Below are 55,765 nucleotides of genomic sequence, written 5' to 3'. Positions count from 1 at the left end.
AGTACCTCACCTCGAACGGGATCATCAGCGAGACCGAGCTGGCCAAGGGCGGCTACACGATCAAGCTGAGCATCGACCCGGCCCGCCAGCAGGCGCTCCAGGACGCCGTCCAGGCGCAGCTGCACGACACCCTGAACCCGGACAAGCGGAAGAAGGACGCGGCGGCCCAGGCCGGCGCCGCCTCGGTGGACCCGAAGACCGGCGCGGTGGTCGCCCTGTACGGCGGCGTCGACTACGTCAAGCACTACGTCGACAACGCGACCCGGCGGGACTACCAGGCCGGTTCGACCTTCAAGGCGATCGCGCTGGCCGCCGCGTTCGAGAACAACGCCAAGACCCAGGACGGCCGGACCGTCACCCCGCGCACGGTCTACGACGGCACCAGCGGCCGCAAGGTCCGCGGCGGCAAGGGCACCCCGTACGCGCCGCCGAACGAGGGCGACAAGAGCTACGGCCAGATCTCCCTCCAGCAGGCCACCGACTGGTCGGTGAACTCGGCGTTCGCCCAGCTCGCCCAGGACACCGGGCTGCAGAAGGTCAAGGACACCGCGGTCGCGCTGGGCCTGCCCGGCAGCACCCCGGGCCTCGACCCGGTGCCGTCCATCCCGCTGGGCGCGGCCACCCCGAGCGTGCTCGACATGGCCGGCGTGTACGCCACGCTGGACAACGGCGGCAAGCAGGTCACCCCGTGGCTTGTGCAGTCGGTGGACCACGAGGGCGACGCCGTCCAGCTGCCCGCGCACAAGACCACCCAGGCGATCAGCGCGGACACCGCGAACCAGGTCACCTCGATGCTCCAGGGCGTGGTGAGCGACCCGGGCGGCACCGGCTGGCGCGCGAAGGCGCTGGGCCGCCCGGTGGCCGGCAAGACCGGTACCACGGACGACCAGAAGTCGGTCTGGTTCGTCGGCTACACCCCCGAGCTGGTCACCTCGGTGGCGCTGTTCGGCCAGGACCCGGGCAACGGCACGCAGGTCAGCCTGAGCGGCGTCGGCGGGATCGACGGCGCGGCGGGCGGCCAGTACCCAGCGCAGATCTGGACCAGCTACATGAAGGCGGCGCTCAAGGGCCAGCCGGTGAGCGACTTCCCGACGCCGTCGGACGGCGGCGACTCCGGTGCCACGGACGTGCCGACCGCCCCGTCCACGCCGTCCACGCCGTCCACGACCCCGTCGACGAGCACCGCCACCGGCGGCGCGAACTCCGGCGGGGCGACGACCCCGCCGAGCGGCGGGTCCAGCAGCGGTTCGACGAACGGCGGCTCGACCTCGGACGGCTCGAACCCGGGCGGCTCGAACCCGGGCGGTGCGACCACCGCGCCGACCGCGCCCCCGACGACGCAGCCGACCACCCAGCCCACGACGACGCCGACCGGCCGGCCCACCTCCCGGCCCACGCCGACCGCGCCGCCGACCACGGCCCCGACGACCCAGCCGACCACTCAGCCCACGGGCGGGGCGGGGCCGGCGACCGGGCAGTGACCCAGGCCCCGAGGGGCCGGGTGGGTGAACACGCCGCTGCGTACAGTTCCGTGCAGGACCAAATGGCGAAATGGCGCCTTACCGAACTGCCGGTATGACTGTCACAATGCGTCGGTGCACAAATCGACGGCCACGCCCACGCGCCCCTCGGGCCGAACCCTTGGCCTCAGCCTCGCGCTGGTCTCCGCGTTCGCCTTCGGCGGCTCCGGCACCGCCGCCAAGCCGCTGATCGAAGCCGGCCTCTCCCCGCTGCACGTGGTCTGGCTGCGGGTCACCGGCGCCGCCGTCGCCCTGCTGCCGATCGCCTACCGCCACCGCTCCGCCGTGCTCCGGCGGCCCGGCCTGCTGCTCGGCTTCGGCCTGCTCGCCGTGGCCGGCGTCCAGGCCTGCTACTTCGCGGCGATCTCCCGCATCCCCGTCGGCGTCGCCCTGCTGATCGAGTACCTCGGACCGCCGCTGCTCATCGGCTACGTCAAGTTCGTCCAGCGCAAGCCGATCAGCCGGGGCGCGGCAATCGGCGCCGCCGTCGCGGTGGCCGGGCTGGCCTGCGTGGTCGAGGTCTGGAACGGCCTGAGCTTCGACGCGCTCGGCGTGCTGTTCGGCCTCGGCGCGGCCTGCTGCCAGGTCGGCTACTTCGTGCTCGCCGACGCCGGCCGCCGGGGCGAGCGGCCCGTCGACCCGATGGCGGTCAGCGCGTACGGCCTGCTGATCGGCGCGGTCGTGCTCACCGCGCTGACCCGGCCCTGGGAGGCCGACTGGAGCCCGCTGGGCGGGAACGTGGTGATGAACGGGCACTCCCTGCCCGCGTTCGTCCCGGCCGTCTGGATGGTGCTGGTCGCGACCGTCCTCGCCTACCTGACCGGCGTGGTCGCGGTCGGGCACCTCTCGCCCCCGGTCGCCGGGGTGGTGGCCAACCTGGAGGCCGTCGTCGCCACCGTGCTGGCCTGGATCCTGCTCGGCGAGCACCTGGGCCTGCCGCAGCTCGCGGGCGGCCTGCTGGTGCTGGCCGGGGCGTTCGCGGCCCAGGCGAGCAAGCCGGCCGACGCCGCGCCGGAGCCCGTCGTCGTCCCGGCGGTCGAGACCCGGGAACGGGTGGCCGCCGAGCGCGCGGTCAGCGGCCGACCCAGCCGAACCAGTCGAGGTGATTGAGCGGCCACACGACGGCCGACACCGGCCCGACCACGTTGCCCACCGGCACCGCGCCGCCGCCCGGCCCGCCCTGGTGGTAGCGGGAGTCGGCCGAGTCGCTGCGGTGGTCGCCCTCGACCCAGATGTAGCCCGCGGGCACCGTCACCGGCCCGAAGTCCATGTTCGCGCAGGAGTCGTCCCCGGCGTGCAGGTACGGCTCGTCGACCTTCTTCCCGTCCACGGTCAGCGTGGTGCCGGTGCACTTCACGGTCTGCCCGCCGGTCGCGATCACCCGCTTGACCAGGTAGTTGTCGTCCTTCGGCGGCACCAGCCCGACGAAGCTCAGCGCCGAGGTGGCCGCGTTGGTGAACGGGTTGCTGTCGGTGGGCTGCGGCGGCAGCCAGCCGCCCGGGTCCTTGAACACCACCGGCTGGCCCGGCTCCGGCTTCCAGCCGGTCAGCGGCGCCAGCTTGTTCACGCCGACCCGGTCGCCGATCCGCAGCGTGTTCTCCATCGAGCCGGACGGGATGGTGAAGACCTGGAACAGACAGGTCTTGATCAGCAGCGCGACCACCAGGCCGACCGCCGCCATCGCCGGAATCTCGATCCACCACGGCCGGGGCCTGCGCCCGGTCCGGCGGGCCTTGCGGACGCGCCCGCCCCGGGCACGGCGGCGGGCCTCGGCGCGGCCACCGGGGGCGGCGGGGCTCTCGGCACGGCCGACGGCCTCGCCGGTCGTTTCGGGCAGGTTCACCGCCATCGTCGCTGCTCCACCTCTCCGGCCGCGGGAACCTGCACGCTACGCCAACCGTGGAGCCTCACGAAATCGGGCTTTTAGCCGCCCCCGACATCCCCGGGTGCCCGCCCGGGGTGCGCAGCCCTTCAGGCGCGGGCGATCGCCTCGTGGTGGCGGATGACCTCGGCGATGATGAAGTTCAGGAACTTCTCAGCGAAGACCGGGTCCAGCTTGGCCCCGGCGGCCAGCTCGCGCAGCCGCTTGATCTGGTCCCGCTCCCGCGCCGGATCGGCCGGCGGCAGCTTGTGCTCGGCCTTCAGCCGGCCGACCCGCTGGGTCGCCTTGAAGCGCTCGGCCAGCATGTGGACGACCGCGGCGTCGATGTTGTCGATGCTCTCGCGCAGGCTGGTCAGCTCGGCCCGTACGGCGTCGTCGATCCCCTCGGACAGGCCGGCGTCGGGGGTCGTGGGGTGGTCCGTCATCGCGGCGGCTCCCGGAGGCTGGTGGTGGACACCCGGCCGTACGGCGGCCGGGCTCGGGCCCCGGCCAATCTAACAGGGCACCTGGCCCGGACCCGCACCGTTCGGCCCAACCGTCCCACCATACGGACGGCGTACGCACCGCCCGCCGCCCGCGCTGCGCCGGAGCCGACCCGGGCTGCCCGTAGGCTGGTGCGTGCATGACCGGAAGTGACGCATCAACAGTTCCTCAGTACTGGAGGTACCGATCGTGGCAACCACCCGCACCGCCCGCACCGCCTGGGAAGGCAACCTGCTCAAGGGAAACGGGCAGGTGACCCTCGCCTCGTCCGGGATCGGCACGTACCCGGTCTCCTGGCCGGCCCGCGCCGAGGAGCCCAACGGCAAGACCAGCCCGGAGGAGCTGATCGCCGCCGCGCACTCCGCGTGCTTCTCGATGGCCCTGTCGCACGGCCTGGCCGGCGCCGGCACGCCGCCCACCAAGCTGGACACCCAGGCCGACGTCACCTTCCAGCCCGGTGAGGGCATCACCGGCATCCACCTGACCGTCGTCGGTGATGTCCCGGGCCTGGACGACGCCGGGTTCGTGAAGGCCGCAGAGGACGCCAAGGCGAACTGCCCGGTCAGCAAGGCCCTGACCGGCACCACCATCACCCTGACGGCCAAGCTGGCCTGACGCTCCGCCGGGTTTCCGCCCGCCGTTCCGTCAGCCGTCCGTCCGCGACCCCGTTTACGCCCCCGGCGCGCAACCGGCGCCCGGAGGCGCGGGTTCGGCGCTCACGCCCCTGGCGCGCATCATGCGATGCGTACCGGGGGCGTCTGCATGTTCCACCACGCTTGACCCCAAAGGGGGCGAATCACCCTGGCGGCGGTCACCGCGCGTTGCCACCGCGTCTTATGATCTGCCGCAGCGCCCTGTTCTTCACGCGGGTCTCCCGCGGGTCTCCACGCGACAGCGCCCCCGACGGGCGTCCCGCACCGGACCGACTCCGAGGACCGCGACAGAGTGCGGAGCCGGCCGCCGCAGTCCCGGGTGACCGGCCGGACCCAGCATCAAGCGTCAGCAGCGGACGGGAGCATGCCGTGCCGGGCCAGAACGAGGGGGCCGACGCATACCACCCAGGCGTGGTCCTGGACGAACCGCGCGAGCCCGGGCCGGATCCCGAGCCCGTGCCAGAGGCGGTCCCCGGGGCGGCACTGGATGCGGCCCCCGAAGTGGTGCTCTGCCCCACCTGCTCGGCGCCGTTGACCAACGGCGCCCACCCGCTGGGCGACGAGGGGACCGACCGGCTGCTGGCCGCGCTGCGCGCCAGCGAGTCCCGCTTCCGGGCCGCCTTCTGCGACGCGGTCATCGGCATGGCGCTGATCGACCCCGAGGACCGGATCATCGAGGTCAACCCGGCCTTCGCGGCGCTCATCGGACGGAGCGTCGGCGAACTGGTCCGCACCCACCTGCACGAGATCATCGACCCGGAGGGCATGCCGCACCGGCTCTTCCCCGAACTCGTCGACAGCGGGCGCGAGCGGTTCCGGGTGGAGAAGCAGCTCAAGCACCGCGAGGGCCGCACGGTCTGGAGCAAGGTGACCGTCTCGCTGATCCGGGACAGCGCCGGACGTCCCCTCTACACCCTCGCCCTGGTGGAGGACATCACCGAGCAGCGCCGCCTCGGCGACCGCCTGGAATACCAGGCCCTGCACGACCCGCTGACCCGGCTGCCCAACCGCACCTCCTTCTTCGAACGGCTCGACGCCGCCTGCCTCACCGGGGATCCCGCGCCGGTGAACGGCCGCCGGGTCGGCGTCTGCTACCTCGACCTCGACGGCTTCGCCGCGATCAACGAGACCCTCGGGCACCACATCGGCGACCAGCTGCTGATCGCCGTCGCCACCCGGCTGCGCCGCGGCTTCTCCGGGCACGAGCCCCACCTGGTGGCCCGGATGGGCGGCGACGAGTTCGCCGTCCTGGTCACCGACAGCGCCGGAAGCGAGCAGCTGACCGACCTGGCCGCCCGCATCCTCGCGCTGCTGGAACGGCCCTTCGACGTCGCCGGGCACCGGCTGGTGATCACCGCCAGCGTCGGCGTCGTCGAGCGGTCCGTGCACGAGACCACCCCGACCGACCTGGTCAAGGACGCCGACGCCACGCTCTACTGGTCCAAGGCCGACGGCCGGGCCCGCTGGACCCTCTACGACCCGGACCGCGGCGCCCACCAGCTCACCCGCCAGCTGCTCGCCACCGCGCTGCGGCCCGCCCTGGAGCGCGGCGAGTTCACCATCGAGTACCAGCCGCTGGTCGGCCTCGCCGACGGCGCGGTGCACGGCGCGGAGGCCCTGGTCCGCTGGCGCCACCCCCGCTACGGGACGCTCTCGCCGGACCGCTTCATCCCGCTCGCCGAGGAGTCCGGCGCGATCGTGCCGCTCGGGAAGTGGGTGCTGGAGGAGTCCTGCCGCCAGGCGCGGCAGTGGCTCACCGAGTTCCCCGAGACCGAGATGTTCGTCAGCGTCAACCTGGCCGCCCGGCAGATCTGGGACTCCGACATCGTCGCCGACGTGGCCCGGGCGCTCGAACGCACCGGTCTGCCGGCCCGGCTGCTCCAGCTGGAGATCACCGAGAGCGCCCTGCTCGGCCCCGGCGGGCGCCCGCTCCAGGCCCTCCAGGCCCTCGCCGACATGGGCGTGCGGATCGCGATCGACGACTTCGGCACCGGCTACTCGAACCTGGCCTACCTCTCCCGGCTGCCGGTCCACGTGCTCAAGCTCGACGGCACCTTCATCGAGGGCTTCCGCGACCCGGCCGGCCGGCCGGACCACCAGGAGTCCGACGGGCGCCGCACCGACGCCGACGAGCAGATCGTCGGCGCGATGGTGCAGCTGGCCCACACCCTCGGCCTGACCGTCACCGCCGAGGGCATCGAGAACGCCGCCCAGGCCGAACGACTCCGCCTCACCGGCTGCGACACCGCCCAGGGCTGGTACTTCGCCCGGCCCGGCGAAGCCGAACTGGTCGCCGCCATACTCCGCGACGCCCGTCCAGGCCGCAACGAGCGCTAGCCGGGCGGCGGTTGCGGCCCCTCGCTCCGCGACAGCCGCCTGGGGCCGGGGTCGGCCGTCAGGCGTCCGCCGTGAGGCCGTAGGCCTTGGCGATCAGGCCGTAGGACCGGAGGCGGGCTTCGTGGCCGTGGATGTGGGAGGTGACCATCAGCTCGTCCACCCCGGTCCGCTTGCGCAGGGACTCCAGGCCGTCCGCCACCTCGCCCGGGGCGCCCAGGACCACGTTTGCCAGCCAGTTGTCGATGAAGTCCGCCTCGGCCGGGCTGTACGGGTAGGACTCGGCCTCTTCGGGGGTGGGGATCGGGCCGGGGTTGCCGCGGCGCAGGCGGAGCATGCCGAGGGCGGCCGAGCGGGCCAGGCGGCGGGCGGCGTCCACGTCGTCGGCGGCGACCGCGCTCACGCCGATCAGCGCGTAGGGCTCGTCGAGGACGGCGGAGGGGCGGAAGGAGTCCCGGTAGAGGTCGAGCGCCGGGAGGGTGTTGACGCTGCTGAAGTGGTGGGCGAACGCGAACGGCAGGCCGAGGCGGCCGGCCAGCTGGGCGCTGAAGCCCGAGGAGCCGAGCAGCCAGACCGGCGGGCGCCCGTCGCCCTTGGGGACGGCGGTGAGCCGGGCGTAGGGGTGGCCCGCGGGGAAGTCGCCGTCGAGGAAGTGGGTCAGCTCGGCGAGTTGCTGCGGGAAGTCGTCGGCGCCCTCGGTGAGGCCGCGGCGCAGGGCCCGGGCGGTGGCCGGGTCGGTGCCGGGGGCGCGGCCGAGGCCGAGGTCGATCCGGCCGGGGTGCAGGGCCTCCAGCAGGCCGAACTGCTCGGCGATGGCCAGCGGAGCGTGGTTGGGGAGCATGACCCCGCCCGAGCCGAGCCGCAGGATCGTGGTGTTCGCGCCGAGGTGGGCGAGCAGGACGGCGGGAGTGGAGCTGGCGACGCCGGGCATGCCGTGGTGCTCGGCCACCCAGAAGCGGTGGTAGCCCCACTGCTCGGCGTTGCGGGCGAGCGCGGTGGTGGCGGCGAGTGCCTCGGCGGGGGTGTAGCCGACGCCGACGGTGGCCAGGTCGAGGATCGAGAGCGGGGCGGGCGCGGTGCCGCGGGCGGTGCCCCGGATCGCGGCGGGGTGGGCGGGCGGCTCGGTGCCGTGCGCCTGCTGGTCCTCGGTGGTCATGCCGTCCGCCCTTCTGGCCGTGCCTGTCTGCTGCCGACCGGGATCAACCACGCTCCCGGGCTCACTGTTCCCGGCCGGCGGAGTGTGCCGCAGCACACCGTCGGCCCGCGGGCGGCCCGCGATCGGCCCGGAACCGACCGACCGTTCGGCTGACGGAGAGCCAGCGGGCGGACACGATTGGCGACTTCACGCCAGAGCGGGAAGTCGCCAGGCCCAGGGCTCGCGGACGGCGGCCGGCGTCCGGCAGGCTGGTGATCAGGAGCGAGGCTCGATGGGACCCGCGCTCCGCCGACAAGGTCGTCGGGCTGGACCAGCGCCGATCGATCCATGCGAGCCCCCGGAGTGGCAACCCCGCTCCGGGGGCTCGTTCCATGGGTGGCGCGACGCGCGGCACCATGGAATGTGGCGCGGATCACTCGGGCTGCGGGTGCCGTCGGCCTCGCGGGCTTCGTTCCCTCGCCGTGATCCCGCGCGCTGTGATCCCGCACATGCCCGGGGTGCTTCATGGCATGAAAAGTCGAGGCGCTAGCGTTGACCCCAGCAGCCACCTGCTCCCCCGGGCGGCGTGGAGGGAGTACGGGCCTTGAACTTCGTGGCGGCGATCGGATCCTCGTGGATCTGCGCCCTGGCGCTCTGCGCCGTACTCGGCGACGCCCTCCTACCCTTCCTCCCGAGCGGCACGCTGGTCATCCTGGCCGTACTCAAGACGGCACAGATCAACGGCGCCCCGGTGCTGCTCGGCCTGGGGGTGGCGGTGTCCTCGTTCCTCGGCGACCTCCTGCTGCTGCACCTCGCCCGGCGCGGCGCGCCGCTGCTCCAGCGGCGGCTGGCCCGGCGTCCGAAACTCGCGGCCAGCGTGTCCAGAGTTCAGCAGGCGCTGACCGAACGCCCGCGCGGCGCCGCCGCCGCGATGGTGGTGATCGCCCGGTTCGTGCCGGCCGGGCGGACCGTCCTCGACCTGGCGATCGGCCACTCCCCCGCCCACCCGCACCGGTTCCTGCACTGGTCGGCGCTGGCAGCCCTGGTCTGGGCCGCGTACATCGTCACGCTGGGCTGGCTGAACAGCCATTGGTTCGACACCGCCTGGCTCAGCCTGGCCGTCTCCTGCGCGGCCGCCACCACGGTGAGCACCGCCATCGCGCGAATCGTGCGCCGCAACCGGCGGCTCGCCGCGCTCTGACCGACCCCGGCCTGCCGGCGGTACGGTACTGCCCTGGCGGCGCACACGGGTGTGAAGCGTCACAGGACGGCAACAGAGCACGAGTTCCTGCAGCCCGACCGGGGGCGGCCGGCGTATTGACTCTCGTCGGACCTCGGCGACCTTGGTCGCCGTCAGGTCAACATGACATGCTAACGGCGGAATACTCATCAATTGCCCGATTTGACCGGTACGGCCCAGGACCGCCCGCACCACCGGCCGTCGGCACCCAGGGGAGACCATGACCAGCATCTCGCGCAGGACCGTGCTCAGTGCCACCGCAGCGACCGCGGCTCTCGGCGCGGTCGCGGCCTGCTCCAGCGGCGGGTCCAACTCGGGACCGGCCTCCTCCTCGACCTCCGCCGGCACCCCCAACGCGGCCCCGGTGGACACCACCGACCCGACCAGGACCACGGTCCCCAAGGGCACCCCGATCGGTGACGGTTCGAACGCGGACACCGGCCCGCAGCCGAACCAGCCCAAGCCCGAGAAGCTCAAGCCGGGCGAGCGTCCGCCGCAGTTCGTCGTCTTCTCCTGGGACGGCGCGGGCGGCACCGACGACGGCCAGTTCCCCCGCTTCCTCAAGCTGGCGGAGCAGTACAAGGCCACGATGACCTTCTTCCTCTCCGGGATCTACGCCCTGCCCAAGGGCAAGTCCGACCTGTACCACCCGCCGAAGCACTCGGTCGGCGCCTCCGACATCCCGTACCTGTCGGACGGCGCGGTCAAGAGCACCCTCAAGCTGATCAGCCAGGCCTGGCTGGCCGGGCACGAGATCGGCACCCACTTCAACGGGCACTTCTGCTCCAGCCGCCCGGACAAGAACGGGGTCAACATGTGGACCCCGGACGACTGGCAGAGCGAGATCGACCAGGCGATCGGGTTCGTGACGCAGTGGCGGACCAACACCGGCTTCACCGACGTCGACCCGCTCCCCTTCGACTACAAGAAGGAGCTCATCGGCGGCCGGACCCCGTGCCTGGAGGGGCAGAAGGCGCTGCTGCCGACCGCGGCCAAGCTGGGCTGGAAGTACGACGCCAGCTCCGCCGGCGGTCTGCAGATATGGCCGCAGAAGGTGCAGGACGGCAAGGTCTGGGACTTCCCGCTGCAGTCCATCCCCTTCCCCGGACACACCTTCCAGGTCCTGTCGATGGACTACAACATCCTGGCCAACCAGTCCGCCGGCAGCACCAAGGGCGACCCGGCCAAGTACAACGACTGGCGCAACCAGGCCCGGGACGCCTACCTCGCAGGCTTCGACCGCGCCTACAACAGCAACCGGGCGCCGTTCTTCATCGGCAACCACTTCGAGCAGTGGAACGGCGGCATCTACATGGACGCCGTCGAGGAGACCCTCAAGGCCATCGCCGGCAAGCCGGAGGTACGGATGGTCTCCTTCAAGCAGCTGGTCGAGTGGCTGGAGGTGCAGGACCAGTCCACCCTGCGCAAGTTGCGCACCCTCAACGTCGGCCAGGCACCGACCGGCGGGTGGGAGACCTTCCTGGGCGCGGCCGGCTGACGGCGCTGATACGACACCGATGCGCGACACCGATGCGACGGCCGGACCTCGGGCGAGGCCCGGCCGTCGTACGTTCATTCGGTACTCGGCGGGTGCCGGTCATGTGAAATCGGCGTCAATATCACTACCCGTCACCAGTTTGGCTTGGAACCGTAGTATCTTCACGCTTGCGCACTGATCATTTCTCGGATCGGTTGCGATCACCGCGGCCCTCCGGGAGAGTTGAACACGCCAAGGATCCCGCGCACCCGGAGGGGAAGCTGGGAAGTGCGTCGGGATCCCACATTCGAAGCCCGCCATGCAGTCACACAATAGAATTGATTGCTCACGGTTTATGTGACAAACGGCCCGGAAACTGCCTGAACCCTCGCAGTTCACCGGGCAGTGTTCTGCCCCGGGCGGCTCCGAAGCGACGGCGAAGCCAGGCAACGGAAGACTCCGGGGGGAACACACCATGAGCAAGCCGTTCTCGCGAGAGAAGCACGCCGGGACGGCCCACGGACGAGGAAGCGCACAGGTCGACGACGCCCTGGCCGCCATGCCCGTCCCCGAAGCCCCTTACGACTACGCCCACTTCAGCCGGCTCGCCGGACCGGCCATCGATCCCGACGAAGGCGTCTACCGGACCGACGACGCCATGGCCGGTCCGGACGGCGAACCGTACCGCGTCCGGTACCGCAGCCTGATGCGCCGCGAGCCGCACCGGATCCGCGCGGCCCTGCTGCTGATGGCCGCCCCCGTGGTGGAGGCGGTGCTGCTCATCTGGCTGCTGCTGCCCGAGCACTGGCCGGAGCGCCCCGGGGAGACCCACGTCTGGCTGCTCACCGCCGACAAGGTGATGATCGGAATCATCGCCGTCGTCGAGGTGTTCCGGCTGGTCAACGTCATCTCCAACACCCACGCCACCCTCGTCGCCCGGGACCCGATACCCGTGACGCCCGAGCCCGGCACCCGGGTCGCGTTCCTCACCACCTGCGTACCGGGCAAGGAGCCGCCGGAGATGGTCCGGGCCACGCTCGCCGCGGCGCGCGCCGTGCGGCACGAAGGCCCGTACGACGTCTGGCTGTTGGACGAGGGAAACGATCCTGCGATGCGCGCTCTCTGCGCCGAGCTGGGCGTCCACCACTTCAGCCGCTTCGCCCGCCCGCACTGGAACCGCCCCAAGGGCCGGTTCCGCGCCGGGACCAAGCACGGCAACTACAACGCCTGGCTCCAGGCGCACGGCGGCGACTACGACTTCTGGGTCTCGGTCGACACCGACCACGTGCCGCTGCCGGACTTCTGCGAACGCATGCTCGGCTACTTCCGAGACCCCGACGTCGCATTCGTGGTCGGACCCCAGGTGTACGGGAACTACCGCAGCTCCGGCTCGGCCGTCACCGCATTCTCCGAGAGCCAGCAGTACCTCTTCCACGCGCTCATCCAGCGCGCCGGAAACCGTTACGGCGCACCGATGTTCGTCGGCACGAACAACGCCGTACGAATCAGCGCGCTCCAGTCGATCGGCGGGTTGTACGACTCCATCACGGAGGACATGGCGACCGGTCTGGAGTTCCACCGCAGCCGAAACCCCGCCACCGGTGCGCGCTGGAAGTCCGTCTACACCCCGGACGTTCTCGCGGTCGGTGAAGGCCCCTCCTCCTGGACGGACTTCTTCTCCCAGCAACTGCGCTGGAGCCGCGGCACCTACGAGACCCTGCTCACCCAGTACTGGCGGGTGCTCTGGAAGCTCTCGCCCGGGCGGCTGCTCAACTACTCGCTGATGGTGTGCTTCTACCCGATGGCGGCGCTGACCTGGCTGCTCGGCGCGGCCTCCAGCGTGCTCTACCTGGTCTTCGGGGCCTCCGGCGTCCACGTCTCCTCGGAGATCTGGATGATGCTCTACAGCGACGCCGCCGCCCTCCAACTCCTGCTCTACACCTGGAACCGCAAGCACAACGTGAGCCCGCACGAGCCGGCCGGCTCCTCCGGGGTCGCCGGCATGGTGATGTCGGCGCTCTGCGGCCCGGTCTACGCGGCCGCGCTCGTCCAGGCCGTGCTGCGGCGGCGCAGCCGCTTCGTCGTCACGCCGAAGGGCGGCTCGGCCAGCCCCGACCGGCTCACCACCTTCCGGCTGCACCTGTTCTGGACGCTGGTGTTCGGGGGCGCGATCACCGCGTCGTTCTTCACCGGGTACGACCATACGGCCATGCGCACCTGGGCGTTCATCGCCCTGTTCGTGACGGTGCTGCCGATGCTGGTGCTGGCCGCGGACGCCGTCCGCCGACGCCGCGCCCGGCCCACGGCCACCCTCACCGTGACCGACGGCCACCCGGCGGCCACCGCCGTCCGGGTCGACCAGCCCACCGTCCAGCTCAGGAGGCCGGTGATCCGGCTCGACCAGCCCACCGTCGAGCTCCGGAAGCCGACCCTTCCGCCCCAGCACGCCGAGCCCACAACGACCCGCTGAGCAGGGTTCCGACGGGCCCGCAGCCGTTCTCGCCGAGCCCGCACGACGAGCCCGCACGACGAGGGGACCAACCACCGTGAAGATCCACAACGCTGGCCGGACCAGGCGCTTCGCCCTCGGCAGCACGGTCGCGCTGACCGTGGCCGGGATGAACGCGCCGGCCGTCCTCGGCTTCGCCACCGACCAGTACCACCAGTACGTGATCAACCGCCCCGAGTACAAGGCCGAGTACGGCCACTGGCAGACCCTCGGCCTGCCCGCCGAGTTCCGGGTGAATGCCGTCCACGCCTCGCTGCTGCGCACCGGCAAGGTGCTCATCGTGGCCGGCTCCGGCAACGACGAGAAGCACTTCGACGCGGGCACCTTCAAGAGCCTGCTCTGGGATCCGGCCAAGAACACCTACAAGCTGATCCCCACCCCCGAGGACATGTTCTGCGGCGGTCACACCTCGCTGCCCGACGGCCGCCTGCTCGTGGCCGGCGGCACCCAGCGGTACGAGAAGCTGGACGGCGCGGTGAAGAAGGCCGCCGGCACCATGCGGGTGCGCAACGAGAGCCCCGACCGCGCCCGGACCTTCCCCAAGGGCACCGTCTTCGTCGCCCCGAACGGCCGCGAGTACGCCACCACCGCCCCGGTGACCGTCCCGGCCGCGGTGAAGACCGGCTCCGGCGCCGGGACCGTCGTCACGGCCAGCGAGCAGCACGTCTTCGTCGAGGCCGTCGGGGAGGGCAGGGACTACGTCACCGAGGGCCGCGCCCAGTACCGGATCAAGGGCCTGACCGGCGTCGACGCCCACAACCTGTACGGCATGAGCGACAGGATGACCCTGGAGAAGCAGGAGTACCAGGGCATCCGCTCGGCGTTCGAGTTCAACCCGGACACCGAACTGTACGAGCAGGTCACCGACATGGCCCACGCCCGCTGGTACCCGACGCTGACCGGGCTCGGCGACGGCCGGGTGGTCACCGTCTCCGGGCTGGACGACACCGGGCAGATCCTCACCGGCAACGACAACGAGGTCTACGACCCGAAGAACAAGACCTGGGCCAAGGCCCCCGACCGGTACTTCCCCACCTATCCGTCGATCTTCCTGACCACTTCGGGCAAGCTCTTCTACTCCGGCTCCAACGCCGGCTACGGCCCGGCCGACAAGGGCCGCGAGCCCGGCCTGTGGGACCTGTCGAACAACAGCTTCCAGCCCGTCCCCGGCCTGCGCGACCCGGCCCTCACCGAGACCTCGTCCTCGGTGCTGCTGCCGCCCGCGCAGGCGCAGAAGGTCATGGTGCTCGGCGGCGGGGGCGTCGGCGAGTCACCGCTGTCCACCGCCCGCACCGACATCGCCGACCTCTCCGCCCCCAAGCCCGCCTTCACCCCCGGCCCGGACCTGCCGGCCGGCGGCACCCGCTACCTCAACAGCGTGATCCTGCCGGACGACACCGTGTTCACCACCGGCGGTTCGAGCGGCTACCGGGGCAAGAGCGGCAGCGACCTGCTCAAGGCGCAGGTGTACCACCCGGACAGCAACACCTTCACCACCGCCGCCGAGCCGACCGTCGGCCGCGACTACCACTCCGAGGCGCTGCTGCTCCCGGACGGCCGGGTCGCCGTCCTCGGCTCCAACCCGCTCTTCGCGGACGAGGCCAACACCACGCCGGGCGGCTTCGAGCAGCGGATCGAGCTCTACACCCCGGCGTACCTGTTCCACGGCGACCGTCCGCAGGTCACCGCCGCGCCGGAGAGCGCGAAGCTCGGCGGCACGGTCACGGTCGGCACCGCGCGGCCAGAGGCGGTCGCCACCGCCAAGCTGATCAGGCCGAGTTCGGTCACCCACGTGACCGACGTCGAGCAGCGGTCGGTGGCCCTGGACGTCACCGGGCGCACGGCCGACGGCGTCTCGCTCACCCTGCCGGGCAACCCCAACCTGCTGCCGCCCGGGTGGTACATGCTGTTCCTGACGGACAGCGCCGGGACTCCGTCGGTGGCGCGGTGGATCCAGGTCACCGGGTGAATGCCGCACACGGCGGCCCGTGCGTCAGCGGGCCGCCTGCGCCAGTCCCAGCGCGTACGGCAGCCAGAACTCGCCCGCGTGGGGCTCGCCGCGGCCGCATTCGCCGTCGGACTCCCCCGGGTTCTTGATCCACAGGTACGCGTCCACCCCGGGCCGGCCGGTGTCGGCGGTCGGCGGCTCGCCGAGCGCGCGGCCGGGCGGGTTGCACCAGGCGTCGCTGCCCAGCGGGCCGTTGCCGTTGCGGCTGGTGTCGATGACGAAGTGCTTGCCGCCCAGCGCAGCGGAGAGCCGGGCCCCGTACTCCGCGTTGCGGTCGGTGCCGTAGAAGTTGGAGACGTTCACCGCGAAGCCGTCCGCGACGCCGATCCCGGCCCTGCGCAGCGCGTCGGCCATCGCCGAAGGGTCCTGCGCCCAGCCGGGGTTGCCCGCGTCCAGGTAGACCCGCACCTGCGGACGCTTCTTCAACTCCTGGACGGCGAAGGCCAGGAGGCCGTACCGCTCGGCGGCAGCGTCGCCCTTGACCCCGCAGGAGTCCAGGGTGTGCGCGACCGCGTCCGGCTCCAGGACCACCCAGGCCCTGCGGTCACCGAGCGCCTCCGCGAGGCCGGTGATCCAGGTCCGGTAGGACGCGGCGTCGGTGGCGCCGCCGGCCGAGTACAGGCCGCAGTCGCGGTGCGGGATGTTGTAGGCGACGAAGACCGGCGTCCGGTCCGCCTCGGCGGCGCGGCGGCTCACCTGCTCGACGATGCTCTTGGCGCTCTGCTCGCCGAGCCACTGCGAGGAGGGCTGGGACGCGATCCTGAGCAGCGCGTCCGCCTCGGCCGTCCGTCCCTGGTCGCGCAGGGCGGTCAACTGCCGGGCGGCGGAGGTCTGGTCGGAAACGTAGAAGGCCTGGCCGGGGAGCTGGGCAAGCCCGCCGGGCGTCGGGGCGGGGGTCGGCACGGCGCTGCTCGGCGCGGCCGTCGGACCGCTCCGGCCACTCGATCCGCTACAGCCCGCGGTACCCGCCAACAGCCCCAACAGGGCCGCCCCCACGGCCCATCGGACACCCGCTATCCGCCCCACCCGGCGCACGCTCCGCCCCTCCCAGACCCCGTCCGGCGACCGGGTCGCGACCAGCTAAGCACACCGGGCGCGGGCCGGTGGCCACCGGCGGTGAACAACGGATGGCCACGAACGGACGGGGTGTCGGCCCGTCCGTTCGTCGCGCTCGGCGTGCTGTGCGGTCAGGCCTTCTTGAGGTTCGGCACCTGCCAGTCGATCGGGTCGGCGCCGAAGTCGTCCAGCGCCGCGTTGATCTGCGAGAACGGGCGGCTGCCGAAGAACAGCTTGGCCGACAGCGGCGACGGGTGCGCGCCCTGCACCACCACATGCTTCTCGGTGTCGATCAGCGGCAGCTTCTTCTTCGCGTAGTTGCCCCACAGCACGAAGACCACCGGCTCGTCGCGCTCGCTGACCGCCTTGATCACGGCGTCGGTGAACTTCTCCCAGCCCTTCGCCTTGTGCGAGTTGGCCTCGTGCGCGCGCACCGTGAGCACCGCGTTGAGCAGCAGCACGCCCTGCTCGGCCCAGTGCATCAGGTAGCCGTTGTCCGGCGCCGGGATGCCGAGGTCGGCGTCCAGCTCCTTGAAGATGTTGCGCAGCGACGGCGGCGTCTTGGTGCCCGGCAGCACCGAGAAGCTCATGCCGTGGGCCTGGCCGTCGTCGTGGTACGGGTCCTGGCCGAGCACCAGCACGCGCACCTTCTCGTACGGCGTGGCCGCCAGCGCGGCGAACTCCTGGCCGCTCGGCGGGAACACCTGGTGCTCCGCGCGCTCGGCCGCCACGAAGGCCGCCAGCTCGGCGAAGTACGGCTTCTCCGTCTCGGCGCCCAGCACCGCGCGCCAGGACTCGGGCAGCTCCAGCCCGCCGCCCTCGCCGGCCCCGACCGCGTCCGCCTCGACCACGTCCGCCTCGACCGTGTCCGTCACGACATCTACCTCCCACACCGCGGCCCTGGCGCCGCACGCCCTTTTGCACCCCGAACGCTACACAGGCCCACCGACAGGTCGCTCCGCCGGAGCGGGGGTTGGCGGGGCTGGAGGGACGGCAGCGGCCCGCTCCACCCTGAAGTGCTCTACCACGTTGAGCGCCACCAGCAGCACCGCCAGCGTCACCAGCACCGCCAGCGCCGGCAGCCGGACCATCGCGGGCAGCAGTGCCAGCACCACCGCCGCCGCGATCAGGCGGGTCGTCGCCACCTTGCGGAACATCATCCACCGGGTGTAGCCGAAGGTCAGCAGGTACAGCCCGCAGCCGCCGTACAGCAGCGCCACCGCCCCCGGGCCGAGCGCCCGCCACGGGTCCGCGACCGTCTCCCCGAAGCCGACCGCCACCCCGATCACCCCGGCGACCAGCGCCAGATGCCCGTACTGGAAGATCCGCCGGATCACGTCCCGGCGCGAGTCGGCGATCACCACAGCGTGCCGCATCGCGTCCGCCGCGTAGACGAAGTACTGCCACCACAGGCCCGCCGAGATGGTGAACGCGGCCGCCACGGCGGTCAGTTCGGCCGCGTCCAGGCGGGCCCGGGCGGCCGTCGCGCCGATCCCGACGATCGACTCGCCGAGCGCCACCAGCAGGAACGTCGCGAACCGCTCCGGCATGTGCGCCGGGTGGTACGCCACCGCGGCCAGCCGCCGCCGGAACACCAGCGGCACCGACAGGTCGCACAGCGCCGCCACCGCCCACAGCGCCAGCCGCGGCCCGTCCGGCAGCAGCCCGCCCACCACCAGCAGCGGCCCGCTGACCAGCACGCCCGCCCCGTACGGGCCGTGCCAGATGCCGGTGATGCGGATCATCAGGATCAGCAGCACCACCCGGCCCAGCCAGTACGCGGCACCCAGCAGCACCCCGCGCCCGCCGAACGCGTCCGGCACGGCGAGCGCCATGAACAGGCCCCCCAGGCCGACCAGCAGGATGCCCAACCGGTCCCGCAGGTTGTCCACGTCCCGGATGTTGGCCTGCACGGTGGTGCCGACCCAGCACCAGTACACCGGCACGAACACGACGAGCGCCCGGGCGACGCCCGTCCAGTCGTGGTGGTGGTGCAGCAGGCCCGAGACCTGCGTGATCGCGAAGACGAAGACCAGGTCGAAGTAGAGCTCGGCCCACGTGACCCGCTTCTCCTCGCTCCCGGGCTCCCCCGTGGTGCTCATCCGCCGTTCCTCCCCACACGTACTCCCCACACGTACGAAAACGGGCTCCGCCCCGGCCATCGGCCGGAGCGGAGCCCGTGACAGCACCGCAGACGCTAGACCAGCTCGACCAGGTCCGCGATCGACTTGACCACGCGGGTCGGCCGGTACGGGAAGCGCTCCACGTCGGCGGCGGCGGTCAGGCCGGTGAGCACCAGGATGGTCTCCATGCCGGCCTCCATGCCCGCGACGATGTCGGTGTCCATCCGGTCGCCGATCATCACGGCGGTCTCGGAGTGGGCACCGGCCGTGTTCAGCGCCTCGCGCATCATCAGCGGGTTCGGCTTGCCGACGAAGTACGGCTCGACACCGGTCGCCTTGGTGATCAGCGCCGCGACCGAGCCGGTGGCAGGCAGCACGCCCTCGGGGGACGGGCCGGTCTCGTCCGGGTTGGTGCAGATGAACCGGGCGCCCTGGTTGATCAGGCGGATCGCCTTGGTCAGCGCCTCGAAGCTGTAGGTGCGGGTCTCGCCGAGGACGACGTAGTCCGGGTTGTTGTCGGTCAGCACGTAACCGGCCTGGTACAGCGCGGTGGTGAGCCCCGCCTCGCCGATCACGTACGCGGTGCCGCCCGGGCGCTGGCCCTTGAGGAACTTGGCGGTGGCCAGGGCCGAGGTCCAGATGCACTCCTCCGGCACCTCCAGGCCCATCCCGGCCAGGCGGGCGCTGAGGTCGCGCGGCGTGTAGATGGAGTTGTTGGTGAGGACCAGGAACGGCTTCCCGGACTCCCGCAGCCGGCGCAGGAACTCCTCCGCGCCGGGGATCGGCGTGCCCTCGTGGATGAGGACGCCGTCCATGTCGGTCAGCCAGGACTCGATGGGCTTGCGGTCTGCCACGTGCGTGTCTCCCGAAGTGTTGCAACGTCTTGCGAAGGCCCTGACGCGGCACAGCCTAATCCGCACGCCTGGCCGACGGCAGCACGTCCCGCCCTCCGGAACGCGGCCGCCGGTCCGGAGGAACCGGGAGCAACCGGGCACCGTTGTGATCGAATGGAGTGCATGAGCGAGCGAAGCATGGGGGTCCCCCCGGCCGAAGGCTGGGGGAGAGTCATCGAAATCTGCGCATGGGCGAATGCCCCTGCCGAGCGAAGCGAGGTGGGCGCATGAGCTCCGAGACCCCCCGCCCCTTCCGCGTCGGCCTGATCGGCTACGGCCTGGCCGGCTCCGCCTTCCACGCCCCGCTCATCGCCACCACCCCCGGGCTCCGGCTGGACGCCGTGGTCACCGCCAACCCGGAGCGCCGCGCCCAGCTGCACCGCGAGCACCCCGACGCCCGCGCCGTCGACACCCCCGAGCAGCTGCTCGCCGACCCGGGCGCGCTCGACCTCGTCGTCATCGCGACCCCCAACCGCACCCACGCCCCGCTCGCCCGCGCCGCCCTGCGCGCCGGGCTGGCCACCGTCGTCGACAAGCCGCTGGCCGGCACCGCCGCCGAGGCGCTGGAGCTGTGCCGGCTCGCCGAGTCGCAGAACGTCCTGCTCTCCGTGTTCCAGAACCGGCGCTGGGACGGCGACTTCCTCACCGCCTCCCGCCTCGTCCGCGGCGGCGCGCTCGGCCGGGTGCACCGCTTCGAGTCCCGCTTCGAGCGGTTCCGGCCGAAGCCCAAGCCCGGCTGGCGCGAACTCGCCGACCCCGCCGAGGCCGGCGGCACCCTCTACGACCTGGGCAGCCACCTGGTCGACCAGGCGCTCACCCTGTTCGGGCCGGTCGCGACGGTGTACGCGGAGATCGATGTCCGCCGGGACGGCGCGGTCGTCGACGACGACGCCTTCCTCGCCCTCACCCACGCCTCCGGCACCCACTCCCACCTGTGGACCAGCGCCCTCACCCCGCTCACCGGCCCCCGCCTGCGCGTCCTCGGCGACACCGCCGGGTACGTCAAGTCCGGCATGGACCCGCAGGAGGCCGACCTCCGCGCCGGCCGCCGCCCCGACGGCACCCGGCCGTGGGGCGCCGACCAGCCCGCCCAGTACGGCACCCTCGGCACCGACGAGTCCGCGATCTCCCTCCCCACCGACCCCGGCGACTACCCCGCCTACTACGCCGGCATCGCCACCGCCCTGGCCACCCCCGGCGCCCCGCCCCCCGTCGACCCGCGCGACGCGGCCACCACGCTCACCATCCTCGAAGCCGCCCGCACCTCCGCCGCCACGGGGACGACGGTCCGCCTCCCCTGACGGCCCGCCACGCGGCTCGCAGACCCCCACTGCGGGCCGCGGCGGCCGTCACACGCCGATGATCTCCACCGCCGAGCCGAGGCCGCGGAAGTCCGCCACGTTGCGGGTGTAGAGCGGCAGGCCGTGGGCCGAGGCGACGGCGGCGATCATCAGGTCGATCCGGCGCGGGCGCGGCTGGCGGCCCGCGGCGATGGTGAGGGTGACGAGCGTGCCGTACCGGGCGGCGGCGGCCGCGTCGAACGGGAGCGGGTCGAAGTCGGCCATCGCCGCACCCAGCACCTCCAGCCGGGCCGCCCGGCTGACCGGGTCGCGGGCCATCGAGACGCCCTGCTGGAGTTCGGCGAAGGTGATCGCGGTCAGCTCCGGCACGGCGGGCAGGTCGGCCGGGCTGAGCAGCGCCAGGTCGATGTACACGCACGTGTCGAGCACCCCGGCCGGCCGCCGCCGGGCCGCCCGCCGGCGCTCAGCCACGCTTCCGCTCGAACGGGTCGTCGCCCTCGTCCCCCACCAGCTCCTCCGGCCCGAAGTACTCCTCGGCCTCCTTGCGCATCTGCTGGTAGTCCACCCGCGGGAGCTTCACGTGCCGCGCCACCAGCTCCTCCGCGGTCAACCGCCGCCGCCCCGTGACCGGCCGCAACTCCGCGACCTCGACCCCGTTCCTGGTGATGTGGAAGATCTCCCCCGCCTCCACCGCGTCCATCACCGCGGCGGAGTTGTTCCGGAACTCCCGCTGGGTAATCGTCTTCATCCTTCCAAGGTAGCCCCGCGTAGCACACCTGGCTACACCTCGCGCTCCCGGGGAAACGCGGGAACTCCGGAGGTCGTAGGATCGTCGTCACTGTCCGACGGGTCTCTGTCGGGGTCGGCGCCGGCATGTGAAGGGGGTGGGCGCGCGGTGAGTGTGATCACGATGCTGCTCGGCCTGCTTCGGGTGCTGACCGGGGAGCTGTCGACCACCAGCGGGACACTCGCGTCGGTGGCGGCGGTTGCGGCCGTGGCGCTGCTGGCCGGGGCCGTCGCGGGGACCTTGGCCGGGGCGCGGCTGCTGGGCGCGCGGGCGCCTGCGGCAGTACGCAACGGTGTGCTGCGGCGGCGGGCGTTCCGTACGGCCTTCCTGCCCCAGCGTGATCCGGACGCCCGGGGCCGGCGACGCCCCAGGGCACCGGGTGCGGCCCCGGCGGCCGCGTAAGTTCTCGTTCCTGCCGTTCTTCGCGGCCGTCCTCCGCCGATCACTCATGTCCTGAGACCCCGGAGGGCTCGCTTCACCATGTCCGTTCTCGCCGTTCTCGACCCGGCCGTCGCCGTGGCCCACACCGTCGTCGCCGCGCTCGCCCACGTCGTCCCGACCGCGCTCGCGATCGTCCTGTTCACCGTCGCCGTCCGCCTCGCCCTGCACCCGCTGGCGCGGGCGGCGGCGCGCGGGGAGAAGTCGCGGGCGCGGCTCGCGCCGAAGATCGCCGAGCTGAACCGCAAGCACAAGAACCGCCCGGAGAAGCTCCGTGAGGCGATGGCGGAGCTGCACCGTGAGGAGCAGGTGTCGCCGGCCGCGGGCTGTCTGCCGGCGCTGGTGCAGATTCCGTTCTTCTCGGTGATGTACCGCCTGTTCACCACCCCCAACGACCTGCTCGACCACACCCTGTTCGGCGCCCCGCTGGGCCTGCACGTCGGGAACGCGCACGGCGCCGGGCAACTGGCGGTGTTCGGGGTGCTGTACGCCGGGCTGGCGGGCGTCGCGTACGTCAACTTCCGGCGGGCCCGGCGGGCGGCCGCGGCAGCGCCGACTGCGCAGCCGGGGATGGGGGTCCTGCCGTACCTGTCGTTCGGGACGGTGCTGTTCGCGGCGCTGGTGCCGCTGGCGGCGGCGCTGTACCTGCTGACCTCGGGGGTCTGGTCCGCCGCCGAGCGGGCCTGGCTGCACCGGGGCAGCGTGCCGGTGCCGTCCATGGCGGTGGTGTGATCAGCGGTTGACGGTGAGGTCCCAGGCGCGGGCCGGGTCCAGGCAGGTTCTACCCTGTGGTGATCGTTCCTGTGGTGATCGTTTCGGGACAGGTTTCGGGACAGGTGTGGAGGATTCGTCATGGTGGCTGCTCCGGCGCTTTCGGAGCTGCGCGAGGTGTGCCAGCCGCAGGCCAAGCTGCAGAGTCGCAACGGTGAGCACTGGGCGGGCCGGCTGTACATGCGCCGCCTGTCGCTGCGGACGACCCGCCAGCTGGTGCGGACCTCGGTGTCGCCGAACACCCTCACCTGGGTCATGGTGGTCTGCGGCGTCGGCGGCGGGGCGGCCCTGCTGATCCCCGGCGTGACCGGGGCCGTGCTGGCGGCGGTGCTGTTCCAGCTGTTCCTGCTGTTCGACTGCGTGGACGGCGAAGTGGCGCGCTGGAAGCGCCGGTTCAGCATGGCCGGGGTCTACGTCGACCGGCTCGGCGCCTACCTGGCGGACGCGGCGCTGATGATCGGCGCGGGCGTCCGGGCGGCCCGGGGCGGGTCGGAGCTGTGGGTGTCGGTGGGCCTGGCGGCCGCGCTGGGCGTGGTGCTGCTGAAGGCCTCGACGGACCTGGTGGACGTGGCCCGCGCCCGCAGCGGCATGGCGCCGGCCGACGAGGAGTCGACCCAGCCGCGCTCGCAGGGCATCGCGACGGCCCGCCGGCTCGCGTCGGTGCTGAAGATCCACCGGGTGACGAACGGCATCGAGGCCTCGCTGGTGCTGCTCGCGGCGGCCGTCGCGGATGCGGCGGTGGGCGGCCTCGGGCCGACCCGGGCGGCGGTGGCGGGGATCGCGGTGATCACGTGGGGGATGGTCGTGGCGCACCTGGCGTCGATCCTGTCGTCGTCGCGGCTGCGCTGACGTTTCGACAGTGGGAGCCCGTCACCCGGGAGGGTGGCGGGCTCCAGCCGTTGTGGGGCGCGTTCGCGGCGGCGCTCAGAAGCGGCGCAGGGCGCGGCGGAGCCAGAACGCGCCCGCCCCGACGGCCGACAGGGCGAGGGCTCACCCTGCCTCCCGGATCCACTGGACTACATATGCAGATTGCCGATATATATAGTTGTGCGACGTGGGGGCGCTCCTCCGGGAGCCCGTCGCACCAGGGAGGGGACCGATTTCCATGCCACAGACGTCCGTACGCACAGGCCCGCCGACAACCGTCGCCGTCCAACCGCCACCACCGGTGGAACGGCGCGCGCGGGAGCTCCCGAACCGGCGCTGGTTCTGGCCCGGGGCCCTGCTCGCCGGGTACATAACCCAGGTCCTCTTCCGGCTCTACCTCGTCCGGAACCTCAGCTACCCGTCCATCCACCCCGACGAGGAGTCCTACCTCGTCCTCGCGCGGGTCCTGGCCGGGCACCAGAGCACCGAAATGCCGGTCGGCGTGATCATCCCCGGCGGATACCCGCTGCTGATCTCCCCCGCGCTGCGGATCGCCGACGATCCCGTCACCGCCTACCACCTGGTGATGGGCACCAACGCCCTGCTCAACGCGCTGATCTTCCCGCTCGCCTGGCTCGCCCTGCGCCGCCTCGGCCTCGACCGGCCGCAGGCGTACGCGTTCGCCGTCGCCACCGCGCTGCTGCCGCCGCTGGTCTTCTACTCCGAGTTCGCGCTGACGGACACCGTCATGCCGGTGCTGATCCTCGCCTGGCTGCTCTGCCTGCACGGCTGGCTCACCGACGGCCCGTTGCGGCGCCGCGTCTGGTACGCCGCCGGGACGGGCGCGACCGCCGCCTACGCCATGGCCACGCACGACCGCGGGGGCGTCGTCGTCGCCCTCACCGGGGTGGTGTTCGTCGCCGCCCTGCTGCTGCGCTGGACGCCCCGGCGCACGGTCGTCGCCGGCCTCGGCGCGCTGGGCGCGGGCGTTGCGGGCGGCAAGCTGCTGAGTGCCTGGCTGCACGCGCAGTTCACGGTGCCGAACAGCGACGTCGGCGGGTTCCTGTGGAAGGGCCTCTCGGATCCGGAGGCCGCTCAGCGGACGCTGACCCGGACGGTCGGCCAGATCTGGTACTTCATCATCTCCACCTGGGGCGTCGGCGGACTCGCCGTCACCGTCTGCCTGTTCGCCGTCTTCAGCAAGCGCTTCCCCCGCCCGCACCGGATCACCGGCGGGGTGATGGTGGCCCTGCTGGTCGGCACCGCGCTGGCGGCCGCCGCCGCGCTGCCGGACGACAAGCGGATCGACGACTGGGTATACGCCCGGTACGCCTCCTACCTCGTCCCGGCGGCCTTCGCGGTCGGCGCCGCGGTGCTGTGCCGGTTCCGCAGCCGCGCCCTGGGCTGGGCGCTGGCCGGCACGGCCGGGCTCACGCTGGTGCTCGGCGAGGCGGTGGTCCGGTCCGCCGGTTCGCTGCTCAGGACGCAGGTCTTCATCGCCTGGGGCATGCCCGACGCCCTGTTCCTCGCCGACAACTGGGGCGTGCTGCGGATCATGCGGACGACCGTCGTGGCATTCGGCGTGCTCGGCATCGTCGTGCTGCTGCGGCTGCTCGCCCCGCAGCGGGTGGTGTGGGCCGGCGTCGTGCTGGCGCTGTTCGCCGGATACGCCACGGACACCATCACCGAGTCGATCAGCTACCCACACTCGAACTGGCGCAAGGGCATCGCCACCGGCTTCACCGAGAACGCGGGGATACGCCCGGAGGACAGCGTGGTGTTCGGCTGGGACACCGACTGGTCGATGCGCGGCGCCCAGGCCTTCGAGGTCTACCAGGGCCGCGTCTGGTTCCGCGACCCGCACACCCGGCCGATCCCCGCACAGGCCACGGTGATCGTCACCGCGCCCTCCCCCGAGGACAAGGAGCCGGACGCGTCCTGGCCGGACCACCCCGCCGACTGGCACGTCGACCGGGTCGACCGGCAGCAGGGGTGGATGACCTGGCGGAAGGGCTGATCGACTCCGGCGGCTGATCGTCCCCGGCGGCCGACTGGGCAGCCCCGCAGAGCTCACGGGCTCTGCGGGGCGCTACTCGTTCTCGGGCTCCTCGCTCCCAGGCTCCTCGTCCTCGGGCTCCTCGGTTCGCTCGTAGGCGGCGAGGACGGTGCCGAGCAGGCCCGGGAAGCGCTCGTCCAGGTCGGCGGCGCGCAGGGCGGTGAGCCGACGGTTCGCCTCCTCGCGCTGCTGGACCACGCCGGACTCGCGCAGCACCTTGAAGTGGTGGCTGAGCGTGGACGGCGCGACGTCCACCGGGAAGGTGCCGCAGGCCCGTTCGGGCTCGGCGGCGAGGGTGCGCACGATCGTCATCCGGGTGGGGTCGGAGAGCGCGTGGAGCACGTCGAGCAGGTCGATCTCCTCGATCGCCGGGTGCGCGAGCGGCAACCGGCGGCGACTGGTGCTGCGGGGCACGGGCGGGACCTCCAGGTTCGATGTTCTTCGAGGTTCTTCGATGTTCGACAAACATCGAAGAAGCGTGGTACTAATTTCGTCGTTCGTAGAACATCGTAGCTGCAGGGGGTACCGACATGCGCGCACTGGTGATGACCGCACCCGGCGGGGCGGAGAACTCGCAGGTCAAGGACGTCGAGGCAGCGCAGCCCGGCCCCGGGCAGGTGGCGATCGACGTCGCCTACGCCGGGCTCAACTTCGTCGACGTGATGTCGCGCCGGGGCGACGCCGGATACGTGGCCGCCTGGCCGTACCTGCCGGGCAAGGAGATCGCGGGGACGGTCCGGACGCTCGGCGAGGGCGTCACCGGACTGGCGGTCGGCGACCCGGTCGTGGCCGCCCCGGCGGGCGGCGGGCTGGCGGAGGTCGCGATCGCCGAGGCCGCCCTCACCGTGCCGGTCCCGGCCGGGGTCGGCCTCCGCGAGGCCGCCGCCGTCCCGCTCGGCCTGGCCACCGCCCTGCTGCTGCTCACCGATGCGGGGCGCTTCACCGCCGGGGACACCGTCCTGGTGCACTCGGCGGGCGGCGGGATCGGCAACGCCATCGCCCAGCTGGTGCCGCTGCTCGGCGGGGGCCGGCTGCTCGGCACGGTGGGCCGGCCCGAGAAGGCCGCGGCGGCCGTCGCGGCGGGGTACGACGCCGCCTTCGCCCGCGACGAGGGGCTGCGGAAGGCCGTCGAGGAGGCCACCGACGGCCGGGGCGTCGACCTGATCCTCGACCCGCTCGGCACCGAGGCCCTCCCGCTCGACCTCGACCTCGCCGCCCCCGGCGGCCGCATCGTCCTCTTCGGCAACGCCGGCGGCGGCGCCGTGGACGCGCTGCCCCCGGTCAGCCGTCTCATGGCCGGCAACCTGACGATCACCGGCTTCAGCCACCGCGGCCTGGCCGCCACAGCCCCGGCCAAGGTCGCCCACGCGATCCGCCGCGTCCTCGCCCTCCTGGCAGACGGCCGCCTCACCCTCCCCGTCACCGAACTCCCCAGCCTCACCGACGTTCCTGCCGCCCACGACGCCATGGCCGCCGGCCGGGCGACGGGCAAGTACGTGGCCCGAGTGGGGGCCTGAGCGCACCCACGGCTCCCGCGTAGGAAGTCGGCCGGCCCGACTTCCTGCGCGAGCGACCCGCACAATCCGCCCCGCCCGGTTGGCCGCCCCTCACCACTACCGACTCCGGCCACCACGGCCTGACCATCTGCCACAGCAAGTGCGCGGTAAGCGCGAGTGGTTGGGCGGGAGCATCGCCACCCACAGTTGGCAGTGGTCGGGCCGGCCCACCATGAGGCACCTGAGCGTGGGCAGTTGGGCCCTCCCCCTGGCAGGCGGGCATCCGATCACACACGCCGCAAGGCCCTCCACGGGGCAGATCGAGGGAGCCCGGTGGCCGGCGCCCGGGCCGGATCCCGGGATCAGGCCGGCAGCGAGCCCGATGTCAGATAGCGAAGGTCGCCCCAGGATCTGCGTGGACGACGGGGCCCGCGAAACGGGCCGAGGCGCGGGCGACGGCCTGGGCTGGTGTCAAAGCGCGGCCGACGTGGGTGAGGATCAGGCGGCGGGCGTGGGCTGCCGTGGCGGTGTCGGCGGCGTCCTCGGGGGTGTGGTGGGCCGGGTCGGGATCGGGGGTGTCGGCCTCGCACAGCAGGGCGTCGCAGTCTTCGGCCAGCTCGGTGAGGGCCCTACATGGCGCGGTGTCCCCGGAGTAGACCAGGGACCGGCCAGCCGTCTCCACCCGCAGGGCGAAGGCCGGCATGCCGTGTTCCACCGCGCGGCTGGTCAGGCTGAGCGCGCCGACCGTCGACCGGTGCCCGTCGGACAGCTCGGTGACGGCGAAGGCGGATTCGATCGGGCTGCGGACGGCTGAGTTCGTCAGGAACCCCGCCAGCCGGTCGGCGATGCCCGGCGGTCCGTAGAGCGGGATCGGAGCGGCACGTCGGATGTCGGCGTAGAGGAGGCCGTAGTAGGCAGTGAGCAGGTCGGCACTGTGATCGGCGTGCAGGTGCGAGATCCAGATCGCGTCAAGCTCGTCGAGCCGCGCGTACCGCTGGAGCGGGCCGAGCGTGCCGGTGCCGGCGTCCACCCAGACGCGGGCTCCGCCGCCGGACACCAGGTAGCCGGAGCACGGGTTGTCCGCGCTCGGGTACGGGGTCGCGCTACCCAGGACGGTGAGGTGCAGCGGCTCGGCGGGCATCCGACGAGCCTAGCGGGTCGACCCCAACAGCCCGCTGCGGCGGCCTCGGCGGCGAAGTCCTCGAACGACCGGGCCAGCCGGGCGTCTGCCCGCTGCCGGCCGTGCTCCCGCCGCCGGTCGTCGCGCCAGCGGGACGTGGGCGGGGCTGCAAGGCGGAGCGAGCCGGGGGGTGGCACGGGAAGGCGGTGGGGTCGACTTCCTGTGCTGGTGGGGGCGGTGGGAGATTTAGGTGGTGTACATGCCAAGATGTGAGCACTCGCGGCCCCGCCCCGAGGGGCGCCCATCTTGAGGAGTGACGACCCCTATGCGACTTGTACGAACGCTCATCGTCCCCCTGGCACTCGCAGCCCCGATCGCGCTTGCACCCGCAGCGCAGGCTGCGGACAACTGCGCCAAGAACAACGTGTGCTTGTACTCGGCGAAGGATGCGCGCGGCACCGTCGTCTGGCAGGTCCCGCTGTCGCAGATCGAGAAAGCCGACATCACCAACCTCAACCCGTCGGTGCACGCCGAGTCGGTCCGTACGCCGCTGCCTGCGGGCGGCGATTGTGCGGTGGGGCTCTTCCCGGGGCACGGTCTCGGCGGTGACGCGAAGTGGGCCAACGGCCGCGTCACCAACCTGACCGGCCCCGACAGCAATGAGCCTGTCACCGTCGCTTCGACGTACGTGGACTGCGGCTGACCGCGGCATCGATCAGATCGTCCCGCGCAGGAAGTCGGCCCGCCGACTTCCTGCGCAAGGGGGCACCGCTCAGCGCGGCGTGGGCAGCGCGTCGATCGCGGCCTGCCACGGGTAGGTGCGCAGGGTGCTCTCCCCCGGCGGGTGCGGGGTGAACCCGTCGGGTCCGAGCAGGACGTTGACGCCGGCCTCCCGCAGGGTCGCCACGCTCCGGCCGATCGCCGGGTGCGCGGCCTGGGCGGTGTTGTAGTGCGGCAGGGCGACGATGGGGATGGGCAGCCCGATGGCCTCGGTGATCAGTCCGAGCGCGAGGGCGTCCGCATGGCCGGCGGCCCACTTGTTCAGGGTGTTCGCCGACAAGGGGGCCACGAGGATCGCGTTCGGCGGGGGCAGCAGGTTCTCCTGCGACGGGAGCCTGAACTCGTGGCGGATCGGGCGGCCCGTCAGGTGTAGCAGGGTGCCGAGGTGCATGCCCCCCACCGGATCGTCCTGCATCCAACGGAAGGCGGTCGGCGAGAGGCCCGGTGTACTCGCGGCCGAAGTCGGCCGGGTCGTCACGCCATCGGAGCCGGCCCGTGGCGAGGTCGAGCACGTGGAGACGGCCGTTGTTCAGCGCGACGTAGACCGTGCCGTCGGCGACGGGCGCGGTGCTCATTCCGCGGCCCGGGCCGGCCGGCACCGGGACGGTCCATGCTCGTGTCCAGGGCGATGACACGGTTGCGACGGAGAAGGCAGACCGTCCCGTCGGCGACCGACGAGGGCGAGATGCTGCAGTACCCGAGGTCGGTACGCCGCCGGAGCACCCGGCCGGTCGCCGCGTCCAGCGCGAAGCGGAGGGTCTTGCGTGCGAGGGAAGGGAGTTGGCGACCTCTGCGCAGGAAGTCGGTCGAGCCGACTTCCTGCGCAGAGGAACGAGACCTGCCTGTGCGCCGCTGACGGGCATGCTCCGGGGGCGGCGGGTGTTGGGGGTGCACGTGACCAAGATTCTGGTGATCGGTGCGACCGGCAATGTGGGCCGGCATGTTGTCTCCTCGCTGGCCGAAGGCGGGTTTGAGGTACGGGCGTTGGTGCGTGACCCGAGCAGGGCCTCGCTGCCCGAGGGGGTTGAGGCCGTCCAGGGCGACCTGGCAGCGCCGGCGAGCCTGGGGGCGGCGCTGCGCGGGGTGGACGGCGCCTATCTGATGTGGCCCGGGATCCCTGTGGAACCACGTGTGGTGGAGCTGATCGCCCAGCACGCCAAGCGCGTTGTGTACCTGTCGGCCGACGTGGCCGACCTCGCCGACGGCGAGCCGGCCACGATCTTCCACCAGGAGATCGAGCGGCTGATCAGGAAGTCCGGGCTGAGCTGGACGTTCGTGCGGGCGATCGACTTCGCCACCAACATGCTCGGGTGGGCCGACCAGGTCAGGCAGGGGGTCGTCCGCTGGCCGCACGGGCAGGCCCGTCGATCACTGATCCACGAGCGCGACATCGCGGACGTGGCCGTGCACGCGCTCACGTCCGACGGCCACGACCAGGCCAAGTACGTGATCACCGGGCCCGAGTCGATCCCCCATGCCGAGTTGGCCCGGATCATCGGGGAGGAGATCGGGCGCGAGGTGCGGTGGGAGGATCTGTCGCCGGAGGCCGCCCGCGAGGAGTTGACGGCGGCCTGGGGGAACGCGGCGTTCGTGGAGGCCCGGTTGAGGGCCTGGGAGTCGTTCACGCACGAGCCGGAGCGGGTGACCGACACCGTGGAGCGACTGCTCGGACGGCCGGCGCGAACCTTCCGCACGTGGGCGAGGGAACACGCCGACGACTTCCGGTAGCGGGCTCGCGGTCGGGCGTTCTCCTAGCCGGGCACGAGGAGTTGGTCGAGGCGGCGGGTACGGGCTTCGCAGAGCGCGCCGAGGAGGGCGGCGAGGAGGTTGAGGGTCAGGAGTCCGAGCACCGGAGTCCTCGGTCGCGCTTGTACTCGCGGAGGAGCGCGAGGAGGTTGATCAGGGTGCTGGCCGGGATGTTGCCGACGTTGACGAGGACGCGGCCGTTGAGGACGGTCTCGCCGGGCTTGGCGGAGGGCCAGAGGAGGCCGAATTCGCGACCCTCGGTGCGGAGTTCGATGATCAGGTCGGTGATCTGACGGCTGGTGAGGTGGCGGATCGCCGGGTCGGCGGGGTGGATCGGGTGGAGGGCGTTCACGCGGCACCGTCCAGCTCCAGCTCGAACCACACGGCCTTGCCGAGTTTCTGGGGGTCGACGCCCCAGCGGTGGGTGAGGCCGTCGACGAGCTGGAGGCCGCGCCCGGTCTCGGAGAGGGCGGAGGGGTTGCAGGGTTCGGGGAGGGTGGAGCTCCGGTCGGCGACGGCGACGCGGAGGGTGTCGTGGAGGAAGAGGATGTTGACGACGGGGGACGTCGTGTCGCCGTGGCGCCAGGCGTTGACGATCAGTTCGGCGAGCGCGAGTTCGGCGTCGGCGATGGCGGAGGGGCCCCAGCCGGCGCGGGTCATCGCGTCGCGAAGGGTCTCGCGGGCGATGGTGAGGGAGGGGGAGTTGAGGTTACGCATGGGGAGATCTCCCAGCGGTATAGAAGAACTGACACCCCGTTGGGTGAGTGGCTAGTCACAGACTGTAGGGCATCCGAGGGACATGTACCAACGGTTCTGGGACATGTCCCCCCTAATGCGGCTGGACTCGCAACACAGTCGCGGTGGATGCTTGGGCCCATGCCACCTACTCCAAGCGCACGAAGGAAGCGGGTCGGCATCGAGCTGCGAAAGATGCGAGATGCCGCCGGCGTGACCACAGCCGAGGCTGCCGTTGTCCTCGGGTTGGCCCGCACGAAGGTCACCCTCATCGAGCAGGGCATCTACGCGGTGACGCCGGAACGGGTCCTGGCCCTCGCCCACAAGTACGAAGAGAGTGACACCACTTACGTTGAGGCGATCGCAACGATGGCGGGCGACAAGACCAAGGGATGGTGGGAGGAGTATCGAGGCTCAGTTCCGGTGGGGTTTCTCGACATCTGCGAGTTCGAGTACCACGCGATGGGCATGCGCTCCTATCAGGTCTGCCATCCTCCCGGCCCCATGCAATCGGAGCGATACTGCCGCGCCATCTTCCAAGATTCTCAGGTGAAGCTGACTCCGCGCGTCGTGGAAACGCGGGTCGAGAACCGCATGCGGCGGTCCGAGACGCTGATGACAGAGGGCGCCCAGCCGTACACAGCGATCGTCCACGAGGCTGCTCTGCGCATGCAGTTCGGAGGGCGCGATGTGGCGCGGGAACAACTGGAGTGGATGCTGGAGTTGTCTGAGCTGCCGCACGTCACACTTCGAGCGGTCAGCTTCGCGTCTGGAGGTTTCAAGGGATCTGGTCAGGCCGTCTACTATGCGAGCGGCCGGGTACCCCGTCTCGACACCGTTATGTACGACTCGGTGGATGGGCCGATCTTCCTCGACTCGACAGAGCACTTGGAGCGGTACCGCTCAATCATCGAGCAGATGACTGACAGATCTCTCTCGGTTGAAGGCTCCCGCGATCTGATCGCAAAGATCAAGAAGGAGATATAGCCGATGGAGAACCTGCCTTGGATGCGCCCCGCCGCTTGCGCCAATTCCGGCAACTGCCCGGAGGTAGCCGCCTCAGGCGACGCCGTCTACGTACGCAGCAGCCTCCAGCCCTCCGCCATCGCCCAACTCACCACCGACGAATGGCGCGATCTCGTCGCCGCCATCCGGGCGGGCGAGTTCGACGTGTAAAGCCAGGGTATCGAGACTCCCATGAACACCACCATGCGAAACGTGCTCGTGACCGTTGCGACCGTAGCGGCGCTCGGTGCCGCCGCCACCCCTGCTGCCGTGGCTGCCGGGACCTCGACCGCCACCCACGCCCAGACCCGCAATCCCAGCACCGTCAAGGCCGCCGCCTACAACCAGGCCCGCAGCATCCTCGCTCAGGCCGGCAGTCAGACGGCCGCCAAGTCCCACCCCATCCACGGCAAGAACGACGTCCCCGTCTCCTACGGCACCTCGCTCCTCGCCTCCGCCCGGGACGAGTTCCGGGCGGCGGACAAGAAGCTTCCCGCCAAGGACAAGAAGTCCGACATGTCGATCGCCCACTACAACGCCATCCACAGCGCGGCCAACGCGATGGGCATCGACCGCTGGTAACGAGTAACGAGCACCACCACCAGGCCCCCGCGCCCCAACCGGGCGCGGGGGCCCGCCTATCCGGCCGGCCTTTCGCCGCCCTCGAACCTGAACCCCAGGGCGTGGACCACATCGATCGCCAAGTCCTCGGCGCGCCGGGCTGCCGCCGGGCCGGTATTGAACGCGTTCAAATATCCTGCGATGATGTCCTCATGGACGGGCCGCGCCTGGTGACGGCCCTGAGGGGGGACCATGGGCTGTTTCATCGCCTTCGCCCGCGTGGTCATTGTGGTGTTCGGGACCTGGCTGGCGCTGATCGCACTGCTGTTCCTGCCGGCGCTGCTACCGGCCCGCTGGCAGTACTACATCTACTCCCCCGCCAGCGTCGGCCTGTGGATGCTCTCCATGCTGGTCGCACCGATCCCGGCCTGCCTCGTCCTCCGAAAGTGGATCTCCGCGCCTACGGAAAGCTGAACATCACCGTGATCCAGCCGAACGTCGCCAGCACCGTCGAGCGCCGTCTCCTCGTCAACTACCGCGTGGACCCCGGCATCGCCGCCCGCCTCCTGCCCGCGCCCCTGCGCCCGCAACTCATCCGCGGCCATGCCGTCGCCGGCATCTGCCTCATCCGGCTCGGCGACGTGCGGCCGGCCTGGGCTCCCTTCCGTACCGGCCTGCGCAGTGAGAACGCCGCCCACCGGATCGCCGTCGAGTGGGACGGCCCGCACGGTGTCGAGACCGGGGTCTACATCCCGCGCCGCGACACCACCTCCCGGCTCAGCACCCTGGTCGGCGGGCGCCTGTTCCCCGGTGTGCACCACCGCGCCGACTTCGACGTGCGCGAGACGCCCGACCGCCTCGACATCGCCTACGCCAGCCGGGACCGCACCACCCAGGTCCGCGCCACCGTCGCCGTCACCGAAAGCCTCACCGACAGCACCCTCTTCACCAACCTGGCCGAGGCCTCTGCCTTCTTCCGCGGCGGCAGCAAGGGCTACTCCGCCACCCGGCACCACCACCTGGACGGCATGACCCTGAACACCGACGCCTGGCACATGGAGACCTGCCGCCCCCTGTCCGTCGAATCCTCCTTCTTCGACGACCCAGACCGCTTCCCGCCCGGCAGCGCCACCCTGGATTCCGCCCTGCTCATGCGCGACCTCCCCGCCCGCTGGCAGCCCCTGCCGACCATGGCCACCGCCTGAGGCTCGACTTCGGACGCCCGTCGTCCGCCCGAGGGGCACCTGCCGGCCGAGGGCTGCGGGAGCATCAGCGCGCGACGAGCCGTGAGGCCCGGGCGACGGTTTCGTCGCCCGGGCCTCCGGCCTACCGGCCGTACCCCTGTCACCGCCGGTAGAAGACGCTCCTCGACCAGAAGTAGCCGAGCAGCGTCAGCCCGGTGCACCACGCCAGCGCGCTCCACGCGCTGTTGCCGATCGGGGTGCCCATCAGCAGCCCCCGCAGGGTCTCGATGATCGGCGTGAACGGCTGGTACTCGGCGAACCAGCGCAGTGCCGTCGGCATCGAGTCGGGCGGGACGATCGCGCTGCCGATGAACGGCAGGAACGTCAGCGGCAGCGGCGTGTTGCTCGCGCTCTCCGGCGTCTTCGCCACCAGCCCGATCCCCGCCGAGATCCAGGTCAGCGCCAGAATCACGAAGACCAGGAGCCCGATCGCCGCCAGCCACTCCACCGGCCCGGCACTCGACCGGAACCCCATCGCGAAGGCCGCACCGATCACCAGGACCAGCGCGATCACCGTCTGTATCACGCTCCCGACCACATGCCCCGCCAGGAACGCCGACCGCGAAATCGCCATCGTCCGGAACCGGTTGACGATCCCCTCGGTCATGTCGACGCACACGCCCACCGCCGTGGCCACCGACCCCGCCGTCGCCGCCATCAGCACGATCCCCGGGGTCACGTAGTCGATGTAGCTCCCGCCCCCGATCCCCGCTCCCAACGCGTCCCCATAGGCGTAGTTGAAGAGCAGCAGGATCATCACCGGCATCATCACGACCGAGAAGGTCATCGCCGGATACCGCAGCGCGTGCTTCAGATTCCGCCGCAGCATGGTCAGCGAGTCGCTGACCGCGTAACTCACCGAGGCACTCATCGCACACCCACCCCCGTCGATCCCGTCAGCATGAGGAACACGTCGTCCAGGTCCGGAGTCTCGACCGTCAGCGACTCCGCCCGCACCGACGCGTTGTCGAGCGCGTCCAGCACGGCCTTCACCGTGATCACCGAGTTGTCGCCAGGGATGTCCAGCCGCAGCGCCTCGGCGTCCGCCGTGGCGTAGTCGAACAGCGCCGCCGCCGCACCGAGTTGGACGGTGTCCGCGAACTGCACCCGGATCCGCCCACCGGGCACGATCCGCTTCAGCTCCTCGGCCGTGCCCTCGGCGACGATCCGCCCGCCGTCCAGGACGGCTATCCGGTCGGCGAGTTGGTCCGCCTCCTCCAGGTACTGCGTGGTGAGGAAGATCGTCACCCCGTGGTCGGCGACCAGCCCGCGGATGATCTCCCACATGGTGCGCCGGCTGCGCGGGTCCAGCCCGGTGGTCGGCTCGTCCAGAAAGATCACCTTCGGGTCGCCGACCAGCGTCATCGCGAGGTCGAGCTTGCGCCGCATGCCGCCGGAGAAGGTGGCGACCGGCTTGCGCGCGGCCTCGGTGAGGTCGAAGCGCCGCAGCAAGTCCTCTGCTCGCCTCCGCCCCTCCCGACGGCGGAGGTGGTTGAGGTCCGCCATCAGCAGCAGGTTCTCCTCGGCGGTGAGCAGGTTGTCCACCGCCGAGAACTGGCCGGTCACCCCGATCGCCTTCCGGACCCCGTCGGCCTCCCGGACCAGGTCGTGCCCGGCCACCCGGGCCACCCCGCCGTCGGCGGGGATCAGGGTGGAGAGGATCTGCACGGTGGTGGTCTTGCCGGCCCCGTTCGGACCGAGCAGGGCGAACACGCTGCCTGCCGGGATCGTCAGGTCGATGCCGTTCAGCACGGCCTTGTCGCCGTAGGACTTGGTCAGTCCGACCGCCGAGATCGCCACCATCACGCCCTCCGGATCACGATGTCGCCGCACTGGGTGCGGCCGCGGACCTCGACGGTCTCCCGGGCCTCGCCGGGGCCATCGGCCGTGCCGAGCGAGTTGCGCAGGGTGCCGACCTTGCTGTGCACGTCGAGCCAGGCCGCCGTGCCCTGCGCGATGCCGACCTCCAGGTCTCCCAGGCTGGTCTGCAGGGTGACCTGGCCGCGCGCGACCCGGCCGATCCGGATGGGGCCCTGCGCCGTCTTGGCGTCGACGCCGGCCTCGGCGACGCCCACGTGGATGCGGCCCATGGAGGCGTTGGCCGTCAGCTCCCCGTGGACCTCGTCGATCTCGGTGTCGCCGGTGCTGTTCTTGACCGTCAGCCCGCCCTCGACCGCGCCGATCGTGATCCGGCCGGAGCCGTACACCTCGGCGTCCCCGGTGGCCGTGCCCAGGCGGATGTCGCCGTGGTCGGTCTTGAGCCACACGCTCGCGGCCTGGTCGATCTGGATCCGACCGAGGGACGTCTTCAGCCGGCACTCGCCGAGCGGGCCCTCGGTGAGGAAGTCCGCCATCGGGGCGTCGCCGTGGATCTCCGAGCCCGCCGGCAGCTCGATCAGGACGTCGATGGAGCCCGTCCGGCCGAACGGCGAGCGCTTCTTCGGGCCCTTGAGGGTGAGCCGGCCGCCGGAGTAGGCGACCTGGGTCTGCTGAGCGGCCTTGACGTCCGCCTCCTCGGCGGCGTTGCCGGGCTGGACCGCGACCACGGTGTCGGTGCGCTTGCTCGCGCAGATCCGCACCGAGCCGATGTCGAATTCGAGGATGGCGGAGATCGGTCCGTCGGTCTCGTACGTAGGCATGGCTGTCCCGTCCTCTTGACTCTGATGGGTGTTCCCGCTGGTCGGAGCGGGGGTGACGTTGTGACGGAAGAAGCGTTAGTGGACCCAGCCGGTGAAGCCCTGGCCGCGGCGGGTGCGCGCGGCCGGTTGAGCCGCCGGGCGGGCGGCCGGCTCACCGCCCTCCAGCGCGCCGGCGACGGCCCGGACCAGCCAGGCGTTGAGGGAGAGGCCCTCCTGCCCGGCCGCGTCCTCGGCCCGGGCCTTGAGGTGGGCCGGGAGGCGGAGGTTGATCCGGGCGGTGCCGCTCTCGTCCGCCTCCGGCACCACCGGCGGCACCGATGGTGCCATCGGAGCCACCGGTGGCACCACGGGCGGCACATCTCCGTGGAAGGCATCGGCGCCGGGCGGTACCGTGACCACGAACTCGGGGTCGAGCCCGCGCAGCCGCACGTCCACCGAGCCCGGGGCGAGATCCCGGGTGATCTCGCTCATGGCGGCCGAGAGCGCGTTGAGCAGGGTGAGCCGCACGGCCGACTCCAGCGGCAGCGTCAGCCGCTCGGCCAGCGCACGGGCTTCTTCCCCGCCCGTGCCCGCGGCCACCGCGAGCTCGTTCCGAAGGTTTTCGACGTACGGCGTGAGGTCCATGGCTAGAGCATGGCACAGCGATGGCGCCATGTCGAGCACTTTTGGCGCCACAATGGTGCCACCATCTGAACGAGTGGCGCCAGACAACAGTGAACCGCCCTGCCGGCCGAGGCCGACAGGGCGGTTCACCAGGTAAAACAGAAGGCTTCAGCCCTGCTGCCACCCGGCCAGGTACGCGTCGATCTCCTGCACCAGCCGCGCCTTCCCGGCCACGTCCAGGAACGACGCCTCCACCGCGTTGCGCGCCAGTGCCGCCACCCCGGCCTCGTCCAGGCCAAGCAGCCGCGCCGCCACCGCGTACTCGGTGTTCAGGTCGGTGCCGAACATCGGCGGGTCGTCGCTGTTGATCGTGACCAGCAGCCCGGCGTCCACCATCCGCTTGATCGGGTGCTCCTCGATCCGCTCCACCGCCCGGGTGGCGATGTTGGAGGTCGGGCAGACCTCCAGCGGGATCCGGTGCTCGCCCAGGTAGTCCAGCAGCGCCGGGTCCTTCACCGACTGCGTGCCGTGCCCGATGCGCTCGGCGCCGAGCACCCGGATCGCGTCCCAGACCGTCTCCGGCCCGGTGGTCTCGCCCGCGTGCGGGACGCTGCGCAGGCCGGCCGCCCGCGCCCGGTCGAAGTACGGCTTGAACTGCGGCCGCGGCACGCCGATCTCCGGGCCGCCGAGGCCGAAGCTGACCAGGCCCTCGGGGGCCAGCTCGGTGGCGAGCCGGGCGGTCACCTCGGCGGCCTCCAGGCCGGCCTCACCGGGGATGTCGAAGCACCAGCGCAGCACGACGCCGAGCTCCTTCTCGGCGCGCAGCCGGGCGTCCTCGATCGCCTCCATGAAGGCGACGTCCGGGATGCCCCGCTTGACCGAGGAGTACGGGGTGATGGTCAGCTCGGCGTACCGGATGTTCTGGCGCGCCATGTCCTCGGCCACGCCGTAGGTGAGCGCGCGGACGTCCTCGGCGTCGCGGATCAGGTCGACGACGCTCAGGTAGACCTCGATGAAGTGGGCGAAGTCGGTGAAGGTGAAGTACTCGGCGAGCGCCGCCGGGTCGGTCGGCACCTTCGACTGGCCGCGGTGGCGGGCGGCCAGCTCGGCGACGACGCGCGGCGAGGCCGAGCCGACGTGGTGGACGTGCAGCTCCGCCTTGGGCATCCCGGCGATGAACGCCTCGATGCCGCCGTTGCCAGTGAGGTTTCCGATCCGACTTCCGTCCGGCTGGACCACGGTGGTTCCCTGCTTCCTTCTACGCGCGTATCGACAAGTGCTGGCAAGGATAGGCCGAAACGCGGATCACCCCCCGAGGGCGACCGCGACGGTGTGGATGAGCAGCCCGGCCATGGCGCCGACCACGGTGCCGTTGATCCGGATGAACTGCAGGTCGCGGCCGACGTTGGCCTCGATCTTGCGGGAGGCGTCGTCGGCGTCCCAGCCCGCCACCGTCTCCGAGATGATCGACGTGATCTCGGCGCGATAGGTGTCGACCAGGTACTGGGCGGCGTCCTGGAGCCAGCCGTCCACCTTGGCCTGGAGCTTGGGGTCGGTGGCCAGGCGCGCACCGAAGCTCCGCACGCCCTCGCGGATGCGCCGGCGCAGCTCGCTGTCCTCGTCCTCGGCCGCGTTCAGCACCAGGGTGCGGACGGCCGCCCAGGTGGAGGCGATCAGCTCCTGCACCTCGGGCCGGGCCAGCAGGTCCACCTTGGCCCGCTCGACCCGGGCGATGGTCTCCGGATCGGTCTGCAGCTCGGTCGCGAAGTCTGCGAGGAAGTTGTCGATCGCCCCGCGGGCCGGGTGGTTGGGGTCGTCCCGGATGTCGGTGACGAACCGCATCAGCTCCTTGTAGACGCGCTCGCCGACCTGGTGGTCGATGAACTTGGGCGTCCAGCCGGGCGTCTTCTGGGAGACCCGCTGGATCACCTCCTCGTGGTTGGCGGTCAGCCAGCCGTGCGCCCGGACCGCCACCAGGTCGACCACGCCGTGGTGGCCGCCGTCCGCGACCACCTTGCCCAGCATCCGGCCCATCGGCTCGGCCACCGAGGTGGCCGCGGCCCGCCGGGTCACCGCCTCGCCGACGACCGCCTGCACGTCGTCGTCCCGGAGCACCGCGAGCACCCCGCGCAGCGCCGCCGAGGCCTCCTTGGTGACCCGCTCGGCGCTGCCCGGCGCGGCCAGCCACTCCCCCAGCCGGCGGGCGATGCCGAGCGCGGCGAGCCGGCCGCGGACCACGTGGCCGGAGAGGAAGTTCTCCCCGACGAACTCGCCCAGCGTGCGCCCGAAGGCGTCCTTCTTGGTCGGGATGATCGCGGTGTGCGGGATCGGCAGGCCGAACGGTCGGCGGAACAGCGCCGTCACCGCGAACCAGTCGGCGAGCGCGCCGACCATGCCCGCCTCGGCGGCGGCCGCCACGTATCCGGCCCAGGGGCCCGCGCCGGCCGCCTTGGCCCAGGTGGCGAGGGCGAAGACCAGGGTCGCGAAGGCCAGCAGGCCGGTCGCGATGGTCTTCATCCGGCGGACGCCACGTCTCTTCTCCTCATCGGCCGCGGTGAACCGGACCCCGGGCCCGGTCCCGCTGAAGGCTTCGTCACTCACCCCGCCAGTCTGCCCGCTGGCCCGCGCAAGCGGACGGCGCACCCCGCAATCACGCGCCCCACAAGCGTCGACTCACGCCCAGCCCAGCCCGACTCACGCCCCGACTCACGCCCAGCCCAGCCCGACTCACGCCCCGACTCACGCCCAGCCCAGCCCGACTCACGCCCCGCCCAGCACGATCCGGCGCACCCCCGGCGCCGTCCACCGCGCCGGATCCGTGCAGCGCCGCCCGTCCAACAGCACCCGCACCCCCGGCAGGTCCTCCGGCGCCAGCTCCCGGTACTCCGGGTGGTCCGCCTGGAGCACCGCCGCCGCCACCGGCTCCCCGTCGTACGCAGGCAGCCCGAGCGCCGTCAGCTCCTCGGCCCCGTACAGCGGATCGGTGACGTACGGCCGCGCCCCCGCCGCCCGCAGCGCCTCGACCAGCGGGAACACCCCCGAGTACGCCGTCTCCTTGACCCCGCCCCGGTACGAAGCGCCGAGCACCAGCACGCCCTGCCCGGCCACCCCGCCCGCGAGCGCCCCGGCCAGCAAGCCGACCGCGTACCCGGGCATCTCCAGGTTGGCCTCCCGGGCGGCGCGGACCACCGTCGCGGTCGGGTCGTTCCACAGGTACAGCCGCGGGTACACCGGGATGCAGTGCCCGCCGACCGCGATGCCCGGCCGGTGGAGGTGGCTGTACGGCTGCGAGTTGCAGGCGTCGGCGACGGCCGCGAAGTCGACCCCGATCCGGTCCGCGTACCGCGCGAACTGGTTGGCCAGCGCGATGTTGACGTCCCGGTAGGTGGTCTCGGCGAGCTTGGCGAACTCGGCCGCCTCCGCCGAGGCCAGCTCCCAGACGCCGTTGGGTCTGGGCAGGTCGGGGCGCGGGTCGAAGTCCAGCACCGCGCGGTAGAACTCGGCGCCGCGCCGGGTGGACTCCGCGTCGATGCCGCCCACCAGCTTGGGGTAGCGCCGCAGATCGGCGAAGACCCGGCCGGTGCGCACCCGCTCCGGGCTGAACACCAGCCCGAAGTCCGCCCCGGCGGCCAGCCCGGAGCCTGCCGCCAGCCGTGGCGCCCAGCGGCCCCGGGTGACACCCACCGGCAGGGTGGTCTCGTAGCTGACCAGGGTGCCCCGCCGCAGCCCGGCGGCGACGGCGTCGGTGGCGGCGTCGAGCAGGGCGAAGTCCGGGGTGCCGTCGGCCGTGGTGACCAGCGGGACGACCAGGACGACGGCTTCGGCCCCGGCGACGGCGGCCGTGGTGTCGGTGGTGGCGGTCAGCCGGCCCTCGGCGACCACCCGCTTCAGGGCCTCGTCCAAACCCTCCTCACGGGGGAACGGCGGTAGGCCCTGATTGACGGCGCGGACGACCCGGGGCGCGATGTCGGCGCCCGTCACCCGGTGGCCCTTCAGCGCGAACTGGACGGCCAGCGGCAGGCCCAGCTTGCCCAGCCCCACCACGCAGATGTCCATCGCCCCGCCGTCCACGCCGCCGCTCATCCCCGTCCTCCGTTCACCGAGTTGGCCAGCCGGCGCCACGTCGGGTGGCGCCGCAGCATGCGCCGCAGTTCCACCGGGACGGCGCCGCGCCACAGCTGCTGGGCGAGGTTGAGCGGCGGGGCCGCGGCCACCACCTCCGCCGGCACCTCGCGCAGCAGGAACAGCTCGTCGGGCAGCCCGAGTTCGGCGTCCCGGAAGGCCGGGTAGCCGGCGTAGTGGCGGCAGCCGTCCACGACCACCGGCGGCTCGCCGTGCGCCGCCTCGTACCGGATGAGGTCGCGCAGCGCCTCGGGCCGTCCGGCGGCGGCGAGTTCGAGCCGCAGCCGTTCGGCGACGGGCAGCCGGTGGTAGACCTCGCGGGCGCGGAAGCGCCCGATCAGGCGGGCCACCTCGGTGCAGACCCGGTGCTGGAGTTCGTCGTCGAAGAGCAGGAAGTCGTGCTGGAGCAGCCGCGGCACGTCCCACGTGAAGCTGCGGATCCGGATCGCGTCCAGCTCCTCCCCCGGCTCGGCCAGGTCGGCGGCCACCTGCTGGAGGGCGGCGATCCCACACAGCCGGTCCAGTGCCGTGGCCCGCTCGGTGACGTTGCCGAGGTCCTCGCGCAGGACGAGGAAGTAGCAGTCGTAGTCGGCAAGGACGGACACCCGGGCGGCCCGCAGGCAGGCCTCCAGGGTGAACGGCTGGTCGGAGAAGACCTTCAGCTTCTCGTTGCGGCGCAGCCCGTGCCGCCGCACGAGGTCCAGCCGGAACAGCTTGGTGTCGGCCAGCGCCCAGGCCAGCGCCGAGTCCGTGAAGGAGACGGACTCGGCGCTGGCGTGGAAGATCCCCTGCGGCACCAGCCGGCCGTTCACCCCGACCTGCTTGGGCACCACCACGTCCGAACCCCACGCGTCGGCCGCCGCCACCAGGCGCTCCAGCGCCTCGGCGCCCAGCCAGTCGTCCGCGCCGAGGAAGAGCACGTACCGGCCGCGGGCCAGCGCCAGGCCGCGGTTGGTCGGGGCCGCCGGGCCGCCCGAGTTGGCCTGGTGCACCACCCGGAACAACCCGGGGTGGCGGGCGGCGTAGTCGTCCAGGACGGCCTCGCCGCCGTCCGTGGAGCCGTCGTCGACGACCACCACCTCCAGCCGCCCCGGCGCCAGGGTCTGCGCGACCAGCGAGTCCAGGCAGGCGGTGAGGTACGGCATGGTGTTGTAGACCGCGACCACCACGGTCACGTCGGGTCCGGCCATCGAGTTGCGCTGCTCCTCCGGTGTGCGGGTTCGCCGATGCGGTTCGCCTGTGCGGTTCGCCTGTGCAGTCGGCCGAGCGACGCAGGATCAACTCGGCCACCCGCCGGGGAGTCACGTGCACTCCCCGAACGGGTGACCGAAGCCGACAGGCAGTTCGACAGGCGGACGCCCGGGCGATCGACGGGCGAACGTCCGGGCGCTCAACGGGCACTCAACGGGCACTCAACGGGCACTCAACGGGCACTCAGCGAACGTACGCCCGCGCGCTCAGCCGATCGCGACCTCCGCGTACATCCGGGCGATCACGTCCTCGATCGCCGGCTCGCGCACCGACAGGTCCACCAGCGGGTACCGCGCGGCCACCGCCGCCACGATCGGCGCGGCGCTCTCCCGCGCCGGGAAGGCCAGCCACTGCCGCGGGCCCTCGACCTTCACCACCCGGGCGCCGGGCACCTCGATCGCCGGCCGGGACTCGGCGAGGTCGACGACCAGCGTCCGCTCGCTCTCCCCCGCCTCGTGCAGGCCGTCCAGCCCGCCGTCGTACACGACCCGCCCGTGGTCGATCACCATCACCCGGCCGCACAGCTGCTCGATGTCGGTCAGGTCGTGCGTGGTGAGCAGCACGGTGGTGCCCCGCTCGCGGTTCACCTCGCGCAGGAACTCGCGCACCCGGCCCTTGCTGACCACGTCCAGGCCGATGGTCGGCTCGTCCAGGTACAGCACCTGCGGGTCGTGCAGCAGCGCCGCCGCGAGGTCGCCGCGCATCCGCTGGCCGAGCGAGAGCTGTCGGACGGGCGTGTCCAACAGCCCGTCGAGGTCCAGCAGTTCGACGCACCGGCCGAGGTTCTCGCGATATCGCCGATCGGGGATGCGGTAGATCCGGCGGGCGAGTTCGAAGGAGTCGCGCAGCGGGAGGTCCCACCAGAGCGTGGTGCGCTGGCCGAAGACCACGCCGATCCGCCGGGCCAGCGCGACGCGTTCGCGGGCCGGGTCCACCCCGGCGACCCGCAGCCGCCCGCCGCTGGGGACGAGGATGCCGGTGAGCATCTTGATGGTCGTCGACTTGCCGGCGCCGTTCGGGCCGATGTAGCCGACGCACTCGCCGGCCTCGACGGTGAAGCTGAGCCCGTCCACCGCGCGCACCTCGCGCTTCTCCCGGCTGAACCGGCCGGTGCGGGCGCGGACGGTGAAGGTGCGGCGGACGTCTTCGAGTTCGATCAGTGCCATGGGAGTTCCTTGCGTGGAGGGAGGGTTCAGCTGCCGGTGCCGCGGTACGCCCGCAGCCCGGCGCGCCAGGCGAGGCCGGCGACGGCCACGCAGAGCGCGGCGGCGAGCGGGGAGGCGTACTGGAAGGCGGTGGGCAGGCCGAGCGGGTCGGGGCGGCCGAGGATGTGCAGCGCGGGCAGCCAGTTGACGAAGGCCAGCGGGACGCCGAAGACCACGCCCGCGACCAGTTCCTTGGCGAAGATCGTCGGCGGGTAGTGCAGCAGGGTGGCGCCGCCGTAGGTGACGGAGTTCTGGATCTCCTTGGCCTCGCCCCACCAGAACTGGACGGTGGCGCCGCCGACGTAGATCGCGCCGAAGATGACGCAGCCGCACACCAGCAGGGCGGGCACCAGCAGCACCCGGTCCCAGGTCCACGTCACGTCGAGCGTGGCCAGCGACCAGACCAGCACGGCCAGCGCCTGGATCGGACGGCCGAGCCGGCGCAGCGAGAAGCGTTCCGCGCACAGTTGGGAGAGGGCCGGCGCGGGCCGGATCAGCATGGTGTCCAGCGTCCCGTTGACGATCCGCGCCCCGAGGCCGTCGACCGAGCCGACCAGCAGGTTGGCGATGCCGAGCGCGAAGGTCGCGGTGGCATAGAGGAAGGCCAGCTCGGGCAGGGTCCAGCCGCCGAGCTGGTCGGTGTGCCGGAACATCAGCACCAGCACGACGAAGTCCAGCGAGTGCGTGACCAGGCTCGCGCCGAGCGTCAGCGCGAAGGAGGCCCGGTAGGCCATCGTCGAGCGCATCCACATCCCGGCGCACAGCCACCAGGAGCGGACCGCCCAGCGGGTCCGGGCACCCAGAGGCTCGGTGAGGGGTTCAGCGAGGTGCTCGACAAGGGGCTCAGCGAGGGTCCCCGTGAGAGGCTCAGCCACCCTGGACCACCACCTTGCGGGTCGCCAGCAGCTGCGCCGCCCGGCCCGCCAGGAGCAGCACGACGGCCCAGACGAGCTGGAAGCCGAGCGGCCCGAGCAGACCGGTGCCGGTCCTGCGCTCCAGGAAGACGTCGGTCGGCGCCTGCACCAGCGCCGCCCACGGCAGGACGTGCGCGAGCTCGCCGAGCGGGCCGGGGAAGAGCGCGATCGGCAGCAGCATCCCGGAGAAGAACATCGAGACCACCAGCATCACCGACCGCACCCCCTCCGAGTCGTGCAGCCAGAACCCGGTGATCGAGACGAGGAAGCGCAGCCCGAAGCTGACGACGACCGCGAGCAGCACGGAGAGCAGGAAGACCGCCCAGGTCACCGGCTGTTCCGGCATCCGGGTCCGGAACACCAGCGCGCCGACCAGCAGCGGCACGGTGCCCCGGACCAGCAGCTGGAAGGCGGCCCGGCCGAGGTCGGTGGCCAGCCACCAGCCCTGGAAGTCGACCGGGCGGTAGAGGTCGATGGCGATGTCCCCGCTGCGGAAGCGGTCCTGGACGTCGTCCTGGAAGCCGCCGCCCCACACGGCGACGGTGACCAGCAGGGCCTGACTCACCCAGATGTAGGTGACGGCCTGGCTCTGGTCGTAGCCCCCGAGGTTGGGGCGGGCCTGCCAGAGGGCGAGGAAGGAGGAGGCCAGGATGATGCCGAAGACGGTGTTGGTGAAGGTGCCGGCCAGGGTGGCGGCCCGGTAGGTGGAGTAGCGGCGGAAGGCGCCGCGCGCGACGGCGGCGTAGAGCCCGGGCGCATTCGGCATATTGTCTCCTTGTCGACAATTACGGGCACACGGGTGCCCGCGGACGTCCGCGCACAGCCCATTGGCTCCGACCGGCCGAACCCGGGGGTACCGGGCCGAACGGGCGGAGCTGCAAGAACTGGGTGCGCTATGTGGTTTGCACCTTTCACCGTACCGCCGGCCCCGGACCGTCGCACCCGGTTTTCCCCGGCCGGCGCCGACCCCCACCGCGTCCCTGACCCCCAGTCAAATAGCACATAATCTCGGCATGACCGTGAGCACCCGACGCCAGGCCAAACGGGCCATCCGCCGCGAGGCCCGCCGCGCCCTCCCGCTCTGGCGCCGGCTCCTGCCCACCTGGCGCGTCGTCCTCGGCACCGTCACCGCGCTGCTCCTGCTCGCCGTCGGCGCCTTCGCCGTGCTCTACGTCATCGTCCCGGTGCCCGACGCCAACGCCCACGCCGTCGCCCAGAACAACATCTACCTCTACGCCGACGGCACCACCGAGATCGCCCGCACCGGCGCCGTCAACCGCACCGACGTCACCATCGACCAGATTCCCCTCGACACCCAGCACGCCGTCGTCTCCGCCGAGGACCGCACCTTCTACCGGAACCGCGGCATCGACCTGAAGGGCATGCTCCGGGCCGGCTGGAACACCCTCACCGGCAAGGGCATGCAGGGCGGCTCCACCATCACCCAGCAGTACGTCAAGAACTACTACCTGACCCAGGACCAGACCATCTCCCGCAAGGGCCGCGAACTCTTCATCGCCCTCAAGGTCGACCAGCAGCGGGACAAGAAGGAAATCCTGTCCGGCTACCTCAACAGCAGCTACTTCGGCCGCGGCGCCTACGGCATCCAGAGCGCCGCCCACGCCTACTACGGCGTCGACGTCTCCGGACTCACCCTCGCCCAGGGCGCCTACCTCGCCGCGCTGCTCCAGGCCCCCAGCGCCTACGACGTCAAGACCGCCAAGCCCGCCAACCGCGACAAGGCCATCGCCCGCTGGAACTACACCCTCGACGGCATGGTCCAACTCGGCTTCCTCAGCCCCGCCGACCGCGCCGCCACCACCTTCCCCGAGCCCATCGACCCCCAGCCCACCACCGGCCTCTCCGGCCAGGCCGGCTACCTGGTCGGCGTCGCCGACGACTACCTCGTCACCGCCGGCATCATCGACGCCCCCACCCTCAAGGCCGGCGGCTGGCGCATCACCACCACCTTCGACAAGCCCAAGCAGGACGCCTTCACCAAGGCCGTCCAGCAGGAACTCACCGACAACCTCGACCCCAAGGCCCGGCCCGCCACCGACACCGACGTCCGCGTCGCCGGCGCCTCCGTCGAACCCGCCACCGGCCGCGTCGTCGCCGTCTACGGCGGACCCGACTACGCCAAGCAGCCCTACAACGACGCGCTGCGCCAGGACAACCAGATCGGCTCCACCTTCAAGCCCATCGACCTCGCCGCCGGTCTCGTCGCCCAACACGCCCCCGACGGCCGCCCGATCACCCCGGACACCCGCTACGACGGCTCCAGCGAACGCCCCGTCACCGGCGGCCCCACCCCGTACGCGCCGCCCAACGAGGACGGCATCGACTACGGCAACATCACCCTGCGCTACGCCATGCTGAAATCCGTCAACTCCGTGTACGCGCAGGAAGGCGTCGACGCCGGACTCGCCCGCGTCCGGGAGACCGCGATCAAGCTCGGCCTCCCCGACAACGTCCCCGGCATGGACCCGGGCAACACCTCGATGACCCTCGGCACCGCCACCCCCAGCGCCCTCGACCTGGCCGGCGCCTACGCCGCCATCGCCAACCACGGCCAGGCGCACACCCCGTGGTCCGTCACCAAACTCGAACGCGTCAACGCCGGCTCCGGCTCCGTCGACGTCCCCAAGATGCCCGAGCACACCCCCACCGCCGCCTTGGACCGCAACGAGGCCGACACCGTCACCGACGTCCTGCGCGACGTCATCAGCCCGCGCGGCACCGGCGCCGCCGCCCTCGACCTCGGCCGCCCCGCCGCCGGCAAGACCGGCACCACCGACTCCAACCTCTCCGCCTGGTTCGCCGGCTTCACCCCCGAACTCACCACCACCGTCGGCCTGTTCCGGGAGAACCCGAAGACCCACGCCAAGGAGCCGCTGGCCGGCACCGCCGGCCTCGGCCGGATCAACGGCGGCACCTTCCCCACCAAGATCTGGACCGCCTACATGACCGACGCCCTCGACGGCAGCGCGGTCCAGCACTTCGACCTCCAGACCGGTCGCGGCGGCAGCGGCCAGACCACCTGGCCGACCGGCACCTCCTCGGCCAGTGCCACGCCCAGCGCGAGCACCGCACCCACGGCCGCCGGCAGCCGGCCGCCCAGCGCCCCGGCGCCCACCGAGCCCGCCTCGGCCAGGCCCAGCGCCACCAGCGAGCCCACACCCGACCCGGTCGTCCCCAGCCCGCAGGCGCCGCTCCCGACGCCCACCCAGGACCAGCCGACCGCCACCACCCGGCCCACCCAGACGCACCCGCCCAAGCCGACGCCCCAGCCCACGGCCACCGCGCCGCCCGCCACCGGTGCGGCAACGCCGCCGGTGACGCAATGAGCCCCTGATTTGCGCCGGACTACTTCGCGACCAACTCCCGCTCCAGCGGCGTCCGGAACCGCGGCGTCACCCGCACCTCCCCCAACCAGCCCGCCAGCCGGGCCGCCTCCGCCCCGATCGCGGCCTCCGCCTCCGCCCCGACGTCGACGAACAGCCGCCACACCAACTCGCCGTCGGGGCGCTGCGCCCAGCCACCCACCACCCGGCCGCACCACCACACCGTCGGCCCGGCGTTGCCCGCCCGGTCGAACAGCGCCGGCACGTCCTCCGGACGCAGATACCAGTCCCGTCCGCGCCAGCCCATCATCGTCGGATCCAGCCCCGGCAACAGCGCCGCCCACGGCTCCGGCTCGGCCACCGCCTCCACGTCCCCCGGCAGCACCAGCGCGGCCACCCCGCCGGACAGCTCCACGTCCTCCGCGCCGACGTCCGCCAACGCCTTGCGGGTGTCCCCGAGCGTCCAGCCCGTCCACCACTTCACATCCTCGACGGTGGCCGGCCCGTACGAGGCCAGCCAGCGCCGCACCAGCTCCGCCTTCGCCTCCCGCACCGGCACGTCCGGCCACTGCCGCACCGGCGCCCACGGGTAGTTGCTGCTCAGCCACGAGCCGCGCGGACGGCCCCGTCGCACGTGCCCGTCCGCGGCCAGCAGCCGCAGCACCCGGCTGCCGACGCTCTGCTTGTTCTCGTACGGCTTGCCCGCCGACATCAGCATCTGCTCGCGCAACTCCGGGACGTCGTCCCCGAGTTCCTTCGTCGTCGCCTCACCGCGCCGCTCCAGCGCGGCCAGCACCTTGCGCTCCGTCGCCGCGAGCCGGGCCTCGTCCCAGCCCACGGCGTGCTGCTGCAGGTGCTTCAGCAGCCCCGCCCGCTCCCTGGCCGCGATCACCCGCGCGGTCGACGAGGCCACGTACGGCGCGAGTTCCTCCGTCACGGCGAATATCGTCCGCCGCATCGACAGCAGCTTCACCAGCGAGACGTCCTCGTACAACGCCCGCTCCACCTCGGCCACCGACGGCTCCGCCAGCCGCGCGCACGCCGACAGATACACCGTGGCGGCATCCGTCGCGTGCAGCCCGACCACCGCGTCGGCCGCCGCCTCCACCCGCGCCACCCGCCCCGACGGCACCAGCAGATGCCGCCGCCCCACCCGGGCCCGCCGCTCCCCGTCACCGATCACCGGCACACGCCTGCTCATGCCGGGACCCTAGCGCCCGGCACCGACAATCACGGGAAGATCAGAGGTAGAGCCCCGTCGAACCCTCGGTGTCGCCGAAGCGGGTCGCGGCGACGGCGTGCAGGTCGCGCTCGCGCAGCAGCACGTAGGTGGCGCCGCGGACCTCGACCTCCAGCTTGTCCTCGGGGTCGTACAGCACGCGGTCACCGGGCTCCACCGAGCGCACGCTCTGGCCCACCGCGACGGCCTCGGCCCAGGCGCAGCGCTTCGAGAGCTCCGCGGTCGCCGGGATGATGATCCCGCCGGTCGAGTGGCGCTCGCCCTCGCCGCCGTCGATCTTCACCAGGACGCGGTCGTGCAGCATCCGGATCGGCAGCTTCTCGCCGAGGCGGTCGTGCCGGGGCGCGTCGGGGGTGGGCTGTGCGGTCGGTTCGTCGTTCGTACTCACGGTCCCGAAGGTACCGCTCCCGGGCGCGGAACGTGACGCCGGCCCGGCTATGCGGAAGGCCGGGCGCTCGCCCGCGCCCGGCCCCTGCGACAGTGTCCGCTCAGTCCTTGCGGCGCTTGCGGGCGGAGGCGACGAGCAGCACCAGGCCGACGCCGACCAGCGCGGCCGGGACGATCCGCTCCTTGCGCGGCTGCCCGTTCTCGTCCACGAACTGCGCCCGCAGCTTCTCCACCGCGCCGTTGGCGGCCACGTAGGCCCGGCCGGCCTTCTCCTCGACGGCGGCGACGGCCTTGGCCTTGACCTGGGCACTGATGGTGGTCGGGTGCACGCGCATGGCCAGTTCGTCCAGGGTCTCCGCCAGCTGGGTGCGGGTCCGGGAGATGTCCGCCTCGATCTGGGCGGTCGTCCGCGCCGACTTGTCCTTCGTGCTCGCCTCGCCCACTCGGGCCACCCCATTCACTTCACTGATGTTGTCTGTGCGACTGACCCAGTCTGTCAGCTGCCGGGCAGGGCCGCGCGGCCCCACCCACCATCGGAGGTAAGTTTGCCGTGGTACGACCGCCCGTCCCAGCACCAGGAGAGTCCGACCGTGACTGAGCGTCTCCAGCCCGGCGACACCGCACCCGCCTTCACCCTGTCCGACGCCGACGGCACGCAGGTGTCGCTGGCCGACCACCGGGGCCGCAAGGTGATCGTCTACTTCTACCCGGCCGCGCTCACCCCCGGCTGCACCAAGCAGGCCTGCGACTTCACCGACAACCTGGAGGCCTTCGCGGGCGCCGGCTACGACGTCATCGGCATCTCGCCGGACAAGCCCGAGAAGCTCGGCAAGTTCCGCGAGACCGAGGACCTCAAGGTCACCCTGCTGTCCGACCCGGACAAGGAGGTGCTGGCGGCGTACGGCGCGTTCGGCGAGAAGAAGCTGTACGGAAAGACCGTCACCGGGGTCATCCGCTCCACGGTGATCGTGGACGAGCAGGGCAAGGTCGAGCACGCGCTGTACAACGTGAAGGCGACCGGGCACGTCGCCAAGCTGCTGCGCGACCTCAAGGTCGAAGCGGCGTAAGGACGACGCAGCTCAAGGACGACGCAGCGGCGGCGGCGCACCCCCCCGACCGGGTGCACCGCCACCGCCGTCTCTCACCTCGGGCGGACCGCCGTCGTCAGCAGGCGCCGAGGTCGCTCCAGACGCCCCACGCGCCGCCGGCCGTGGGGTCGTCGCCCTTGGTCCACCACTTGTTCTGGTAGTAGTGGCCCTTCCACGACACCTTGGTGGTCGTCGCGTAGGTGGTGCCCGCGTCCCAGCTCGGCGCGCCCGTGCAGGCGCCCGAGGTCGGGGTGGCGGTGGGCGTCGCGGTGGCCGTGGCCGTAGCGGTCGCGGTCGTGGTCGCGGTCGTGGTCGCGGTCGCGGTCGGGGAAGCCGTCACCGTCGGGGTAGCAGTCGGGGATGCCGTCACCGTGGGAGTCGGCGTAGACGTCGGGCTGCCCCCGTCCACCGCGCCCCGGGTCAGGTCGCCCGTGATCCCGTACAGCGTCCCGCCCACGTTGACCGTCCAGTTCGACGGCGTCGACACCGGCAGGTAGTAGACGAAGTCCATGTCGATCGACGCCCCCGGCGCAAGCGACTGCCACCCGGGCAGCTTGACCGACACCCGGTTGTAGGTGCCCTTCAGGCCGCCCACGTTGCCCGGACCGGGGTTGTCCTGCCGGATGACCTGGAGCCCGAAGCCGGACTGGTCCTTGGCGTTGCCCGGCGCCGAGTTGCCGTAGTCGAACTCGAACTCGGTACCGCCCGGCAGGGTCACCGTCGAGTTGTTGACGATGTGGATCTTCGGGTTGATCGGGTAGTTCGAGTCACCCAGCGCGAAGTTGGTGAACGACACGTCGATCGGCAGGGTCTGCTGCGGCAGCGCGATCGTCGAGCGGGTCGCCCCGTACGGCGTGGCCGCCTTGAACTTGTCGTACATCAGCGAGGTCAGCGTCGAACCGCGGACGTACTCACCCTTGCCGCTGTTGGCGGCCGGATCCCACTTGTAGTCGCCCGCAAGCTCCCAGATCATCGCGCCGCCGGCGCCCTGGTTGACGATGTAGTCCGCCTTGGCGCCCACCGACTGCTCGTCCTCGGTGGAGAGGAACACCTTCTTGGTGTCGTTCCACAGCCACGGCGCCACCAGGCTGTCGCTGTAGTTGCGGGTGTAGGTGCCCTGCAGCGCGGTGTCGGTCACGCCGTACTTGGCCAGGTAGTCGGGCAGGATGCCCTTCTCCAGGTTCTTCGCGTGCCACATCGGGTTCGACCCGGCCGGGGACTCCTTGCCCGCGTCGTCCTTGTCGTTCCAGATGTTGTCGATGCCGACCGCGCCGTCGCCGCACGCCGTCAGGCCGGAGCCGGCCGGGCAGGTGGTCGCGGCGGCGGTGCCCCAGAGGCCGTTGGTGCCGCCGGTGACGTTCTTGAACCCGCGGGTGTAGTACGGCAGGCCGACGTTGATCCGGCCGCCGGGCATCGCGCCGCGGAAGTAGTGGTACGACCAGTCGGCGTTCAGGTATCCGATGCCGCCGTACTGGCCGGTGCCGTAGACGTTGGCGGCCGCCAGCTCGCCGTCCTTGCCGTCGTCGTAGAGCGAGGCGTTCGGGCCGACGTACTTGTTCCAGGCGCCGTGCAGGTCGTACGACATGATGTTGACGTAGTCCAGGTACTGCGCCACCTGGAAGGTCTCCATGCCGCGCAGCAGGTAGCCGGACGACGGTGCCGCGACCGAGAGCAGGTAGTGCCTGCCGTCGGCGGCGCCGGCCCGGTCCAGGTTCTCGCGCAGCGTCTTCATCAGCGCCGCGTAACCCTTCGCCAGCGAGCCGCGCTTGGCGTTGGCGAGCTGCCAGTCCAGCGGGTTGCCGGCGTCCTTCATCGAGGTCGGGTACTCGTAGTCGATGTCGACGCCGTTGAAGCCGTACTTGCGGATGAAGTCGACGGACGAGGCGGCGAAGGTGTCGATGCCGGCCTGGTTGACGCTGCCGTCCGGGTTGACGGTCATCGAGTAGAAGCCGCCGGAGTTGACCCGGGTGCCGCCGTCGTCGAAGTACCCGCCGGTCTCGGTCCAACCGCCCACCGAGATCAGGGTCTTGACGTTCGGGTACTGCTTCTTGAACTTCGTCAGCAGGTTGAAGTGGCCCTTGTAGGGCAGCGTCGGGTCCAGCTGCGCGGCCGGCACGCCGGGGAAGTCGATCCCGGTGGCGGCGTTGGTCGGGCCGTCCGTGCCGACGGAGAGCTTGTTGTCGCCGCCGACGTGCCCGAAGGCGTAGTTGAGGTGGGTGACCTTGTCCCAGGGGATGTCGCTCACCAGGTACGGCTGGTCGCCGTTCTTGCCGGTGCGCCAGCCCGTGAAGTAGCCGATGATGCGGCGCTGGTGGTCGGCGCCCATCTTCTCCCGGCCACTGGTGTCGTAGACGGAGCAGTACGGGACGTCCACCCCGGGCGTCCGGTACAGGCCGTCAGGGCGGCAGGCCGCGTTGTCGACGGCCGCCGACGCCTGCGAGGGCGCCGCACCCAGCGTCGCCATCAGCAGACCCGCCAGGCCGGCCGCGGCCACCGAGGCAAAACCGGCCCGGGCGCTCGTGCGGCGGAACGCAGCGGTGGGACGCCGCTCCGCCGTGCTTCGGATCAACACTCGGTCCTCCGGGAGAGAGTGTCGGCGCGTGCCTGTGGGGGAGCACGCACGTGGGGGATTCCAATTGGCGCCGAAGCTATGTGGTCTGAACCAGACAGGTCAATAGGTCTGTACCAATTGGCAAACAACTCCCAAACATCCCGGAAGTCCGTAACCAATCGGCCCATGGATCGTTCGCACACCGGGGGACGGGCGCACACCAGCCCGAAGGGGGAACAACCATGCCGATCAAGTACACCCGCGAGTTGCTCGCCTCGCTCGCCGCCGAGTCGAGCAGCGTGAACGAGATGATGCGCAAGCTCGGCGCGCCTATGACACGCGGCACGCACAGCCACCTGGTTAAGCGACTCAGGCACTACGACATCGACGCCTCGCACTTCGACCAGGGCTGCCGCGTCTACAGGCAACGCCAGTATTCAAGGGAAGCGCTGGCCGAGGCCGCAGGTGCCTCAAACCACGCTCGACGAGACGCTGACCACGCTCGGTCGGGAACCGAACCGCGACCGGCGGAAGTACCTGCGTCGCAAGCTCACCGAGTACGGGATCGACACCTCGCACTTCCGCTCAGCCGGAACCGTCTACACCCGGGAACTCCTTCAGGAGGCCGTCTCGGTGTCGCACAGCGTGGCCGGGGTCGTGCGGCACCTCCACCAGCGCCAGGCTGGGGGCACCCAAGCCCACATCGGACGGCGAATCAAGGAGCTCGGAATCGACACCTCCCACTTCACCGGACAGGCCCATGGCCGTGGCAAGCACGCACCCACCAGAATCCCCGCCGATCAGCTCCTCGTCCGACGCCCCTCGGAAGCCAAACGGCTTGCCGGTTCACGGATCCGCAGCGCACTGGCCGAACTCGGCCGACCGGAGCTGTGCGAGGACTGCGGCACCGGCCCCGAGTGGCGCGGGCGCCTGATGACCCTGGAGGTCGACCACATCAACGGCGACTGGTCGGACAACAGGCCGGAAAACCTCCGACTGCTCTGCCCGAACTGCCACTCCATCACCGACACCTACTGCGGACGAAACAAGAACAAGCGCAAGGCTCCACATGGAATCCCGGTGTTCCCGCGGGAATCGAAGCCCTAGACTAGAGGCCACGCGGCCTTGGCGGAGCTCGGCAGACGCGCCGGACTTAGGATCCGGTGGGGGAAACCCCGTGAGGGTTCGAATCCCTCAGGCCGCACCAGCCTCAACCTTAGAATCGAAGGCCCGCCCGGAGGTGATCTCCGGGCGGGCCTTCGGCGTTCCGTGACCCGACGTCAGCCCAGGAGCTCCTTCACCACCGGCGCCAGCGCCCGGAAGGCCTGGCCGCGGTGGCTGATGGCGTTCTTCTCGGCGGGGGTCAGTTCGGCGCAGGTGCGGGTTTCGCCGAGGGGCTGGAGGATCGGGTCGTAGCCGAAGCCGCCGTCGCCGGAGGGGGCGGTGCGCAGGGTGCCGAGGAGGCGGCCCTCGACGACGCGCTCGGTGCCGTCGGGGAGGGCGAGGGCGGCGGCGCAGAAGAAGTGGGCGCCGCGGTGGGCGGCGTCGATGTCGGAGAGCTGGGCGAGCAGCAGGTCGAGGTTGGCGCGGTCGTCGCCGTGCTTGCCGGCCCAGCGGGCGGAGAAGATGCCGGGGGCGCCGTTCAGGACGTCGACGCAGAGGCCGGAGTCGTCGGCGACGGCAGGCAGGCCGGTGGCGCGGGCCAGGGCGTGGGCCTTGAGGAGGGCGTTCTCGGCGAAGGTCACGCCGGTCTCGGGGACGTCCGGGATCTCCGGGTAGGCGTCGGCGCCGACGAGTTCGACGTCCAGGCCGGCCTCGCCGAGGATGGCGCGGAGTTCGGCGACCTTGTGCTGGTTACGGGTGGCGAGGATCAAACGCTTGGACATATCGCCCACCCTATCCGGGAGCGGACAGCGGTCAGCCGGTGCAGACCGAGGTGAGGTTCCCGGCCGCGTCGCCGAGCGGCTTGAGGTCGGGCACCTCCTTCTTGTCGACGGCCTGCTGGACCTTGTCGACCTGGGTCCGCAGGTCGTTCACGGCCTTGGTGACGTCGGTGCTCTTTGAGTTGCGGCCCACCTGGTCGAGGTCGTTCTTCAGCTTCTGCAGGGCCTTGCCGGCGGCGGCCGAGTCGTTGCTCGCGTTGTTGTAGGCGCTGGTGACGTCGGCGATGTCGCCGGTGACGCGGGCCGCGGTGGTGCCGC

Annotated in this window: 55 protein-coding genes and 1 tRNA gene (2 of these 56 cut by a window edge); 25 read left to right on the top strand and 31 right to left on the bottom strand. The window is 71.8% G+C overall.

Translation table 11 applies throughout. The features are described 5' to 3' along the window. Both KV557_RS15330 and KV557_RS15325 read left to right on the top strand, forming a co-directional pair. Positions 1 to 1,481: the 3' portion of a transglycosylase domain-containing protein gene (locus KV557_RS15330; RefSeq protein WP_218200456.1), read on the top strand. Its footprint begins 928 nt before the window's first position; only the last 1,481 of its 2,409 coding nucleotides appear in the window; its start codon lies off the left edge, out of view; it ends in the stop codon at positions 1,479 to 1,481. Between the two features lie 114 nt (positions 1,482 to 1,595). Then, positions 1,596 to 2,630: an EamA family transporter gene (locus tag KV557_RS15325; protein WP_218200455.1), complete on the top strand. Its 1,035-nt coding sequence runs from the start codon at positions 1,596 to 1,598 to the stop codon at positions 2,628 to 2,630. Here the strand turns inward: KV557_RS15325 and lepB are convergent. Further along, positions 2,593 to 3,369, bottom strand: coding sequence for a signal peptidase I (gene lepB / locus KV557_RS15320; RefSeq protein ID WP_218200454.1), 777 nt, complete (start codon positions 3,367 to 3,369; stop codon positions 2,593 to 2,595). The two genes, KV557_RS15325 and lepB, sit on opposite strands and share 38 nt — an antisense overlap. A gap of 122 nt (positions 3,370 to 3,491) precedes the next feature. Beyond that, positions 3,492 to 3,827 (bottom strand): chorismate mutase, encoded by a 336-nt coding sequence (locus tag KV557_RS15315; RefSeq protein WP_218200453.1) that lies wholly within the window; start codon positions 3,825 to 3,827, stop codon positions 3,492 to 3,494. A 247-nt stretch (positions 3,828 to 4,074) separates the two neighbouring features. On the opposite strand from KV557_RS15315, the gene KV557_RS15310 reads away from it, so the two are divergent. Then, positions 4,075 to 4,500 (top strand): OsmC family protein, encoded by a 426-nt coding sequence (locus KV557_RS15310; RefSeq protein ID WP_218200452.1) that lies wholly within the window; start codon positions 4,075 to 4,077, stop codon positions 4,498 to 4,500. A 449-nt stretch (positions 4,501 to 4,949) separates the two neighbouring features. Then, on the top strand, positions 4,950 to 6,875 hold the full coding sequence (locus KV557_RS15305) for a putative bifunctional diguanylate cyclase/phosphodiesterase (RefSeq protein ID WP_308129911.1): 1,926 nt from the start codon (positions 4,950 to 4,952) through the stop codon (positions 6,873 to 6,875). A gap of 58 nt (positions 6,876 to 6,933) precedes the next feature. Here KV557_RS15305 and KV557_RS15300 read toward each other — a convergent pair whose 3' ends face one another. Then, positions 6,934 to 8,028: an LLM class flavin-dependent oxidoreductase gene (locus tag KV557_RS15300; RefSeq protein WP_218200450.1), complete on the bottom strand. Its 1,095-nt coding sequence runs from the start codon at positions 8,026 to 8,028 to the stop codon at positions 6,934 to 6,936. 592 nt (positions 8,029 to 8,620) lie between these two features. Between KV557_RS15300 and KV557_RS15295 the strand changes: the two genes are divergently transcribed. From KV557_RS15295 to KV557_RS15280, 4 genes are all read left to right on the top strand, one after another. Next, positions 8,621 to 9,208 carry a DedA family protein gene (locus tag KV557_RS15295; RefSeq protein ID WP_218200597.1) on the top strand — a complete coding sequence of 196 codons (588 nt, stop codon included), beginning with the start codon at positions 8,621 to 8,623 and terminating at the stop codon, positions 9,206 to 9,208. Between the two features lie 259 nt (positions 9,209 to 9,467). Then, positions 9,468 to 10,745 carry a hypothetical protein gene (locus KV557_RS15290; RefSeq protein ID WP_218200449.1) on the top strand — a complete coding sequence of 426 codons (1,278 nt, stop codon included), beginning with the start codon at positions 9,468 to 9,470 and terminating at the stop codon, positions 10,743 to 10,745. A gap of 538 nt (positions 10,746 to 11,283) precedes the next feature. After that, positions 11,284 to 13,194: a glycosyltransferase family 2 protein gene (locus KV557_RS15285; RefSeq protein WP_256177454.1), complete on the top strand. Its 1,911-nt coding sequence runs from the start codon at positions 11,284 to 11,286 to the stop codon at positions 13,192 to 13,194. Positions 13,195 to 13,342: 148 nt separating this feature from the next. Then, a complete protein-coding gene (locus tag KV557_RS15280) occupies positions 13,343 to 15,202 on the top strand; it encodes a galactose oxidase-like domain-containing protein (protein WP_218200596.1) in 1,860 nt (619 codons plus the stop codon). 24 nt (positions 15,203 to 15,226) lie between these two features. On the opposite strand, the gene KV557_RS15275 is transcribed toward KV557_RS15280, so the two are convergent. The 4 genes from KV557_RS15275 to KV557_RS15260 form a co-directional block, all read right to left on the bottom strand. Continuing rightward, a complete protein-coding gene (locus tag KV557_RS15275) occupies positions 15,227 to 16,144 on the bottom strand; it encodes a glycoside hydrolase family 6 protein (protein WP_308129910.1) in 918 nt (305 codons plus the stop codon). A gap of 284 nt (positions 16,145 to 16,428) precedes the next feature. Further along, positions 16,429 to 17,106 (bottom strand): uracil-DNA glycosylase, encoded by a 678-nt coding sequence (locus tag KV557_RS15270; RefSeq protein WP_218200594.1) that lies wholly within the window; start codon positions 17,104 to 17,106, stop codon positions 16,429 to 16,431. A gap of 123 nt (positions 17,107 to 17,229) precedes the next feature. Then, on the bottom strand, positions 17,230 to 18,399 hold the full coding sequence (locus KV557_RS15265; RefSeq protein ID WP_218200446.1) for a low temperature requirement protein A: 1,170 nt from the start codon (positions 18,397 to 18,399) through the stop codon (positions 17,230 to 17,232). 95 nt (positions 18,400 to 18,494) lie between these two features. Continuing rightward, the gene (locus KV557_RS15260) at positions 18,495 to 19,274 is read right to left on the bottom strand and encodes an HAD-IIA family hydrolase (protein WP_218200445.1); all 780 of its coding nucleotides are present in this window, start codon (positions 19,272 to 19,274) and stop codon (positions 18,495 to 18,497) included. A 266-nt stretch (positions 19,275 to 19,540) separates the two neighbouring features. Between KV557_RS15260 and KV557_RS15255 the strand changes: the two genes are divergently transcribed. Then, positions 19,541 to 20,614 carry a Gfo/Idh/MocA family oxidoreductase gene (locus KV557_RS15255; protein ID WP_218200444.1) on the top strand — a complete coding sequence of 358 codons (1,074 nt, stop codon included), beginning with the start codon at positions 19,541 to 19,543 and terminating at the stop codon, positions 20,612 to 20,614. A gap of 48 nt (positions 20,615 to 20,662) precedes the next feature. Here KV557_RS15255 and KV557_RS15250 read toward each other — a convergent pair whose 3' ends face one another. Together KV557_RS15250 and KV557_RS15245 are read right to left on the bottom strand one after the other, a co-directional pair. Further along, complete coding sequence (locus tag KV557_RS15250; protein ID WP_308129909.1) at positions 20,663 to 21,085, bottom strand: type II toxin-antitoxin system VapC family toxin; 423 nt, start codon at positions 21,083 to 21,085, stop codon at positions 20,663 to 20,665. Continuing rightward, positions 21,078 to 21,362 carry a type II toxin-antitoxin system Phd/YefM family antitoxin gene (locus KV557_RS15245; RefSeq protein ID WP_218200443.1) on the bottom strand — a complete coding sequence of 95 codons (285 nt, stop codon included), beginning with the start codon at positions 21,360 to 21,362 and terminating at the stop codon, positions 21,078 to 21,080. Before KV557_RS15245 ends, KV557_RS15250 begins: the two co-directional genes overlap by 8 nt. A 147-nt stretch (positions 21,363 to 21,509) precedes the next feature. Here KV557_RS15245 and KV557_RS15240 point away from each other — a divergent pair, with 147 nt between their 5' ends. The 4 genes from KV557_RS15240 (at position 21,510) to KV557_RS15225 (ending at position 25,494) form a co-directional block, all read left to right on the top strand. Beyond that, entirely contained in the window at positions 21,510 to 21,803 is a 294-nt protein-coding gene (locus KV557_RS15240; RefSeq protein WP_308129908.1) for a DUF6412 domain-containing protein, read from the top strand. A gap of 78 nt (positions 21,804 to 21,881) precedes the next feature. Next, complete coding sequence (locus KV557_RS15235) at positions 21,882 to 22,571, top strand: YidC/Oxa1 family membrane protein insertase (protein WP_218200442.1); 690 nt, start codon at positions 21,882 to 21,884, stop codon at positions 22,569 to 22,571. Between the two features lie 120 nt (positions 22,572 to 22,691). Then, positions 22,692 to 23,459, top strand: a complete 768-nt coding sequence (locus KV557_RS15230; protein WP_218200441.1) for a CDP-alcohol phosphatidyltransferase family protein — start codon at positions 22,692 to 22,694, stop codon at positions 23,457 to 23,459. Between the two features lie 256 nt (positions 23,460 to 23,715). Continuing rightward, positions 23,716 to 25,494 (top strand): hypothetical protein, encoded by a 1,779-nt coding sequence (locus KV557_RS15225; protein ID WP_218200440.1) that lies wholly within the window; start codon positions 23,716 to 23,718, stop codon positions 25,492 to 25,494. 72 nt (positions 25,495 to 25,566) lie between these two features. Here KV557_RS15225 and KV557_RS15220 read toward each other — a convergent pair whose 3' ends face one another. Continuing rightward, positions 25,567 to 25,947 (bottom strand): ArsR/SmtB family transcription factor, encoded by a 381-nt coding sequence (locus KV557_RS15220; protein WP_218200439.1) that lies wholly within the window; start codon positions 25,945 to 25,947, stop codon positions 25,567 to 25,569. A gap of 116 nt (positions 25,948 to 26,063) precedes the next feature. On the opposite strand from KV557_RS15220, the gene KV557_RS15215 reads away from it, so the two are divergent. Then, positions 26,064 to 27,050 (top strand): quinone oxidoreductase family protein, encoded by a 987-nt coding sequence (locus KV557_RS15215; RefSeq protein WP_218200438.1) that lies wholly within the window; start codon positions 26,064 to 26,066, stop codon positions 27,048 to 27,050. A gap of 364 nt (positions 27,051 to 27,414) precedes the next feature. Here KV557_RS15215 and KV557_RS15210 read toward each other — a convergent pair whose 3' ends face one another. Then, positions 27,415 to 28,170: an MBL fold metallo-hydrolase gene (locus KV557_RS15210; RefSeq protein WP_218200437.1), complete on the bottom strand. Its 756-nt coding sequence runs from the start codon at positions 28,168 to 28,170 to the stop codon at positions 27,415 to 27,417. 304 nt (positions 28,171 to 28,474) lie between these two features. Between KV557_RS15210 and KV557_RS15205 the strand changes: the two genes are divergently transcribed. Further along, positions 28,475 to 28,852: a hypothetical protein gene (locus tag KV557_RS15205; RefSeq protein WP_218200436.1), complete on the top strand. Its 378-nt coding sequence runs from the start codon at positions 28,475 to 28,477 to the stop codon at positions 28,850 to 28,852. A 69-nt stretch (positions 28,853 to 28,921) separates the two neighbouring features. Here the strand turns inward: KV557_RS15205 and KV557_RS15200 are convergent, their stop codons facing one another. Next, positions 28,922 to 29,320 (bottom strand): flavoprotein, encoded by a 399-nt coding sequence (locus KV557_RS15200; protein ID WP_256177432.1) that lies wholly within the window; start codon positions 29,318 to 29,320, stop codon positions 28,922 to 28,924. 503 nt (positions 29,321 to 29,823) lie between these two features. Between KV557_RS15200 and KV557_RS15190 the strand changes: the two genes are divergently transcribed. Next, positions 29,824 to 30,657, top strand: coding sequence for an NmrA family NAD(P)-binding protein (locus KV557_RS15190; RefSeq protein WP_308129907.1), 834 nt, complete (start codon positions 29,824 to 29,826; stop codon positions 30,655 to 30,657). Positions 30,658 to 30,763: 106 nt separating this feature from the next. Here the strand turns inward: KV557_RS15190 and KV557_RS15185 are convergent, their stop codons facing one another. Together KV557_RS15185 and KV557_RS15180 are read right to left on the bottom strand one after the other, a co-directional pair. After that, on the bottom strand, positions 30,764 to 31,027 hold the full coding sequence (locus KV557_RS15185; RefSeq protein ID WP_218200433.1) for a hypothetical protein: 264 nt from the start codon (positions 31,025 to 31,027) through the stop codon (positions 30,764 to 30,766). After that, positions 31,024 to 31,392 (bottom strand): ATP-binding protein, encoded by a 369-nt coding sequence (locus tag KV557_RS15180; RefSeq protein WP_218200432.1) that lies wholly within the window; start codon positions 31,390 to 31,392, stop codon positions 31,024 to 31,026. The genes KV557_RS15185 and KV557_RS15180 overlap by 4 nt, the downstream gene beginning before the upstream one ends. Positions 31,393 to 31,539: 147 nt before the next feature. Between KV557_RS15180 and KV557_RS15175 the strand changes: the two genes are divergently transcribed. The 5 genes from KV557_RS15175 (at position 31,540) to KV557_RS15155 (ending at position 34,181) form a co-directional block, all read left to right on the top strand. Further along, a complete protein-coding gene (locus KV557_RS15175; RefSeq protein WP_308129906.1) occupies positions 31,540 to 32,397 on the top strand; it encodes a helix-turn-helix domain-containing protein in 858 nt (285 codons plus the stop codon). 3 nt (positions 32,398 to 32,400) lie between these two features. Beyond that, positions 32,401 to 32,586, top strand: coding sequence for a DUF397 domain-containing protein (locus tag KV557_RS15170; protein WP_218200430.1), 186 nt, complete (start codon positions 32,401 to 32,403; stop codon positions 32,584 to 32,586). A gap of 21 nt (positions 32,587 to 32,607) precedes the next feature. Continuing rightward, positions 32,608 to 32,997 (top strand): hypothetical protein, encoded by a 390-nt coding sequence (locus KV557_RS15165; protein ID WP_218200429.1) that lies wholly within the window; start codon positions 32,608 to 32,610, stop codon positions 32,995 to 32,997. Positions 32,998 to 33,228: 231 nt separating this feature from the next. Beyond that, entirely contained in the window at positions 33,229 to 33,450 is a 222-nt protein-coding gene (locus KV557_RS15160) for a hypothetical protein (RefSeq protein ID WP_218200428.1), read from the top strand. 8 nt (positions 33,451 to 33,458) lie between these two features. Beyond that, on the top strand, positions 33,459 to 34,181 hold the full coding sequence (locus tag KV557_RS15155; protein ID WP_218200588.1) for a DUF2071 domain-containing protein: 723 nt from the start codon (positions 33,459 to 33,461) through the stop codon (positions 34,179 to 34,181). Positions 34,182 to 34,320: 139 nt separating this feature from the next. Here KV557_RS15155 and KV557_RS15150 read toward each other — a convergent pair whose 3' ends face one another. From KV557_RS15150 to KV557_RS15100, 11 genes are all read right to left on the bottom strand, one after another. After that, positions 34,321 to 35,091 (bottom strand): ABC transporter permease, encoded by a 771-nt coding sequence (locus KV557_RS15150; RefSeq protein WP_218200427.1) that lies wholly within the window; start codon positions 35,089 to 35,091, stop codon positions 34,321 to 34,323. Beyond that, positions 35,088 to 36,023 carry an ATP-binding cassette domain-containing protein gene (locus tag KV557_RS15145; RefSeq protein WP_218200426.1) on the bottom strand — a complete coding sequence of 312 codons (936 nt, stop codon included), beginning with the start codon at positions 36,021 to 36,023 and terminating at the stop codon, positions 35,088 to 35,090. The genes KV557_RS15150 and KV557_RS15145 overlap by 4 nt, the downstream gene beginning before the upstream one ends. Beyond that, a complete protein-coding gene (locus tag KV557_RS15140; protein WP_218200425.1) occupies positions 36,023 to 36,859 on the bottom strand; it encodes a DUF4097 family beta strand repeat-containing protein in 837 nt (278 codons plus the stop codon). Before KV557_RS15140 ends, KV557_RS15145 begins: the two co-directional genes overlap by 1 nt. A 75-nt stretch (positions 36,860 to 36,934) precedes the next feature. After that, complete coding sequence (locus KV557_RS15135) at positions 36,935 to 37,483, bottom strand: toxin-antitoxin system HicB family antitoxin (RefSeq protein ID WP_218200424.1); 549 nt, start codon at positions 37,481 to 37,483, stop codon at positions 36,935 to 36,937. A 147-nt stretch (positions 37,484 to 37,630) separates the two neighbouring features. Continuing rightward, positions 37,631 to 38,701 carry an adenosine deaminase gene (locus KV557_RS15130; protein ID WP_308129905.1) on the bottom strand — a complete coding sequence of 357 codons (1,071 nt, stop codon included), beginning with the start codon at positions 38,699 to 38,701 and terminating at the stop codon, positions 37,631 to 37,633. Positions 38,702 to 38,767: 66 nt separating this feature from the next. Then, positions 38,768 to 40,063, bottom strand: a complete 1,296-nt coding sequence (locus KV557_RS15125; protein WP_308129904.1) for a DUF445 domain-containing protein — start codon at positions 40,061 to 40,063, stop codon at positions 38,768 to 38,770. A gap of 159 nt (positions 40,064 to 40,222) precedes the next feature. Beyond that, positions 40,223 to 41,518: a nucleotide sugar dehydrogenase gene (locus KV557_RS15120; RefSeq protein ID WP_218200582.1), complete on the bottom strand. Its 1,296-nt coding sequence runs from the start codon at positions 41,516 to 41,518 to the stop codon at positions 40,223 to 40,225. Between the two features lie 23 nt (positions 41,519 to 41,541). Further along, a complete protein-coding gene (locus tag KV557_RS15115) occupies positions 41,542 to 42,774 on the bottom strand; it encodes a glycosyltransferase family 2 protein (protein WP_218200423.1) in 1,233 nt (410 codons plus the stop codon). A 267-nt stretch (positions 42,775 to 43,041) separates the two neighbouring features. Beyond that, positions 43,042 to 44,001, bottom strand: coding sequence for an ABC transporter ATP-binding protein (locus KV557_RS15110; RefSeq protein WP_218200422.1), 960 nt, complete (start codon positions 43,999 to 44,001; stop codon positions 43,042 to 43,044). 26 nt (positions 44,002 to 44,027) lie between these two features. Continuing rightward, entirely contained in the window at positions 44,028 to 44,915 is an 888-nt protein-coding gene (locus KV557_RS15105; protein ID WP_308129903.1) for an ABC transporter permease, read from the bottom strand. Then, positions 44,908 to 45,720 carry an ABC transporter permease gene (locus tag KV557_RS15100; protein WP_218200421.1) on the bottom strand — a complete coding sequence of 271 codons (813 nt, stop codon included), beginning with the start codon at positions 45,718 to 45,720 and terminating at the stop codon, positions 44,908 to 44,910. Before KV557_RS15100 ends, KV557_RS15105 begins: the two co-directional genes overlap by 8 nt. Positions 45,721 to 45,967: 247 nt before the next feature. Here KV557_RS15100 and KV557_RS15095 point away from each other — a divergent pair, with 247 nt between their 5' ends. After that, positions 45,968 to 48,301, top strand: coding sequence for a transglycosylase domain-containing protein (locus tag KV557_RS15095; protein ID WP_218200420.1), 2,334 nt, complete (start codon positions 45,968 to 45,970; stop codon positions 48,299 to 48,301). Between the two features lie 19 nt (positions 48,302 to 48,320). Here KV557_RS15095 and KV557_RS15090 read toward each other — a convergent pair whose 3' ends face one another. The 3 genes from KV557_RS15090 to KV557_RS15080 form a co-directional block, all read right to left on the bottom strand. Next, complete coding sequence (locus tag KV557_RS15090; protein ID WP_218200419.1) at positions 48,321 to 49,499, bottom strand: winged helix DNA-binding domain-containing protein; 1,179 nt, start codon at positions 49,497 to 49,499, stop codon at positions 48,321 to 48,323. A 40-nt stretch (positions 49,500 to 49,539) separates the two neighbouring features. After that, the gene (locus KV557_RS15085; protein WP_256177448.1) at positions 49,540 to 49,842 is read right to left on the bottom strand and encodes a GroES family chaperonin; all 303 of its coding nucleotides are present in this window, start codon (positions 49,840 to 49,842) and stop codon (positions 49,540 to 49,542) included. Positions 49,843 to 50,026: 184 nt separating this feature from the next. Further along, entirely contained in the window at positions 50,027 to 50,368 is a 342-nt protein-coding gene (locus KV557_RS15080) for a DUF3618 domain-containing protein (RefSeq protein WP_218200417.1), read from the bottom strand. Positions 50,369 to 50,515: 147 nt separating this feature from the next. Between KV557_RS15080 and bcp the strand changes: the two genes are divergently transcribed. Further along, entirely contained in the window at positions 50,516 to 50,992 is a 477-nt protein-coding gene (gene bcp / locus KV557_RS15075; protein WP_218200416.1) for a thioredoxin-dependent thiol peroxidase, read from the top strand. A 97-nt stretch (positions 50,993 to 51,089) separates the two neighbouring features. On the opposite strand, the gene KV557_RS15070 is transcribed toward bcp, so the two are convergent. Then, positions 51,090 to 53,585 (bottom strand): chitinase C-terminal domain-containing protein, encoded by a 2,496-nt coding sequence (locus tag KV557_RS15070; RefSeq protein WP_308129902.1) that lies wholly within the window; start codon positions 53,583 to 53,585, stop codon positions 51,090 to 51,092. A gap of 444 nt (positions 53,586 to 54,029) precedes the next feature. On the opposite strand from KV557_RS15070, the gene KV557_RS44450 reads away from it, so the two are divergent. Next, positions 54,030 to 54,671: an HNH endonuclease signature motif containing protein gene (locus tag KV557_RS44450; protein WP_308129901.1), complete on the top strand. Its 642-nt coding sequence runs from the start codon at positions 54,030 to 54,032 to the stop codon at positions 54,669 to 54,671. Between the two features lie 12 nt (positions 54,672 to 54,683). Next, positions 54,684 to 54,771, top strand: a tRNA-Leu gene (locus KV557_RS15060). A gap of 73 nt (positions 54,772 to 54,844) precedes the next feature. On the opposite strand, the gene rdgB is transcribed toward KV557_RS15060, so the two are convergent. Next, entirely contained in the window at positions 54,845 to 55,450 is a 606-nt protein-coding gene (gene rdgB, locus KV557_RS15055) for an RdgB/HAM1 family non-canonical purine NTP pyrophosphatase (RefSeq protein ID WP_218200415.1), read from the bottom strand. Between the two features lie 31 nt (positions 55,451 to 55,481). Beyond that, on the bottom strand, positions 55,482 to 55,765 hold the 3' portion of the coding sequence (locus KV557_RS15050; RefSeq protein ID WP_218200414.1) for a hypothetical protein. The gene runs 106 nt beyond the window's last position; only the last 284 of its 390 coding nucleotides appear in the window; its start codon lies beyond the right edge, outside the window; the stop codon is at positions 55,482 to 55,484.

The organism is Kitasatospora aureofaciens, assembly GCF_019192735.1.
Classification (GTDB): Bacteria; Actinomycetota; Actinomycetes; order Streptomycetales; family Streptomycetaceae; genus Kitasatospora; species Kitasatospora aureofaciens_A.
Note: the sequence above shows the minus strand (reverse complement) of the source record. Positions and strands in the feature narration are given on the sequence as shown.

Excerpts from the sequence above, each read along its gene's own strand:
- KV557_RS15110 (WP_218200422.1), bottom strand. The coding sequence starts at position 44,001 with ATGGCACTGATCGAACTCGAAGACGTCCGCCGCACCTTCACCGTCCGC.
- KV557_RS15135 (WP_218200424.1), bottom strand. The coding sequence starts at position 37,483 with ATGGACCTCACGCCGTACGTCGAAAACCTTCGGAACGAGCTCGCGGTG.
- lepB (WP_218200454.1), bottom strand. The coding sequence starts at position 3,369 with ATGGCGGTGAACCTGCCCGAAACGACCGGCGAGGCCGTCGGCCGTGCC.
- KV557_RS15315 (WP_218200453.1), bottom strand. The coding sequence starts at position 3,827 with ATGACGGACCACCCCACGACCCCCGACGCCGGCCTGTCCGAGGGGATC.
- KV557_RS15235 (WP_218200442.1), top strand. The coding sequence starts at position 21,882 with ATGTCCGTTCTCGCCGTTCTCGACCCGGCCGTCGCCGTGGCCCACACC.
- KV557_RS15205 (WP_218200436.1), top strand. The coding sequence starts at position 28,475 with ATGCGACTTGTACGAACGCTCATCGTCCCCCTGGCACTCGCAGCCCCG.
- KV557_RS15165 (WP_218200429.1), top strand. The coding sequence starts at position 32,608 with ATGAACACCACCATGCGAAACGTGCTCGTGACCGTTGCGACCGTAGCG.
- KV557_RS15120 (WP_218200582.1), bottom strand. The coding sequence starts at position 41,518 with ATGGACATCTGCGTGGTGGGGCTGGGCAAGCTGGGCCTGCCGCTGGCC.
- KV557_RS15175 (WP_308129906.1), top strand. The coding sequence starts at position 31,540 with ATGCTTGGGCCCATGCCACCTACTCCAAGCGCACGAAGGAAGCGGGTC.
- KV557_RS15210 (WP_218200437.1), bottom strand. The coding sequence starts at position 28,170 with ATGCCCGCCGAGCCGCTGCACCTCACCGTCCTGGGTAGCGCGACCCCG.
- KV557_RS15090 (WP_218200419.1), bottom strand. The coding sequence starts at position 49,499 with ATGAGCAGGCGTGTGCCGGTGATCGGTGACGGGGAGCGGCGGGCCCGG.
- KV557_RS15230 (WP_218200441.1), top strand. The coding sequence starts at position 22,692 with ATGGTGGCTGCTCCGGCGCTTTCGGAGCTGCGCGAGGTGTGCCAGCCG.
- KV557_RS15280 (WP_218200596.1), top strand. The coding sequence starts at position 13,343 with ATGAACGCGCCGGCCGTCCTCGGCTTCGCCACCGACCAGTACCACCAG.
- KV557_RS15255 (WP_218200444.1), top strand. The coding sequence starts at position 19,541 with ATGAGCTCCGAGACCCCCCGCCCCTTCCGCGTCGGCCTGATCGGCTAC.
- KV557_RS15200 (WP_256177432.1), bottom strand. The coding sequence starts at position 29,320 with ATGCACCTCGGCACCCTGCTACACCTGACGGGCCGCCCGATCCGCCAC.
- KV557_RS15285 (WP_256177454.1), top strand. The coding sequence starts at position 11,284 with ATGCCCGTCCCCGAAGCCCCTTACGACTACGCCCACTTCAGCCGGCTC.
- KV557_RS15085 (WP_256177448.1), bottom strand. The coding sequence starts at position 49,842 with ATGCTGCACGACCGCGTCCTGGTGAAGATCGACGGCGGCGAGGGCGAG.
- KV557_RS15245 (WP_218200443.1), bottom strand. The coding sequence starts at position 21,362 with ATGAAGACGATTACCCAGCGGGAGTTCCGGAACAACTCCGCCGCGGTG.
- KV557_RS15170 (WP_218200430.1), top strand. The coding sequence starts at position 32,401 with ATGGAGAACCTGCCTTGGATGCGCCCCGCCGCTTGCGCCAATTCCGGC.
- KV557_RS15225 (WP_218200440.1), top strand. The coding sequence starts at position 23,716 with ATGCCACAGACGTCCGTACGCACAGGCCCGCCGACAACCGTCGCCGTC.
- KV557_RS15100 (WP_218200421.1), bottom strand. The coding sequence starts at position 45,720 with ATGCCGAATGCGCCCGGGCTCTACGCCGCCGTCGCGCGCGGCGCCTTC.
- KV557_RS15150 (WP_218200427.1), bottom strand. The coding sequence starts at position 35,091 with ATGAGTGCCTCGGTGAGTTACGCGGTCAGCGACTCGCTGACCATGCTG.
- KV557_RS15215 (WP_218200438.1), top strand. The coding sequence starts at position 26,064 with ATGCGCGCACTGGTGATGACCGCACCCGGCGGGGCGGAGAACTCGCAG.
- KV557_RS15140 (WP_218200425.1), bottom strand. The coding sequence starts at position 36,859 with ATGCCTACGTACGAGACCGACGGACCGATCTCCGCCATCCTCGAATTC.
- KV557_RS15160 (WP_218200428.1), top strand. The coding sequence starts at position 33,229 with ATGGGCTGTTTCATCGCCTTCGCCCGCGTGGTCATTGTGGTGTTCGGG.
- KV557_RS15115 (WP_218200423.1), bottom strand. The coding sequence starts at position 42,774 with ATGGCCGGACCCGACGTGACCGTGGTGGTCGCGGTCTACAACACCATG.
- KV557_RS15145 (WP_218200426.1), bottom strand. The coding sequence starts at position 36,023 with ATGGTGGCGATCTCGGCGGTCGGACTGACCAAGTCCTACGGCGACAAG.
- KV557_RS15265 (WP_218200446.1), bottom strand. The coding sequence starts at position 18,399 with ATGAGCACCACGGGGGAGCCCGGGAGCGAGGAGAAGCGGGTCACGTGG.
- rdgB (WP_218200415.1), bottom strand. The coding sequence starts at position 55,450 with ATGTCCAAGCGTTTGATCCTCGCCACCCGTAACCAGCACAAGGTCGCC.
- KV557_RS15095 (WP_218200420.1), top strand. The coding sequence starts at position 45,968 with ATGACCGTGAGCACCCGACGCCAGGCCAAACGGGCCATCCGCCGCGAG.
- KV557_RS15180 (WP_218200432.1), bottom strand. The coding sequence starts at position 31,392 with ATGCGTAACCTCAACTCCCCCTCCCTCACCATCGCCCGCGAGACCCTT.
- KV557_RS15300 (WP_218200450.1), bottom strand. The coding sequence starts at position 8,028 with ATGACCACCGAGGACCAGCAGGCGCACGGCACCGAGCCGCCCGCCCAC.
- KV557_RS15290 (WP_218200449.1), top strand. The coding sequence starts at position 9,468 with ATGACCAGCATCTCGCGCAGGACCGTGCTCAGTGCCACCGCAGCGACC.